This window comes from Aquamicrobium defluvii, assembly GCF_004363725.1.
Lineage (GTDB): Bacteria > Pseudomonadota > Alphaproteobacteria > Rhizobiales > Rhizobiaceae > Mesorhizobium > Mesorhizobium defluvii.
Genome location: NZ_SNZF01000032.1, coordinates 1 through 44,462, shown reverse-complemented (window position 1 = coordinate 44,462; position 44,462 = coordinate 1). Strand labels below are relative to the sequence as shown.

Genomic DNA, 44,462 nt, shown 5'->3' with positions numbered 1-44,462 from the left:
TTGTCGACCGACCACCGGGCGGTGGACGGGGCGCTGGGTGCCGAACTCATCGGCGCCTTCAAGCGCCTCATCGAAAACCCGATGGGGCTCGTGGTCTGAGCCTCGTTGGCGTATGCCGGCAATGCTCCTGGAGCGTTTCCGCTTTTCCCCGAATCGCAGAAACGCTCTAACCTTTTGTTTTTACGCAATTCCGAACGCAAAACCGCTTCGCACTTTTGCTGGAATTGCTCTATACTTGAACTGACAGTTCCTCGCCCGCGAGGGCGGGGAAGCCAAGGCAGCAGGGAACCTCGCCATGCCCCCGTTCGGTCGATCCGATGTCCGCAACATTGTCTCGAAGGTGATGAGCGCCTCGCCGGCCGACATCAGGCTGGTGGCGCAACGCCTGCACGACCATGCCTTCGAGGAACGGCTTTCGGGCGAGGACACGGCACGGCTGGTGCAGGAACTGGGCTATGAGAGCCTCGAAGCCTTCTGCACCGACCTGCAGCTTCCCGCCCATATCGCCGAGCGCTGGGCGCGGTTCGGCATTTCCGTGGAAATGCGGCAGGTGCTGACCCTGCTCGTTACCCACCGCCGCCGCATGAACGAAGCGGTGCGCGAGTTCGAGGACGTGACCAATACCGGCCTCGACGACTTTCTGCGCGAGCGCGGGCTGATCTGAACGGGACGGTCAGCCGACCGCCATCAGCGCTTCCGCCGTATCGCTGTCGGTGATCAGCACGTTGGTCCCGAAGGCGTTGAGGGCGGCGCGGATGGCGGCGATCTTGTGGCGGCCGCCGGCGGCCAGCACCACGTTTGGGATGGCGCCGACCACATCGAGGCCGATAGCCATCACGCGGTCGTTGACCTCGTGATCGACCAGCCGGCCCTGCGCGTCGATGAAATAGGACAGCACATTGGCCGCCGCCCCCTTCGCCCGCAGCGAGGGGATGAGCGAGGGCGGCACCAGCCCGTGCCGGAAGATGGTGGCGTCGCGCGAAATCTCGCCCACCGTCAAAAGCGCGATATCGGCATTGGCGGCGCGGGTGCGGACGTCCAGCAGTTCGGGTTGCGCCCACAAAAGATCGCGCAGGGCCGGATCGTGCAGCATGACCGGAGCGGTGATCTGGTAGCTGTCGATGCCGAAAATGTCGGCCACCTTGGCGGCGACGATGGACGGGTTGATCCATTGCGAATGGGGAAGGGCCCCGACGAGGCCGATGACGGACGCATTCTGCAACTGCCTGCGGCCGAGATAGGCGAGGCTGGCGTGGAGCGTCGCGCCGCCGCCGATGGCGAGCGTCATGCCGTCCTGCATCTGCTCGCCGAGATAGAGCGCGACCGCATGGCCGATGGCCTTCTCCAGATGGCCGGCATCTCCAGGGGTCGGCACAACCACAGCCGAATCGAGGCCGAAGCGCTCTTCAAGCGCGCGCTCCAGCGCCACCTGTCCGGCGGTCTGGGCGTTGATGGTGGTGACGACGACGCCCTCTGCCGTGCAGGCGGCCAGCGTGCGCATGACCTTGACGCGGCTGACGTTCAGCTTCTCGGCGATCTGCTCCTGGGTCAGCCCTTCGACATAGTAGAGCCAAGCCGTCTTGACGTTGATCTCGGAGGAGACCAGCGGCACGTCCCGCCCGGCAGTCTTGCGCTTCTTCTTCGCTGTTGGCTGCATGTTCCTCTCCCCGGTCGATGCGCCATTGTGGACAACGCTTATGTCGACAATGCAACACTAGGCATGTTCATTTGTGTTTGACAACAAACAAATGAACATATCATATGGAGGCAGGCGTTTTGTCATCGACGGGTCATATACGCCGTGCAGGGAGGAGCGGGCCTGTCCGGCAAAGAAGCCCGGCAGCCATGCGCAAAGGATCAGGAGGTCTCATGAAAACGCGTTTCGTCACATTGTTTGCAAGCAAGGTCGCGCTCGCTGCAATGCTCATTTCGGGAGCAGCCAGCGCCGACACGCTGACACTGTACACCTCGCAGCCGGAAGCGGATGCGGCCAAGACGGTGGAAGCCTTCAAGAAGGCCAATCCGGGCACCGACGTGAACATCTACCGTTCCGGCACCAGCGACATTCTGGCCAAGCTTGCGGCCGAATTCGCAGCCGGCAGCCCGCAGCCGGACGTGCTGCTCATTGCCGATGCGGTGAGCATGGAACTGCTCAAGGCGCAGGACCGCCTTCTGGCCTATCCGGAAGCGAAGACCGACGGCATCGAGGCCGACGCTGTGGACGCCGACAAGACCTATTTCGGCTCCAAGCTGATCACCACCGGCATCGCCTACAATACCGCTGCGGCCGAGAAGCCCGAGCATTGGGCCGATCTCGCCAAGCCGGAATACAAGGACGGGCTGGTGATGCCGAGCCCGCTCTATTCGGGTGCTGCCGCCTATCTGCTCTCGGGCTTCGTGGCCGACAGCAACTATGGCTGGGACTTCTTCCAGAAGCTGAAGGACAACAACACCATCTCCGTGCGCGGCAATGGCGCGGTGCTGAAGTCGGTGGCCAGCGGCGAGAAGCCTTACGGCATCCTCGTCGACTTCATGGCCATGAACGCCAAGGCCAAGGGCTCGCCGGTCGAGTTCGTGTTCCCGTCCGAGGGCGTTCCGGCCGTGACCGAGCCCGTCGCCATCATGAAGACGGCCAAGAATGTCGAGGGCGCCAAGGCGTTCGTCGATTTCATCCTGTCGGATGAAGGCCAGAAGCTGGCGCTCGACATGGGTTACCTGCCGGCCAAGGCGTCGGTCGGTCGGCCCGAGTGGCTGCCGGAAGGCATCGAGGTGAAGGTGATGTCCTTCGACCTGCCCGCCATCATCAAGAACACCGAAGCCGACAAGTCGAAGTTCTCCGAACTGTTCGGCGGCTGAAGTCCGGCGAGGGGCCGGCAGGCTATGCCCACCGGCCCCCGCCCATCGCATGCCGTGTCCGTGCCGCGCACCTGACACGAAAGAAAAAGGCGACGAATATCGAGGCGGCCCGGTGCCGGCCGACATATACGCAGCCTATTGATCGAGCCCCTGGTGGCATCTCGGGAAACAATCATGTCCGCACCTGTCAAGGAAAGCCGGGGCCAGGAAATGGCCCTGACGGTGGCCGTCGCCGTCGTCATCGTGCTGCTTTCGCTGCTGCCGATGCTGCGCCTCATCAAGGAGATCGTGGCGCCGGGCGGCACCATCTCCGATACGGCGATCCGCCTTGGGCTCGCCAGCCCGGCGACGTGGACCGCCACGGTGAACACGCTGGTCGTCGGCTTCGGCGGCACGGTGCTGGCCGTTCTGCTCGGCACCTTCGTGGCGCTGCTGGTGACGCTGACCGACATTCGCGGCCGCTCCACGCTGGTGCTGGCCTATGTCATGCCGCTGATGATCGCGCCGCAGGTGACGGCGCTGGCCTGGCTGCAACTGTTCGGGCCGGCCAGCCCCTTCCTCAAGATGATCGGCATGGCGCCGCCGCTCGGCAGCCGCAACCCGCTTTATTCCACGGAAGGCATCATCCTCCTGCTCGGCGTGCAATATGGCCCGCTGGTGTTCCTGCTGGTACGCGCCGGCCTGCGCAAGCTGCCGCGCGAGCTGATCGAGGCGGCGCGCTCGGGCGGGGCGGGCTGGTTCACCGTGCTGCGCACCATCGTGCTGCCGCTGATGACGCCCTCCATCGTGGCGGCGGCCGCACTCGCCTTCGTTTCCTGCGTCGGCAATTTCGGCATTCCCGCCTTCCTCGGCATTCCCGCCAACTATCTCGTGCTGCCCACGCTGATCTACCAGAAGCTGGCGGGCGGCGGCCCGGCGGTGCTGGGCGAGGCGGCGTTCCTGTCGGTGCTGATCGGCATCATCGCCATGGCCGGCATTCTGGCGCAGGAGGTGATGAGCCGGCGGCGCGATTATCGCATTTCGTCCACCTCGCTGCCGGCCGACCCCTATGAGCTCGGCAAATGGCGGCTGCCGGTCGAGATCGGCATGTGGCTGTTCATCGTGCTCATCCTCGTCCTGCCGCTGTTCGGCCTGCTGCTCACCTCGCTGGTTCCGGGCTACGGCATCCCGCTCGGATGGGCGACGGCCACTCTCGACAACTACCGCTTCGTGCTGTTCGAGCACGCGGCGGCGCAGCGCTCCTTCTTCAATTCGTTTGCGCTGTCGATCGCGGCGGCTGCCTTCGCCGTGCTGGTGGCGGTGCCTGTCGGCTATCTGGTGGCGTGGGGCAAGCAGAAGTGGATCCGCTATGTGAATCTGTCCATCGAGCTGCCCTATGCACTGCCCGGCGTGGTGCTGGCGATTGCCGCGCTTCTGATGTTCCTGCGGCCGATCCCGTTCACCGGCATCCAGCTCTACAACACGGTTTGGATCATCCTCTATGCCTATCTCGCCCGCTTCCTCGTGCTGGCGCTGAGGCCGACGGTGAGCGGCTATCACCAGATCGACCGGGCGCTGGAGGAAGCCGCGCAGGTGGCGGGGGCGGGGCTGTTCACGCGGCTGCGCACCATCGTCTTCCCGCTGGTGGCGCCGGCCGCCCTTGCCGGCGGGCTTCTCATCTTCATGACCGCGCTCAGCGAACTGACCGTTTCGGCGCTTTTGTGGTCCTCCGGCTCGGAGACCATCGGCGTGGTGATGTTCTCGTTCGAGCAGGGCGGCGATTCCAGCTATGCGGCGGCGATGTCGGCCATCACGGTCTCCATCACTTTCGTGCTGATGCTCGCCACCAACCTGCTCGCCCCCTACCTTCCCAACGGAGTTCTGCCATGGCGGGATTGACGCTCTCCAACGTAACCAAGACCTTCGGCGATTTCGATGCCGTGAAGGACGTGTCCATCGATGTGCGCGACGGCGAGTTCCTCGCCGTGCTGGGCCCGTCCGGCTGCGGCAAGACCACGCTGCTGCGGCTGGTGGCCGGTTTCGAGCGGGTGAGCGCAGGCCAGATCCGCATCGGTGGCGAGATCGTGTCGGACGCCGGCGGCAGCGTGCCGCCCGAGAAGCGGCGCGTCGGCATCGTGTTCCAGAACTATGCGCTGTGGCCGCACATGACGGTGGCGGAGAATGTCGGCTATTCGCTGAAAGTCGCCAAGGTGGACAAGACCGAAGCAAGGCGCAAGGTGGACGAGGCGCTGGCGCTGGTGGACCTGACGGGCCTTGCCGACCGTCGCCCGGCCAACCTCTCGGGCGGGCAGCGGCAGCGCGTGGCGCTGGCGCGATGCCTTGTCGCCGCGCCCTCGCTGGTTCTGTTCGACGAGCCGCTGGCCAATCTGGACGTGCATCTGCGCGCCTCGATGGAGGACGAGTTCGCCGCCTTCCACAAGCGCACCGGCACCACCATCGTCTACATCACCCATGACCAGTCCGAGGCCATGGCACTGGCCGACCGCATCGCGGTGATGGACCATGGCCGGCTGGCGCAGCTCGCCACGCCGCGCGAACTCTACAGCGAGCCGGCCAACGAGATGGTCGCCTCCTTCATCGCGCAGGGCATCGTGCTTCCAGCAAAAGTGCTTTCGACGGAAAGCGGAAATGCGCGGGTGGAGGTGATGGGGCATGAGGTGACGGTGCGCTGCCGTGCCGGCGACGGCCCGCGCGCCAATGCCAGCATCTGCGTGCGCACCCCCGACCTGGAGATCGCCGGCGAGGGCGAGCCGGGTATCGACGGCACGGTGATGCGCGCCGTCTACAAAGGTGGCGCGCTGCGCATCGACTTCGCGCCGGCGGCCGATCCGGACCGGGTGATCAGCTTTGAATATCCGGGGCACACCGGCTTCGAGGAAGGGGCGCGGCTGCGGCTTCGCATTGTTTCGGGCTGGCTGATTCCGGGGAGCGGGCAAGGCGCATGACGCTGGAAGTGGAACTCGCAGGCGGCTTCGGCGAGAAGGGCCGCACCAGCGTGGTCGTGGGGCGTGAGGGACAGCGCGTGATGCTGGACGCCGGCATCAAGGTGGGGGCTACCGGCCGCGACTACTATCCGCGCCCGCTGACTCCGGTCGACCGGCTCGACGCGGTGCTGATCTCGCATGCGCATGAGGATCATGTCGGGGCGCTGAACTGGCTGCTGTCGGAAGGGTTTCGCGGGCGCATCCTGATGACGCGCGAAACGCTGGACGAAGCGCCGGCCACGCTGGCCGCCTATGGCGAGAAGGCGCTTGTCGAGGCATATCCATTTCCGGTCGACAGGATCGAGCTGTTCCGGCCGGGCGACGTGCTCGACGTCGCCGGCTTCCGCATCGCCACCGGGCGCTCCGGCCATGTGGTGGGGGGCGTGTGGTTTTCGCTGGAGGATGAAGGCACCCGCGTCGTCTACTGCGCCGACGTGGTGCCGGACAGCGCCGTCTTCGTCATGGACCGCATGCCCGAATGCGATTTGCTGCTGCTGGACGCCTCCTATGGGGCCGACCCGGTTTCCGGGGGCGAGCGGGCGGAACGGATTGCTGCATGGATCGCGGAACGGACGGGCGGCTGCCTCTTGCCGACGCCGCTGTCCGGGCGCTCGCTGGAACTGGTGGCGGCGATGCCCGGCCGCTTCGCCGTCCATGCCTCGATGCGCGAACACCTGCTGGCCCAGATCGAGGCGCGCGATGCGCTGAAGCCGGGCATGCCCGAACTGCTGCGCGCCCGCATCGATGCGGCGCTCGACTGGACGGATGGCGGGCCGCTGCCGGAGTGTCCGCTGCTGGCCGACGACGGCATGGGCAGGGCGGGGCCGTCGGCGCGCCTGATCCCGCTGGCCGATGCGCAGGGCTTTCCGATCCTGCTTTCCGGCCATCTGCCGGTGGGTACGCCGGGCTATGAACTGCACGCGAAGGGGCGTGCGGACTGGATCCGGATGCCGACACACCCGACGCTCGCCGGCAATGTCGAGATCTGGGAAAAATCCGGCCGTCCTGCGGTGCTCGGCCATTCCTGCGGGCCGGACGAGATCGCGCGGCTTGGCGAGCACATTCCGGCGCTGCAAAGCGCAAGGCGGACCGGCGAGCGGCTGGTGGTTGGACAAAAGGCAAGTGCATGAGAATTCTGGTTTCCAATGATGACGGCATCGACGCACCGGGCATCGCCCGTCTTGCGGAGGCCGCGCGCCGGCTGAGCGACGATGTGTGGGTGGTCGCGCCGGAGAAGAAGCACACGGCGGCGGGCCCTTCGCTGACCATCGCCCAGCCGATCACCATGGAAAAGCGCGGCGACAGGCGCTTTTCCTGTTCCGGCCGCCCGGCCGATTGCGTGGTCGCGGCCATGGCGTGGCTGTTCGAGAACGACCGCAAGCCGGACCTCGTCGTGTCCGGCATCAACGACGGGCGCAACGTGGCCGAGGACCTCGCCTATTCGGGCACGCTCGGCATCGCCCGCGAGGCAACCTTCTGGGGCGTGCCTTCCATCGGCTTCTCGCGGGTGAAGAACCCGGAGATCGGCGACGCGGACGAGGTCTGGCTCGCAGGCTTCATCGGCAAGCTGTGGGAGAAGCGGGCGGAATGGGCGGCGCAGGGCCACTGGCTGAGCGTCAACCTGCCGACGCGGCTGCCGGCGCAGGTGCGCCAGCCTGTGATCGGCCGCGACAAGATCGCCTCGAAGGCGGAAGTGGTGGAAGAGGACGGCGACCGCACCGTGATCGTCGTGCCGCGCGGACGCCCCCACACCACGATCGAAGGCGACGAGAACAGCATGATCGATTCAGGGTTCGTGACCGTCAACCGGCTCAACTGGTTCGGCGGCACGCGGCTGGACGACGGTTTCGTGGCGGGGCTCTGAGTCCTGCCGCAAAATTCTCGTCATTCTCCCCCTGTGTGAATGACGGTGCGTGTTCAGTTCAGCCGGAAACCGAGCTTTTCCAGTTCGGCCGCCACGCCGGTCCAGCTTTCGTTGACGACGCTTGCGCCGGAGGACAGCAGGCGCTCGCCATGGCCGTCATAGCTGTGGCTGCCGCCGGTGAAGCCGATGGCCGTCATGCCGGCCGCGACCGCGCCTTCCACGCCGAAGGGCGAATCCTCGATCACCACGCAGTTGGCCGGATCGGCGCCCATCTTTTCCGCCGCAAACAGGAAGATGTCGGGCGCCGGCTTGCCGTTCTTCACCATCGACGACGAGAAGATCGCATCGCTGAAATGTGAAGCGATGCGGGTGACGTCGAGGCTGTGGTGAATACGCTCCAGCGAGGACGAGGAGGCGACGCAGCGGTCCAGCTTCAGTCCGGACAGGAAATCGGGCAGGCCGGCGGTGGGTTCCAGACGCTCGGTGAACAGCGCCTTCGTTTCCAGCCACAGATCGTCCGGCGCATGGTCGGGATATTGGTGGCCGGTCAGCTCCTTGATGCGGGCGACGATGTCGGCCTGCTTCATGCCAAAACACTGGCTGATGATGTCGAGGCCGACGCCGGGCATGCCATGGCGCTCGTAGACGCGCTCATAGGCAAGCACGGCCAGCGGCTCGCTGTCGACCAGAACGCCGTCGCAATCGAAAATGATGAGCTGTGATCCGGTCACGGGTTTCTCCTGATCGGGGACGAAAATGGGGATTTGAACTAGGGAGCGGCAACGCCGGGCGGGGCCGCACTTTCCAGCGCCGGTTCGATGCGCTGCATGCCTTGGCGTGCGGCCGGATGGTCCGGCGCGATCCAGTTCGGCTCGCCGCCGAGAAAGCGGTCGAGGAAGGCCACGGCATAGGCCGGAACCTCCGCCACGTTCTCGCGGTACGACCACCATGTGCGCAGGTCGTCGGCGCATGTATCGATGGCCGGCGCCGTGCCGAACTCCTGTTCGTGGATGGCGGCCACAGCGGATACGCAATAATTGGTATAGAGGAAGCCTTCCGGCCAGAAGCGGACGATTTCCTGCGTGGTGGCCGACACATCAGCCTCACCCACCGGCGCGGCTGCTTCCGAAATGGCGCGGGCCGGGTTCTGGCGAATCAGCTCCCGCAGCGCCATGCCGGCGGCGAAGACGATGAAATCCCCGCGATTGACCCCGGCATAAGCCTTCTGCCCTTCCGCGATCTCGATCCAGTCGAGGAAGGCGCGGGTGAGGCGTGCATCGTCGATCCCGAAGCGCACGCCATAGGCCCGGGTGACGGCCCTGGCACTGGCCCGGAAGGTGGCGCGAAACCAGCGCAGGCGCCGGAGCCTGTGGCGCAGGTCCGGCATCGCGGCCAGTTCGTCCTTGAACCGAAGGTCCATCATCCATCCTCTTCGCGCGCAACTTTAGCATGGCCGCGGCGTCGGCTATAGTTCATAGCTGAAATCATACATATTGACACTCAAGAAAACAAATGTTCTCTAGGATCGAGATTGCGCCAACGGCGTGCGTCCGCCTGGGCAAGGGAGGAAAAAGGCTGATGGCGATCTGGCAATGGGCCTTGCTGCTGCTGGCTGTCGTGTGGGCTTTGCAGGCCCTCGGCGTGTGGCTGCAGATGCGGCACTACACCGATGTCTTCAAGGGCATCACGAACAAGTACAAGGATGGTTTTGTCGGCGCGGGCAATTTCAGGGGTCGGTTCAGGAAGGGTACCATCGTGCTCATCGTGGTCACTCCCGATCTCATCGTGCGCCGTCTGTTGATCATGAGCGGGCGCTCCGTGTTCACGAAATTCAGGCGCCATGAGGAATTCGAGGGCAGGCCCCTCGACGAAATCCGGTCCGACCCTGCAATTCTGGGGGAGGGGGAACCCGGTGTGGCCGAGGCTGTGAAACGGGCGATCGAGCAGATCGACCGTGCGCGGTCGGAGCCGGACAGGAAGCCGGGCTTGTCCGGCTTGAGTGCAGCAAGGGCTTAGAAACGGCGCTGCCGCCGCTTTTCAGGGCGACCGGCGCTCCGCCAAGGAGGAAACATGTCTGTCATATCGTTGTTGGCGCCGCACGCCGACATGGCGATGCAGAACCTGCATGTCGCAGGCGCCATGGTTCATGATGCGGCATTGCACGGCAAGCTTGCCGTGGAGCATGTCTCTGACCAGCTCGTCATCCTCGCGCAGGCGACGGATGGCGGCAACATCACCGTCGACGAGTTCCGCGAACGGCTGAGCGAGGTCCAGCAGGAAGAGCAGCTCGGCTGGCTGACCGCCGCCGGCAAATATTTCATCGGCATCTTCCAGAAGGGCGGCGAGGTCTTCGCCGGTTTCGTCACCGGCATCATTCCCACGCTGGTCGTGCTGATGACGGCCTTCTACGCCATCACCGAACTGGTCGGCGAGGAGCGCGTGCACGGCATTGCGCGCGGCGCAGGGCGTATCGCGCTGACCCGCTACACGGTGCTGCCGGTGCTCGCCGTCTTCTTCCTGACCAACCCGATGGCCTACACCTTCGGCTCGTTCCTGGAAGAGAAGCACAAGCCGGCCTTCTACGACGCCGCGGTGTCCTACGTGCATCCGCCGCTCGGCCTGTTCCCGCATGTGAACCCCGGCGAATATTTCGTCTGGGGCGGGGTGCTGGTGGCGCTTCTGGAACTGGAGAAAACCGGTGCGGTGGCCGGGGGATATCATATCCGGGTGGCGATCTGGTACGCGCTCGTCGGTCTCGTGGTGATCCTGCTCAAGGGCATCCTGACCGAGCGCATCACCGCCATCATGGCGCGCCGCCAGGGCGTCGAGCTCTAAGGGCGGGGAGGGACACATGGCCAAGAAATACAAGGCAGTCAGGATTTCCAAGGGCGCTGGCGGCTGGGGCGGCCCGCTCGTCATCGAGCCGACCGAGCAGCGCAACAAGATCGTGTCGGTCACCGGCGGCGGCATCCATCCGGTTGCCCAGCAGATCGCCGACCTGACCGGCGCCGAAGCGGTCGACGGCTTCAAGTCGCCGCCGATCGAAAGCGAGATGGCGGTGATTGTGGTTGACTGCGGCGGCACCGCGCGCTGCGGCGTCTATCCGCGCAAACGCATCCCGACCGTCAACCTGACGCCGGTGGGGCAGGCGGGGCCGCTGGCCCAGTTCATCACCGAGGACATCTATGTGTCCGGCGTGAAGCCCGGCAACATCGCTCTGGCAGATGGCAGCGAGGCGGTGACGGGCGCGGGTGCAGCCGCCGCGCCGGCTGAAGCAGCCGCGGCCAGCGCTGCGGCCGTGCCGCAGGAAAGCGAGGGCGGCATCGTCGGCCTGATCAGCTCTGTCGGTCGTGTCATGGGCCGGGTCGTCGGCATCTTCTTCAATGCCGGCCGCCGCACCATCGATCAGGTGATCCGCAACGTCCTGCCGTTCATGGCCTTCGTGACCATGCTGATCGGCCTGATCCTCTACACCGGCATCGGCGACGTGCTCGCCCAGCCCATGGGACCGCTGGCCAACAACATCATCGGCCTGCTGATCATCTCGGCCATCTGCGGCCTGCCGTTCCTGTCGCCCATCCTGGGGCCGGGCGCGGTGATCGCGCAGGTGATCGGCGTCGCCATCATCGGACCGCAGATCGCCAATGGAACGATCTCGCCCGCAATGGCCCTGCCGGCGCTGTTCGCCTACAACACGCAGGTGGGCTGCGACTTCGTGCCCGTCGGTCTGGCGCTCGGCGAGGCCAAGCCAAAGACCATCGAGATCGGTGTTCCGGCGGTGCTCATCAGCCGCCAGATCATGGGGCCAGTCTCCGTGCTGATCGCCTGGGTGGTCAGCCTGTTCGTACTGTAAGCAGAAAGTAAAGCGAGGTTCGCCAGATGACAGTTCTCCTCAGGACACGGGTTACCGAGATTGGACCCGAGGTGGCGGACCTCGCGGAAGGCGGCGTGCTGATCCTGTTCGCGGATGGCTCGCCGCCGGAGCTGGCCGAGGTTTCCGTGCTGCACAGGACGGAAGAAGGCCCGAGCGCCGATGCGCCGCAGGTCGGCGCATCCATCGCCATCGGACCCGTCAGCGCGACCATCACCGCCATCGGCCCGACGGCATGGGCCAAGGTGCGCGAGATCGGCCATGTCGTCATTACGTTCAACGGGGCCGCAAGCGCCGAACGGCCCGGCGAAATCTGCGCCTCGGCGGTCGATACCGGCCAGCTTGTGGGCGCCCTGAAACCCGACGCCACGATCACCATCGCGACCTAGAGCGCTGTGCGTCCTTTCGGACGCACAAAGGACGCTCCGATTTTGTAGTCAGGCATCGGAACGCCCGGAAACCGGATGCCGTTTCCGGACCGATGCCCCCGGCAATCGCGCAAGCGGCGGCCGAAATGAACAAGGCAGAGTTATGGTCATGGAACGCTCGACAATCGTCAGAGTGCACGAAGGGCTGCATGCCCGGCCGGCGACGCGGTTCGTCAAGCTCGCCAAGAGCTTCGAGTCCGAGGTTGAGATCGTCCGCGACGGCAAGGCAGTCAGCGCCAAGAGCTCGGTCAAGCTGATGCTGCTCGGCGTCAAGGAAGGCCAGGAGGTCACCGTGCGGGCCGAGGGGGCGGATGCCATAGAGGCCGTTGAGGCGCTGATCGGCTTTCTGGAAAACCCCAGGGCGGGGCTGGATGACGACGCCGCACCGCAGGTGCAGACGACGCCGGCCGCCGTCGAAGCTGCCAAGGCGCCGCCCGCCGGACCGCCGGCTGCTGCGGAAGGCAAGGGACTTGCCGGCATCGCCGCCAGCGAGGGCGTTCATCTCGGGCCGGCCTTCGCCCATTTCCCTCCGCAGATAAGGGCCGAGAACCGCAAACTCGCCGCGGACGGGATCGCGCCGGAACTGGAGCGTTTCCGCGCGGCGGTCGATGCGGTCCGTGCGCGCATGGACAAGGCGCTGGCCGACGATCAGCTGGCCGAGGGCGACCGCGGCATCGTGGCGGCCCTGCGCGACATTGCCGGCGACGAGACGCTGGTGGGCGACACGACCGAAACGATCCGTGGCGGCCTTGACGCGGTTTCCGCCACCGTCGCCACCACGGCAAGGCTGGCGCAGGAGTTCGGCGCGGTCGAGGACCCTTACCTGAACGCGCGTGCCGACGACATGCTGGCGGTGGGGCGGCAAATCTGTCTGGCGCTGCTGGGGCAGGACGATGCCAGCCTCGACCACATTCCCGAGGGCGCGGTGCTGATCGCCGAGGACATCGGCGCGTGGGATCTGGCGCGGGCGCCGCTGGAGCGCATCGGCGCGGTGGTCTGCGGCCATGGCGGCGCGACCTCGCACATCGCCATCATTGCCCGGTCGCACGGCATTCCAGCGGTGCTTGGCCTCGGTGCGCGCATCCACGAGTTGCGCGAGGCGAAAGAAGTCGCCATCGACGGCAATAGCGGTGCCGTGATCCCCGATCCCGATGCGCAAACGCGTGCGGCCTACCGCAAACGCATCGACGAGGCGGCGGCTGAACGCACGGCGCTGGAAGCCTACAGGGATACCGTGCCAACGCTGGCGGATGGCACGGTGATCGAGGTGGCGGCCAATCTGGGGGCGCTGGAGGAGATCGACGCGGCCAGGGAGGCGGGTGCCATGGGCGTCGGCCTGTTCCGCACCGAGCTTTTGTTCATGCGTCACATGCACCTGCCGTCCGAGGACATGCAGGCGGAAATCTACGGTGCGCTGGCCAAAGCCTTCGCGCCGGCGCCCGTCATCGTGCGCACGCTGGATATCGGCGGCGACAAGCCGATTGCCGGCATCGAGTTCCCGGAAGAGGAAAATCCGTTTCTCGGCTGGCGCGGCATTCGCATGTGCCTCGACCGGCCGGACATCTTCAGGCCGCAGTTGCGGGCCCTGATGCGCGCTGCCGTGCACGGCAACCTCAAGGTGATGCTGCCGATGGTTTCGCAGCTGTCGGAAGTCGTGCGCACGCGCGAGCTGATCGCGGAGTGCGAAACGGAGCTGAAGGGGCGCGGCGTGCCCTTCGGCCAGTTCGAGCTTGGCGTGATGATCGAGACGCCGGCGGCCGTGCTGATCGCGCGGGAACTGGCGAAGGAGGTGGCGTTCTTTTCCATCGGCACCAACGACCTCACACAATATGTGATGGCGGCGGACCGGCTCAACCCGACCGTGGCCGGGCTGAACGACGTGTCCAACCCGGCTGTGATGACGGCGATAGAGATGACGGCAAGAGCCGGAAAGGAAGCCGGTATCATGGTCGGCATGTGCGGCGAGGCGGCCGGCCGGCCCGACCTCATCCCGGAATTCATCCGCATGGGGCTGACCGAGCTTTCCATGAGCCCGGCTTCCATTCCGCGCGCCAAGAAGGTGATCGTGGAACTGGCCAAAGTGGCGAAATGAGATGCAGGCGCCCGTTGAAACTGAATCAACGGGCGCCTGCATCCATTTGCACCGACAGGGAAAATCCGGTCCGCGCCCGTATTCAGCGCAGGTGGAAGATCAGCATCGCGAAGATCGGCGTCAGCTCTGCGACCGGATCGGCGGCGCGGCAGGCGGGAACGATGCGGTCGAGACGTGCCTCGACGGCTATCGCCGCCATGTCGAGCAGGTCCGCTCCCGGTTCGGTCTCGGCCCCGGCGCTGGCCAGTGCCGAGGCAAGCGCCAGGGGCACCAGAACCGAAACGGCCAGCATGTTCTCCGCCTCGAGCACATTGGCGGCGCTTCCTTCGGGCAGGCGGGGACGTACCGGCCGCGCCCTCAGCAGCTCGACCGAGAGCGCCGCGCACAATTGCGCGATACCGGCGATGAACTGCGTGTCTCCCGCCTCGTACCCGGCGGGATGCAGGAGATCGCCATGCCGGCGCAGCATGGCTGCATGGACGGCGGCAAAGCCTGCCTCCTGAACCGGATCGGCGGCGGCCTTGCGGCGCGTCAGCATGGATCTTGCCAGATAGTACATGTCGCGCCGGAAAGCCCGCTCGCCTTCCAGCGTTTCGCCGCCGGAGCGGAAATAGGTGGCGAACGAACGCGGACGGACATGGCCGCCATCGAGCGGCACGAGCGTTTCGGCCATGGACATGGCGTCGTCGAAGGCGCTGACGGCGCGCCCGATCAACCCTTCGATCTCGGGCAGGGGAAAGGGCGTGCGCCCGCCGGGCAGGGAGGGAAGGCCAGGACCCGCATTGTCATGGCGATGGCGGCGGATCGCATCGCGCACCCCACGCAGCCTGTCCTTGAGGTTGATGCGCACTTCCTCGGATATTTCACGCAGCATTCTCGCGCCCCGGTTTGGTGGTGGACCAAGAGTTTTAGAACAGATAGCCGGAAAACAGGATTGTTCCCATCGTGCCTTCGCGGTCAATAGGCCATATTGTGCAGCCGTGCTGAATCGTTACACGTGCAGCGTGCATCGTCCGGGGAGCAGGAATTGGCAAGGAAGCCCAGAGGAGAGAACGGCTCGAAGGTGAATGGCGATTCCGTTGTCGCAAATGGCGGCCCGGAGAGCCGCAGCGACCGGCTGCGCATTCGGGCGGCGTGGATGTATTTCGTCGAGCAGATGACCCAGAACGAGATCGCGGACGTGCTGGGCGTCGGCCGCGTGACCGTGGTGCGCATGCTTGCCGATGCCCGCGCCCGCGGCGAGGTCAAGATCACCATCGAAAGCGATCTGGTGGAGATCGTGCGGCTGGAGCGCGATCTGGAACGCGCCTTCGGGCTGGAACAGGCCATCGTGGCGCCGCTGTCCGTGCCGGATGCCGATCCGATCCCGGCGATCGCGGCCAGGACCGGCGGCTATGTCTCGGAAGTGATGAAAGCGGGAATGCGGGTGGGCGTGGGCTGGGGCAACACGCTGTTTTCCACCTTGCAGTTCCTGAGCGGCCGTGCGCTGGCCGATTTCAAGGTGATCTCGCTGCTCGGCGGCGTCGGCGTGGCCCGCCGTTTCAATCCGGCCGAATTCGCATGGCGCTTCGCGCAGGTCTTCCAGGGCGATGGCTATCTGATCCCGACTCCGGCGGTTGTCGACAGCATCGGGACCAAGATCGCGCTGGTCGAGCGCTGCGGCCTCCAGGAGATATTCCAGCTGGCGGATTCTCTCGATGCCGTTCTGGTGAGCGTGGGCGGCATCGCTTCGGCAACCACCTTCTATCGCGGCGGCTTCCTCAAGGAAGCCGACCGGGAGGAACTGGTGGCGCGCGGCGCGGTGGGCGACCTGCTGTTCCACTTCTTCGACCGCAACGGCGATCTCGTCGACCATCCCGTCAACCAGCTGGTGATGTCGGTGGAGGTCGACCGGCTGCGCCGCGCGCCGGTGCGCATCCTCACTTCGGGCGGCGAGGAGAAGATCGGCGCGCTGATGGGCGCCATGAACCTCATCAGGCCGACAGTGCTGATCACCGACGAGGAAAGTGCGCGCCGCATGCTGGCGGAGCGTGCGGATACCGCCGTGGGCCAGCTCACACGTTAAGGGCGAGATCGGTGGGGAAATCGTCGTTGGCCGCGTCGCGCATGGCGGCAAGGCTGCGGCTGTCCAGCACATTGGCGATGGCCTGACGCACCTCGAGCATCATGTGGCGCACCTCGCAGGTGGCCTCATCGGTGCAATCGTCGCAGCGCTGGTATTGCGTGCGGCTGGCGCAGGCCAGCGGTGCGAGCGGACCATCCAGAACGCGGATGACGTGGCCGATGCGGATTTCCGATGCGGGACGGGCAAGGCGATAGCCGCCATCCTTGCCCTTGCGGCTTACCACGAAGCCGGCATTGCGCAATTCACCAAGTATGGCGTCGAGGAACTTCTTTGGAATGTTGTTCCTGACCGCAATGTCGTTGACGAAGGCGAGTTGTCCTTCCGGCAGGCGCGACAGATGCACAAGAGCCTTCAGACCGTATTTGCCTTTTTTGGTGAGCATTCCTGCCGATGTCTTACGAGATGCCAAACCGGTTGAAGCCCGCGTTTGAGCGATTTGGAGAATTACAGGCCGCAATGGCCTGAATTTCAAGAATAAGACCAGGAGCCGCATTCGACAAGGGCATGGCCGGATACAGGAAAAGCCGGCGCGAGGCCGGCTTTTCCGTCGACAGGTCGGGTTGGCGGAATCAGCGGTTGCCGTAAGCCTGATCGAGCAGCGCGCCTTCGGCGAAGTGCTCGGCCTGAACCTTGTCCCAGCCGCCGAACACCTCCTCGACCGTCACGAGGCGCACGTCCGGGAACTTGTCTTTGAACCCGGCGGCGACGGCCTCGTCGCGAACGCGCAGGCCGTGTTCGGCCTCGATCTTCTGGCCTTCCGGCGAATAGAGGAAGTCGAGATAGGACCTGGCCAGATCGCGGCTGCCGTTCTGGTCCACCACCTTGTCGACGATGGCGACCGGGAATTCGGCCAGCAGGCTGACGGAGGGCACGACCTGCTCGTACTTGTCGGTGCCGTATTCGTTGGCGATGCCTTGCGTTTCGGATTCGAAGGTGATCAGCACGTCGCCGATGCCGCGCTCGGCGAAGGTGGTGGTGGCGGCGCGTCCCCCGGTGTCGAACACCGGCACATTGTTGAAGATCTTGGTGACGAACTCTTTCACCCTGGTCTCGTCGCCGCTGAACTTTTCACGCGCATAGGCGGTGGCAGCCAGATAGGTGTAGCGCGCATTGCCCGAGGTCTTGGGATTGGGGAAGATGATCTGCACGTCGTCGCGCGCCAGATCGTCCCAGTCCCTGATGTTCTTCGGATTGCCGGCGCGGACCAGGAAGGACGGCAGGGAATAGAAGGGCGAGGCGTTGTCCGGGAATTCCTTCTGCCAGTCGTCGGACACCAGACCCTGCTTGACGAGGAAGTCGATGTCGGTGACCTGATTGAAGGTTACCACGTCGGCGGCGAGGCCATCGGCGATGGCGCGCGCCTGCTTGGAGGTGCCGGCGTGCGACTGGTCGACGGTCACGCCTTCATGGTGGGCCACGAAAGCCCTGTTGATATCCACGAACAGCTCTCGCGCCACGTCATAGGAGGCGTTGAGCAGCTTGTCGGCCGGGAAGGCCGATGCGGAGGAGAAGAGAAGACCGGCGGCGGCCGTGGCGGCGAGCAGAAGGCGTTTCATGACAGGCTCCAGATGAGAATGCCTATCGTATATCTCTCAGGCTCGTGCCGCCGCGAGGCATGGCGGTTCTGTTGAATTGCCACTTTGAGAAAACAATTCCATCATTTTGCCGAATCGATGGAATTGTCGTCCTCGTCATTTTTCCTGAATGGCGCTTTGCGGAAAAACCTTCCACTTTCGCGGCCGGAAAGCCACGCGGCTCTTCTGTGCGGCGGGATGGTCCACGGGCAGTTCGATCTCCACCCGCTCGCGCTGGCCGCCGATCTCCAGCTCCACTCTTCGCGTGCCGGCCACACGGCGGCTGGCGGCGACGGTGCCGGCCAGGCAGCCGGAGCAGCCGTCGACCAGCTCGATGTCATGCGGGCGGAAGAACAGCGTGCCGGAGCCGGAAGGCAGGCCGGGGGCGGAAAGGCCGATGGGGCGTTCCCCCAGCCAGACCTGATCGTCCTCGACCCTGACCGGCAGGGAACTGGAATCGCCGATGAAACCATAGACGAATGGCGAGTTCGGGTTGTCGTAGACCTCGTCGGCTGTGCCGACCTGCTCGATGCGGCCCTGGCTCATCACCACCACGCGGTCGGCGAGTTCCAGCGCTTCTTCCTGATCGTGGGTGACGAAGACGGTGGTGTGGCCGGTCGCCTCGTGGATCTCGCGCAGCCAGCGGCGCAGGTCGCGGCGCACCTGCGCGTCGAGCGCGCCGAACGGTTCGTCGAGCAGCAGCACCTTCGGTTCGATGGCAAGCGCGCGGGCCAGTGCGACACGCTGACGCTGGCCGCCCGACAATTGCGCCGGATAGCGCTTTTCCAGCCCCGAAAGCTGGACCAGATCGAGCAAATCGGTGGCGCGCTTGCGGATTTCGGCGGAAGCCGGCCGGGTATCAGCCGGGCGCACCTTGAGACCGAAGCCGATGTTGTCGGCCACGGTCATGTGCCGGAACAGGGCATAGTGCTGGAAGACGAACCCGACATTGCGCTCGCGAATGCTCTTTGCCGAGGCGTCCTCGTCGCCGAAGAAGATGCGGCCGGTCGTCGGCTGTTCCAGCCCGGCAATGAGGCGCAGCAGGGTCGTCTTGCCGGAGCCTGAGGGGCCCAGAAGCGCGATCAGCTCACCAGAGCGGACTTCCAGCGAGACATCGTGGAGCGCGGGGAAGGTGTCGAATTCCTTGCGGACGTTTGCGACGCGAACTTGCATGGGTCAATCCTGTCAGTGCCCGCGGGTCGCGGCGATTTCGGCGCCGTAGCGCATTTCAAGAAGCGACTTGAGCGCCAGCGTGACCAGCGCAAGGCCGGCCAGCAGCGAGGCGACCGCGAAAGCGCCGGTGGCGTTGTAGTCGTTGTAGAGAATCTCGACATGCAGCGGCATGGTGTTGGTCTGGCCGCGGATATGGCCGGACACCACCGATACCGCGCCGAATTCGCCCATGGCCCGCGCGTTGCACAGGAGCACGCCATAGAGCAGGCCCCACTTCACGTTCGGCAAGGTCACATACCAGAAGGTCTGCCAGCCATTGGCGCCGAGCGAGATGGCGGCTTCCTCGTCCTTCGTGCCCTGTTCTTCCATCAGGGGGATCAGTTCGCGGGCAACGAAAGGGAAGGTGACGAAAATGGTGGCCAGCACGATGCCGGGCACCGCAAACAGAATCTCGATGCCGTGCGATTTCAACCACGGCCCGAGCGCGCTTTGCGCACCGAACAGCAGCACATAGACAAGGCCCGAGATGACCGGCGAGACCGAAAAGGGCAGGTCGACCAGCGTGGTCAGAAACGCCTTGCCCCTGAACTCGTATTTGGCGATGGCCCATGCCATGGCGACGCCGAAGACGAGGTTGAGGGGCACGGAAATGGCCGCAACCAGCAAGGTGAGGCGGATGGCCGAAAGCGTGTCGCGTTCGCCGAGCGCCGAGAAATAGAAGCCGACGCCCTTCTTGAAGGCTTCCATGAACACCAGAACCAGCGGCAGGAACAGGAAGACGCCAAGGAAAATGAAGGCGACCGCCATCAGCGTCCAGCGCGCCGGGCGCTGCTCGGTGATGCCGGCACCGCTCGATGCCCGCTGTGCGGCAAAGACGACGGGATCAGCCATAGCGCTTGCGGCTCCAGGATTGCAGCATGTTGATGACGAGAAGCATGGCGAAGGAGATGATCAGCATCACGGCGGCGATCGCCGTCGCGGCGGGGTAATTGTATTCCTCCAGCCGGATGATGATGAGCAGCGGCGCGATCTCCGAAACGTTGGGCAGATTGCCGGCGATGAAGATGACCGAGCCGTATTCGCCGACACCGCGCGCGAAGGCGAGCGCGAAGCCGGTGACGATGGCAGGCGCAAGGCCGGGAAACAGCACGCGGGTGATGGTCTGGAACCGGCTGGCGCCAAGCGTTGCGGCGGCTTCCTCGACCTCGCGGTCGATCTCTTCCATCACCGGCTGCACGGTGCGCACCACGAAGGGCAGGCCGATGAAGACCAGCGCCACGACGATGCCGAGCGGCGTGTAGGCGACCTTGATGCCAAGGGGGCCGAGCAGGGCCCCGATCCAGCCATTGGGGGCATAGAGCGTGGTCAGCGCGATGCCGGCGACAGCCGTGGGCAAGGCGAAGGGCAGATCGACCATGGCATCGACCACGCGCCTGCCCGGAAAGCGGTAGCGCACCAGCACCCAGGCCACCACCGTGCCGAAGACGACATTGACCGCCGCAGCCGCCAGCGCCGTGCCGAAGCTGATCTTCAGGGCGTTCAGGGTGCGGGGATCGGTGACCAGGGTCCAGAACTGGGGCCAGCCCAGCGATGCGGAACGCCATGCCAGGCCCGACAGCGGGATGAGGATAATGAGGGTGAGGTAGGCAAGCGAAAGGCCAAGCGTCAATCCGAACCCCGGGATAACGCTCGGCTGCCTGAATCGCCACCCCGCTCTGGCGGGTACTGCGGTCATGTTGCCCCTTGCATCTCGAAGCGCGCCGCGACACCGCCGCGCTTCCGTTTCCTTTCTCGTGCATGTTTCCCCAAAGCTCGCGGTTTCGGGGAGACCATGCAGACGCCGCTATTGTGCCGGCTTGTATATCTGGTCGAATATCCCGCCATCGGCGAAATGGTAAGGTTGCGCTTTCTTCCATCCGCCGAAAATCGGGTCGTCGATGCTCAAAAGCTTCACATCCGGAAAAATTTTTCTCTCGTCCTGCGAAACGAGGTCCGGTTTCGACGGGCGATAGAAGTTTCTGGCGGCGATGCGCTGGCCTTCCTCCGAATAGAGATACCGCAGATAGGCCTCGGCGACCTTGCGCGTGCCCCTGGTGTCGACATTGCCATCGACGATGGCGACCGGCGGCTCGGCGAGAATGGACTGCGAGGGAATGATGGTCTCGAAAGCGTCCTCGCCATATTCCTTCTTCGCCAGGAAAGCCTCGTTCTCCCATGACAGGAAAACGTCGCCTATCCTGCGTTCGGTGAAGGTCAGCAGCGAGCCGCGCGCGCCGGTGTCGAGAATCGGCACGCGGCGGAACAGTTCGGCGATGTATTCCTTGATCTTCTCCTCGTCGCCGCCGAATTCATGGTGCGCCCAGCCCCATGCCGCCAGATAATTCCAGCGTGCGCCGCCGGAGGTCTTGGGGTTCGGGGTTATGACCTGCACGTCACCCTTGACGAGATCGCCCCAGTCCCTGATGCCCTTCGGATTTCCCTTTCGCACCAGAAGCACGATGGTCGAGGTGTACGGGGCAGAGTTGTTCTCGAAGTGCTGACGCCAGTCGGGCTTGATCTTCTTGGAGGTTTCGGCGATGGCGTCGATATCGCTTTCGAGCGCCAGCGTCACCACATCGGCGTCGATGCCGTCGATGACCGAGCGGGCCTGCTTGCCCGAGCCGCCATGCGACTGCTGCACGGTCACCGTCTCGCCGGTTTCCGCCTTCCAGTGTCTGGAAAAGGCGTCGTTGAATTCCTTGTAAAGCTCGCGGGTCGGGTCGTAGGACACGTTGAGGATCGTCGTATCCGCCAGCGCGAAGCCCAAGGTGCCGAATTGCACGGAGCCCGCGATGAGTATGCCGAGCAGGGTATTTTTACGGAATTGGCTCATGTCAGCCTCCTGTTCACACCGCTTTACTCTACTGAATTGGTAGAAATTGGATGCGCAGGTCGTTACCTTTTTCGGGCCTCTTCAGAAAACTCCTGCCCGATCGAAGGCGCAATCGGAAAATTCTTCTCTTTTCGAGGTGAGGGCGTCCTATTCGACGAACACGTTGACGCTGGCGGCGCGCCCCGCGGCATCGATGACGGTGAGGGTGGAGGTGCCGGCGCCGTCCGGCAGCCATGTCGCGGTGCGGCGTCGGTCCTGACCTTCAAGGGGCCTGCCGTTGGCGAGCCAGCGGAAAGGCGCCCGCCCGCCCTGAAGCTTCAGCACCAGAGGGGTCGCGGCGCTGGTGGAGGTGCCGAGATCGATGCGCGCGCCATCCGGCGGGAAGACGATGCGCGGCGCAGGCTCCACCGGGCCAGGTGCTGCGCCCACCGTGTCCGTTCCGAAGCGGGCCAGCGTGACGGGCAGATCCTGACGCCGCATATGGCGCGCGCCGGGCGGAGCGGAGGCAAACGGCACCGCGGCAAGGCCGGAACGGGCGAAGCCCTCGAAGACGATAGGCGCGGCGGAGACATAGCCGGAGAGGCCGGGAATGGCGGCGGCATCGGCGCGCCCGACCCAGACGCCGAGCACGTAACGGCCATCGTAACCGACCGTCCAGGCGTCGCGGTAGCCGTAGGACGTACCGGTCTTGTAGGCGATGCCACGGCGCGGCGCGCCCTGCGGCGGGCGAATGCCGGAAAGAATGTCCGTGATCTGCCAGTTGGCCTGCGGATCGAGCAGCGTCGCCCCTGAAGGCGTGGCGGCGGCGGGTTCGGTGCCGTCGCGCAGGCGGTGGACCTTGCCGCCATTGGCGAGCCCGGCATAGAGCTGGACGAGATCGCACAGCGTGATGCCCGCGCCGCCGAGGCCGATGGCAAGGCCGGGCGGCTCGTTCGGCGGCAGAACCAGCGACACGCCGGCATTGCGCAGGCGCGCGGCGAGCCGCGCCGGGCCAACCGCGTCGAGAACCCGAACCGTCGGCACGTTGAGCGACAGTTGCAGGGCGTTGCGGATGGTGACGTCGCCCTGATAGTCCATGTCGAAATTCTTCGGCCGATAGCCCGAGAAATCGGCGGGCGTGTCGGAAATCATCGTCTCCTGCGCCACCAGTCCCTGCTCGAAGGCGAGGCCGTAGATGAAGGGCTTCAGCGTCGAACCGGGCGAGCGCAGCACGCGCGTCATGTCGATCCAGCCGGAGCGGGCGGTGTCGGTGAAGGAGGCCGAGCCGACCTCGCCGAGTATCTCGCCGGTGCGCGAATCGGCCATGACCATGGCGACGGAGAGCTTCGGCCCCAGCCGCGCCGCCGCCTCGCGCGCGACAGCTTCCAGCCCCTGTTGCACGCGCCGGCTGATGGTGAGGCGAGGGGCCTCCGCGCCGGTGCGCAGTGCGCGCAAGGCGGCATGCGCGGCGAAGGCAGGCATGGCGCGGCGGCGGGACGGCACGTCTTCAAGCGCGGCGCGGGCCGCCTCGCGTGGCTCAAGCAGCCCGGCGCCGACCATGCGTTCGAGCACCCGGTCGCGCGCGGCGCGCGCGGCCTGGCTGTTGCGGTCCGGCCTGCGCTTTTCCGGCAGTTGCGGCAGGGCGACCAGCAGCGCGCTCTCGGAGACGGTGAGCCGCGAAGGCTCCTTGCCGAACCATGCGAGCGAGGCCGCACGGATGCCTTCCAGATTGCCGCCATAGGGGGCAAGGGTGAGATAGCGCAGCAGGATTTCACGCTTGCTCAGGCGGCGCTCGATCTGGGCCGCGCGAGCGATCTGGCGCAGCTTGGCGGCAACGCTGCGGCTGGTGCGCGGCTCGATCAGCCGGGCAAGCTGCATGGAGAGGGTGGAGCCGCCGGAAACGATGCGGCCATTGGTTCCGAATTGCAGCGCGGCGCGGCCGAGCGCCAGCAGGTCGACGCCGCTGTGCTCCCAGAAACGCTTGTCCTCGTAGGCAATGAGCATGTCGAGAAAGGCAGGGTCGATGCGCTCGAGCGTGGTGCCGAAGCGCCAGTAGCCATCCGGCGTGGCGAAGGCGCGCAGCAATTGCCCGTCGCGGTCCAGCACTTCGGCCGAAACGACCGGCTGTTGCGGCAAGGGTGGCGGGAAGGCGCGGTCGAGGGCGAACAGGCAAGCGGTTCCGACCACGGCCAGCGCTGCGATGGCGATGGTCGACCTGCGCAGGGCCTTGCCGGAAATACCTCTCATCCGACTTCTCTTCGCAAGCCAGCTTTCTTCCGCAAGGGGCGAAGGCAGGAACGCAAGTCCCAATGGCACCCGGTTGGCCCGAACTCAGGCGCAGTCCCTTCCATTCTCTCCCTGTGGGAGAAGGTGGATCGGCGCGCAGCGCCAGGAAGGATGAAGGGTGCCATGGTCTCGCGACCCTTGCGTCTTACGGGGCCTTCACCTCCATCATGCCGGTGGCGGTGCGGGCCGAATATTGGGGCCGGTACATGTCCTCGACGCTGGCTGCCGGATGGGCATAGACGCCGGGAGTGACAGCGCGCACGACATAGGCGAGCGTCACTTCCCTGCTGCTGTTGCCGCCGGGGTCGAAGGCGGCCACGAAGCGGTCGTCGCGAAATTCGAGATGCGCGGCGCTGGTGTCCGGCAGCCAGCCGAAATTGCTGAGCTGGGCGCTGGAAACGAGGCCGGGATTGTCGATCTCGAAGCCGGCGGGCAGCAGGTCGGTGACCAGCATGCGCGTTGGCCAGCTGTTGTGCTGGCGAACGCGCAGCACCACCACATAGCGCTCGTTCTGCTGCGCCTCCGTCACATTCGCCTCTTCTCCGTCGAGCGTGTAATAGGTGCGCCCTATGTCGAAGCCGTCGCCGCCCGCCGGCAGCGGCTGCGCCGGAGCGGCGACCGTGGTGACGACCGCGTCGATGGCATCCTTGCCGGCATTGGCGATGCTGAGCGGAGTGCTCACCAGATCGGCGCCGTCGATCTCGCGGGAGAAGGGGCCGTCATGGGCGGCGCCGTCCACGGTGAGCGAGATGGCGTCGTTGCCTTCCTTCAGGCCACGTGCGGCAAGCAGCATCCAGGCATTGTCCTGCGTGCTGGTCCATCTGGAGGCGGCGCGCTCGCGGTTCACCTGGGCGACCAGTTCCGGCACGACGGAGGGAGCCGGTCTGCTTTCGGCGGCCAGCGCCAGCATCGCTGCCGCATCGCGCAGCGGCGAGGCATAGTCGGAACGGTACTGGTCGAAGCCGGTGCTGTTGCGGGAAAGTTGCAGGGCGGCGGAGAAGGTGGCCTCCGCGCGCTGCGCATCGCCGTAGAGGGCCAGTGCCGCGCCAAGCTGCGCAACCGCCATCGGGCTGGAGAAGGCTTCGAGTTTGGTGTCGGCATAGTAGCGCAGATCGCCCACCGAAGCCTTCTTGTTACGGGCCAGAACATAGAGCGCATAGGCCATTTCGCTGCCGCGATCCTGAACGTCCTGATCGTAGCCGATGCTGTTTTGCAGGTTGGACAGCGCCTGCGTCACCGACCGCTCCGGCACGTCATAGCCCTGTTCGCGGGCACGGGTGAGGAAGTCCGTGGCGTAGGCGTCCAGCCACAGATCGCCCGATCCCGGACCCCACAGGCCGAAACCGCCTGTCGAGGACTGGTGGGCCAGCACGCGGTAGATCGCTTCCTGCACGCGCTCGCGCAGCTTGTCGTCCACGGGGATGCCGAAGCCCTGGGAGAGGTCGTTGACATAGAGAAGCGGCAGCGCGCGGCTGGTGGTCTGCTCGGTGCAGCCATAGGGGTAACGGTCGAGCGCCAGAAGCAGGGACGGCACGTCGAGGGCCGCCGTGCGCGAGACGCCGACGCTGACGGATGCGCCGGGCAGCAGGCTTGCCGCCAGCAATTCCTGATCGACGCGCAGGGAGGCGCCGGGCTTCAGGTTCACAACCATGCGATTGGTGACCGGAAGCTGCGCCGGGCGCACCGGCAGGTAGAGCACCTGTTCGGCGGCGGTGCCGTCCGCATGGACGAGGCGAACCGTCAGAGAAGCCTCGCCCGGCTCCACCGCCATCAAGGGCACCTCGAAGCCACGCCGCTCGCCCGCGCCAAGCGCAATGGCTTGCGGCACACCATCGTCGGCGGCGGCAATGCCGCCGGTGGTGTCGATGGTGACGGCGTAGTTGCCGGCGGGGCCGTCCGTATTGGCCACATCGAGGCGCAGCGTGGAAGCGTCGCCCGGTGCGAGGAAGCGCGGCAGGCCGGCGGTGATGACCACCGGATCGCGCACGATCACATCCTTCACCGCATGGCCAACGGCCGTTTTGGTCCAGGTCACGGCCATGACGCGCACCGTGCCGTTGAACTGCGGCAGGTCGAACGCCACAGCCGCCTTGCCGTCCGCATCCACCTCGACGATGCCGGAGAAGAAGGTGACCAGCTTTTCCTTCGGCGGGTTGCCCTGCGACTGCATGGCGGCACCGTCGCCGCCCGTACGCAGCCGCCCGGCAGCGCCCAGCGAACCGTCGATCAGGCGGCCATAGAGGTCGCGCAGTTCAAGGCCCATCATGCGCTGGCCGAAGAACCACTGTTCCGGGTCCGGCGCCTTATAGTTGGTGAGGTTGAGGATGCCGACATCCACCGCCGCGACCGTGACATAGGCCTTCTCGCCGGCCGGCATGCCCGACACCTCAAGCGGAATGGCGAGCGGCTGGCGCGGTTCGGTCTTTTCCGGTGGGGCGAGCGAGACGGCAAGCTTGCGTCCGGCCGGATCGACCTTCAGCCATTTCAAGCCGATGGCGCGGGCGGGCATGCGCTTTTCCTGCGCATCGCCGGGCCGGTAGAGGGTGGCGGTGACATAAGCGCCCGCGCCCCAGTCCTCGCCAACCGGTATGTCGACCGTGCCGCCTTCGGCGGGGATCGTGGCCGAAACCGTCTTCAGCAGCCTGTCCGCACCGATGGCGACCAGAAGCTCGCCGGCGAATTGCGGCGAAACTTTCAGCTTGGCAACCTCGCCGGGCGCGTACACGTCCTTGTCGAGGGCGATTTCCAGCCCGTCCGGCGTTTCCGTGGAAGAAGCTTCCACATACCAGCCGGCATAGAATTCGTGGCTCGAGGCCGCGCCGCCGGCTTCCGCGCTTTCAACCTCAAGCCGGTAGCGGCCCCAGTCCACCGGCAGCGACAAGGTGGCTTCGCCGGAAGCGGCAATGTCCACCGTGCCACTGGCAATCTCGCGGGTCAGCGTGATCGGCTCGTAGTTCCACGAACTGCCATTGCGATACCACTGGTAGTTCCGCTCGACCTTCACCAGCGACCAGTTCACGCCGGCAAGCGCCTTGCGCGCGCCTTGGGCATCGGCTGCGATGAGGCTGAATTTTGCCGTGCCACCCTGCTGGACCTCTTCGAAATCGGGCCGAATGCCGATCATGTCGGTATTCGGGAGAAGATCGAGATCGATGGAGCGCTCCACGGTGCGCCCGCCGGTTTCACGCATGCGCACCGTCACCTTCGACCTCACCAGCTTCGTGGTGGCGGGCAGGTTGTCGATGGCGACAGGGAAGCTCGCCTTGCCATCCTGCCCCAGAACCGGAAGGTCTTTCAGCGGCGTGACGGAAGCGCCGGCGCTGTCTTCATCGACAAGGCCGAAATAGAAGCCCCTGAAGCGGTTCCAGTCCCGCGTCAGCGACAGCGTGGTCTCGCCTTCCAGCGCCAGACCGGCTGCGGGCGCGCCGTAGAGGAACCGGCCATCGACGGTGACCGTTGCGGTCTCACCGGGTGCTACCTCGATCCGGTCGGCGCTCAGGTCGAACTCGATGCGGTCGGGCACGAAATCCTCGACGAGGAAATTCTGCGTGGCGATGGCGGGGCGCTTCGGGTCGGTGTGGATGGCCACGGACCAGGTGCCGCGCATCGAATTGGGTTCCAGCGGCAGTTCGATGGCATGGCCGCCTGCGGACGCGCCTTCGGAGACGATGCGCCTGTCCTCGACACCGTCGGGGCGCGAGAAGACGAAGGTGAGGGGCAGGTTCTCCACCGCGTCGGCGCTGCCGTCCCGCGCAAGGGCGGAGACGTGGACGGTTTCGCCGGCGCGGTAGATGCCGCGCTCGGTCCAGGCATAGATGTCGAGCGCGCCGGGTGCTGCGCGGCCCTCCACGCCACGGTCGGAGAGGTCGAAGCCGGCGCGCGCCATGTCGAGGAACACGAAATCGGCGTCGCCCTGTTTCGCCGTCAGCACGGCGGGCACCATGCCGCCTTCGCCGCGCGTGAGGCCGGGATTGAAGATGACGCGGCCTTCGTCATTGGTGACGGCGGTGCCCAGCACCTCGTTGTTGCGGGCAAGCAGGGTGAGTTCCACGCCGGAAACGGGCTTTGCGCTGGCCAGCGAGCGCGCGAAAACGGTCAGCCCGTCCTCGCCCGTATAGGTGGAAAGGCCGATGTCGGAGACCACGAACCACTGGGTGGCGCGCGAATCCCAGGTTTCGCTGCGGTCGTTCTCGGGCTGTGCGGTCAGGACATAGACGCCGGGCTTGCGCTGCGGCAGCGCCTCGTCAACCGGGAAGGAAGTGGTCACCTCCTTGTTGATCCGGTCTTCGATCGCCAGTTTCCCCTCCCATACGGGCTCGCCCATCTGGTCGGCAATGCCCGAGATTTCGTAGCCGTCGAGCTGGCGCAGGAACTGGTATCCGGACAGCAGCTGTGCCAGCGAACGGTCGCCGATGCGGTAGAGCTTCATGTCCGCCACCGGCATGTTGACGGTGACCACGGGAATGCCGCGCCGCGCGCCGGCCGGCAGCACGAAGGCATCGCCGGTGAAGCGCACGGACGAGGCGCGGTCCTGCACATAGATGGACAGCGTGGTCGGTGCGCTCAGAACCTCGCCGATGGCCGCAGGAAGCCCGGCGCGGAAGGTGACCTCATAGGACTGGCCGTGGCTGAGGCCCTCCACGCAGATCTGCTTCTCCTTCGCCTCGATGCCGGCGGGGGCGGCGCCGTTGACGCGCACGAACTGGCTGTAATCGACATCGGTGCGCACCAGTTCCTCGGAAAACTGCGCGCAGATGCGGGGCGTGGCGGTATCGGCATCGACCGAGTGATTGAGGATGCGGAAGCCCTTGCGGGCCTTGAGGTCTTCGTAGGATGCGCGCACGGCTGCGGAATTGACCAGATCGAGGCTGGCTTCATAGGCTTGCAGGGCCGGGCGGTTGAGGTCGCGCCCGTCCAGCGCCGCGCCAAGCAGGGCAAGGGCATCGGCGCGGGTGGCGGCGGTGCGGGCCAGATCATAGGCATTGAGCGCCGCCGATGTGGCGCTGGTGCGCAGTGTCGAGGTTTCGCTGCTGCCTGCGGGAGAGACGTTCAGGATCGAGCGGGCCAGTTCCAGCCACAGCCTGCCATCCTGCGGCATGGCGGAGACGGCGCGCGTGTAGTTCTGCATTGCGCTGCGCGGGTCGCCGTTCTGCGCTGCGGCAGCAGCTTCATCGATCAGATTGCCCAGACCTTCGTCCGGCTTCGCATGGTTGGAACCGGTGAGATAGGCGCGATATTGCGTGGCCTGATCCTTCACCCATGCCGGCACATAGCCGAGCGCCGGCGGCGCGCCGATGTCGGCATCGGTGTCAAGAACCACCGCCTTGCCGGCAGTGGCGCCTGAAAACGGCTTCAGCTCGTTGAAATCCGATTTGAGGAAGCACCACTTCGCCTTGTTGTTATAGGTGAAGGCGCGGCATGCCGGATCGCCAAGGCAGGCGGACGAGCACTGGTCGAGCGTGACGTTCTGCTCGGAACGCAGGTCGAAGCCGAAATAATCGGCATTGTCCGTGGTGACGATGCGGCGGGCTTCCTGCGCCTGCGCCAGGCCGGCGGCCGTCAGGAAAAAGATGGCGATTGCGCCAAGTGTACCGATCGCGCGCATGGTCATGATGCCTCTCCGGAGTTCCGGAGCAGCTTTCGGCCATCCGTGCGGCTTGTCAATCGCACCGGAGCTCCATGCGCGACGTAACGGTTTCAATTCACCGGATTCGCCGCTATTGAGCCAGAAAGGCATGATCACGCTTTTTTGCCGGTGTATGCAGGGATTTGAGTTTCAACCTGCCGCACTTCTGGCACAAGCGGACGTTGCGTCACTCATGAAAGGCCCGGAATTTCAGTCGAATTTTAACTTTGTTCGTTAAGTTAACGGAATGCGGCACGATATGAAGCATGGAGCAGACTGGCCGGCAGCAGGGTTTTCCCTGCCGCGCGCGCTGTTGCTTGCGCTTTTTGCCACCTCCGCCATGACCCTTGCGCCACAGCCGGCGGCCGCTTTCGAGCTGTTCGGAATCAGGCTGTGGGGCTCGGCCGCGAACGGTGATTCCGACATCGTCGACCCGATGAACTACACGGTCACCATCAATGTGCCGGAAGACCATGCCGATCTGAAGAAGAAGCTGGAGGCTGCCTCGACGCTGAAGACGGACGAGGACCGGCCGGTTTCCGGCTCGCTCGGCCTGATGTCCAAGGCTCGCGGCGACCGCGAGCAGCTTGTCGCGGCTCTTTATGCAGACGCGCGCTATGAGGGCGTGGTCAACGTATCGATCGACGGGCGCTCCATCGACGACCTCCCTCCCGACGCCGAGTTCAGGGGGCCGCAACCGGTTCCGGTGGTGATCGACGTGGCGCCCGGTCCCAAGTTCACACTCGGCGACATAAGGCTTGAAGGCGATGCGGCGGGGCTGACCGGCGCGGATTTCGGCCTCATCTCCGGCGGCGATGCGGGATCGGGGGCGATCCTCAAGGCCGAGGCGCTGATCGTTCGCGCCCTCAAGGAGGAAGGGCGCCCCCTTGCCGAGATCACCGATCGCGAGATCGTGGCCGACCACAACACGACGACCCTGGACGTCACGCTTTCGGTGAAGGCCGGGCCGGTGGCCGGCTACGGCGAGACGACCGTCGAAGGCACCGAGCGCATGGACCCGGAGTTCACCCGCTACATGGCCGGGCTGAAACGCGGCGAGCGCTACTCGCCCAAGGACTTGGACGATGCGCGCGAACGGCTGCTGGGGATGGAGGTCTTCAACAGCGTGACGCTGCGCGAGGCCAGCGAGCTCGACGGCGAAGGCAATATTCCGGTCGACATCAACGTAACCGAGCGCAAGACGCGCTATCTCGGCATCGGCGGCACGGTTTCGAACACGGAAGGGCTCGGCATCGAGGGGTACTGGGGCCATCGCAACCTGTTCGGCCGGGCGGAGAAGCTGCGCATCGACGGTTCGATCAGCGGCATCGGGTCGAACGACATCTCGAAGCTGAACTACAATGCAGGCATCATGTTCGAGAAGCCGGGCGTGGTCGGGCCGGCATCGAAATTCTTCGCCAGCCTCAAGACCGTCTACGAGCATCCGGATGCCTATGACCGCTTCTCGGTCAAGGGCAGCGCGGGCCTTTCCTACCAGCTCGACAAGACGCGCACCGTTTCGGCGGAGCTGTCGCTGGATTATTCCGAGATCACGGACGCCTATGGGCGAAACGACTATCTGATCGCCTCGGTGCCCCTGCAATATGTGCATGACAAGCGCAACGACCGTCTCAATCCGACCAGCGGCTATCGCCTGCTGGCCTTCGTGGAACCCAGCTATGACGCGCTGAACTCCAAGGCATTCGTCAAGGTGAGGGGCGAGGGCTCGGCCTACTACGCGCCGATGGACAGCAACCGATTCGTGCTGGCCGGCCGGGTGGCGGGTGGATCGATCCTTGGCGCGGGGCTTTCGCATGTGCCGGCCGACCGCCGCTTCTATGCCGGTGGCGGCGGCTCCGTGCGCGGTTACTCCTATCAGGGCATTGGCCCGAAGGACCCGAACGACAAGCCGACGGGCGGCCTTTCCTGGTTCGAGACCTCGGCGGAACTGCGCATTGCCGTCACCGACACGATCGGCATCGTGCCTTTTGTCGATGCCGGCACGGTCTCAGACAAACAATTCCCGGAATTTTCCGATCTCAAGGTGGGCGCGGGCGTGGGCCTGCGCTATCTGACACCTTTCGGACCGCTCAGGGTGGATGCCGCCGTGCCGCTCAATCGCGAAAAGGGCGATCCGCGCTTCGGCATCTATGCGGGCATCGGGCAGTCATTCTGACGCGGCAGGACGGCAGGCGAAGAACATGAAGATTGCAAAGCGGATCTTGCGCGTTCTGTTCTATGCGGTGCTTGCCGCCGTGGCGGGACTTGCGGGCGCCGCCGTGGTGCTGACCACGACCGAGCGTGGCCGCGAGAACCTTGCCGGCCTTATATCGGACGTGGCCTCATCGGAGGACATGAAGGTCTCCGTTCGCGGTATCGACGGCATCTGGTCCGGCAATCTCAGGGTTGACCATGTGGTTCTGGAGGACCGCGAGGGGCCGTGGCTCGTGCTGCGCGAGGTGGCCGTGGATTGGTCGCCGCTGGCGCTGCTGTCGCGCACCTTCCTTGCCGAGAGGGTTGCCGTGGGGCGCATCGAGGCGGCCCGCGCGCCTGTCTCCAGCCCGGACGAGAAACCGCGCACGGGCACCGCATTCTCGTTGCCGGTCTCGGTGGACATCCGCGCCATCGACCTGCCGCAGATCGCGCTTGGAGAAGCGCTTGCCGGGGCAGGCATCGCCGAACTGGCCGCCGAAGGCCATGTGCGTGCCGAGCGCTCGCCGCTGGCCGTGGAGGCGGACGTTTCCATGGCCCGGCGCGACGGCCATGAGGGGTCCGTCTCGGCGCTGGTGCATTTCCTGCCGGGCGACAACCGGCTCGACCTGAACGTTCAGGCGTCCGAGCCGGCGGGCGGTATCATTGCCAACCTGCTGCAATTGCCGGATGCACCTCCGGTCAGCATCGCAGTGTCCGGCAACGGGCCGCTGGCCGACTGGACGGGACGCGGCACCTTCCATGCGGGCGGCGAGTTGATCACCGAGATTTCCGGCCAGCACGCCTTCATCGATGGCGGCAGCCGCGTCGAACTGCGCGGCAATGGCGATTTCGCACGCTTCGTTCCCGCGCGCTTCAAGTCCCTTCTTGCCGGCCAGACCCGCTTCGAGATAACCGGCAGCTCCCATGCCGAACGCGGCATCTCAATCGAGACGGCAACCGTCGACACATCGGTCCTGCGCGGCGTGGCGCAGGGCAGCATCAATCCTGCCGGAGCGACGGATTTCTCGCTGGAGTTCACCTCCGCCGGACCGACCGTGCCGCTGGGGCTCGGCAGCGAGGAAAGCCCGATCGACATCGAGTTGCAGTCGGCCTCGCTGCGCGCCTTCGGCGAGGGCAGGGCGCCGATGGTGGACATCGAGACACATCTGGCGAGCGTCGCCACGCGGGACATGCGGGTCGACAACATCGCGCTGGCGCTGCATTCCGACGGTTTCGACATCGAAAGCCGCAGCGGTCCGATTGCCGGCACGGCGAGCGCCGACAGGATCGGGCTCGACAATCCCACCATCGCGCCGCTGATCGCCGGGCGCATCACCGCGCTGGTGGAAGGCAATGTCACCAAGGACGCCATCACCATCGGCAAGGGCGAGATCGCCAGCGATGCGCTGAAGGGCGGCTTCGACGGCAAGGTCTCACTGGCCGATGGTTCGATCGAGCTGAATGTGAAGGCGGATGCCGCATCGGCGGCGTTGCCGGCCGCCGCCCGCCCGGCACTCGGCGAGCGCACGACGCTGTCCGTGGCCGTGCGCCGCGACAGCGATGGCAATGTGGCGGCCGACAGGCTGGAGCTTCTGTCCGGTCCGCTCTCGGCGCAGGGCAAGGCGAGCCTCTCCGACGGCACCATCGCCGCCGAGCTGAACGGCGCACTGGCGGATATTGCGCCTTTCGCGAAGGAAGCCAGCGGCGCTATCGCAGTTGCTCTCAAAGCCAGCGGTGCGCTGGTTGCGCCCGATGTCGCGGCGACGATCAGCAGCGACAGGCTGGTCGTGGCGGAGCGCGAGATCACCGGCCTCAGGCTGGATGCGACGGCGAAGGCCGACGCCGCAAACCCCGCCGCCGACGTGACCCTGTCGGGCAATGTCGCGGGCGAGACCCTGCAAGGCAAGGCGACCCTGAAGAGCGAAGGCGGGCAAAGCCGCATCGACGGGCTGACGCTTTCGCTGGGCGCCAACCGCGTCGGCGGCGATCTGGTGCTCGACGATGCGTTCCTGCCCGAAGGCCGGATCGGGTTCGAGTTGCCGGACCTCGGGCCCCTGGCCGCGCTGGCGCTGGAAAAGATCGAGGGTGCGCTGAACGGCAGCGTGGTCTTCTCAAAGGCGGAAGGCGTGCCACAGGTGGCGGTGAAGGCCGTGACCTCCAGCCTGACGCGCGGCGACCTCAATGCCCGCAATGTCACGGTGGACGCGCAGGTGTCCAACTATGCGCAGGCGCCAGCGATTTCCGGCACCATCAGGGCCGACGGCGTGACCTCCGGCGATACCGCCGTCACCGGCATCAACATCGACCTGAAACAGGAGGGCGACTGGACAGCCTTCTCGGGCGGCGCGACGGTGAAGGATATTCCGGCGAGCGCCGCGGGCAGGGTTCGGGTTGCCGAAGGCACGACGACGCTTGAGCTGAAGTCCGGGCAGGCGACCTTCCAGGGCGTGCGCGCCGCAATCGCCGAGCCCTCCACCATCGTGGTGAAGGACGGGCGCACCGCGCTGGAGCGACTGGTGATCGGCATCGGCAATGGCCGGATCACCGTTTCGGGGGATGTCGCGGATGCGCTCGACATCAGGGCCGATCTCAGTTCCGTGCCGGTTTCCGTGGCCAACAATTTTGCGGCCGGGCTCGATGCGGCAGGCAGCATTTCGGGAACGGTGAACGTGACCGGGCCGACCTCCGCGCCGGTGGTGAAATACGACCTCCAGGCAAGCGGCCTCGAGGCGGCGCAGACCCGCTCCGCGGGCCTTGGCGGCATCGGCATCGACTCGTCCGGCACCTTTGCCAACAACCGGCTCGACTTCACCTCGACGATTTCAGAAGGCTCGGGCATGCGCTTGCAGGGCGGCGGCGCGGTGACCACGCAGGGCACGCCGAACCTCTCGCTCGACTTCAGCGGCAATGTGCCTTTCGCCATCGCCAACCGCATGCTGGCGGAGAACAGCATGTCGATGGAGGGGACGGCGGCGGTCGCCGTGAAAGTGAGCGGGCCGGCCACTGCACCCGTCATCAGCGGTAACATCCGTTCCAATGGCGCGCGCTTCGTGGCCGCGCAGGCCGGCATCGCCGTCAACGACATCGCGCTTGACGTTGCCATGGGCAACGGCGTGGCGACCATCAACCGGCTGACCGGCCGGCTTTCTTCCGGGGGAACGCTGACGGTCGGCGGCACGGTCGGCATCGATGTCAATTCCGGATTCCCGGCCGATATCAGCATCAGGCTGGCCGACGGGCGCTATACGGACGGCCATATCGTCACCGCCAATCTCAGCGGCGATCTGGCGATCAAGGGCCAGCTGACCGCATCGCCCATGCTTTCGGGCACGATCAACCTGGCGCGTACGGTGATCACCGTGCCGACCAAGCTGCCGACCTCGCTTTCGGAATTGAACGTTCAGCACAGGAATGCCCCTGCCGCCGTTCGCCGGCAGGATCAGGCGCTGAACCCGCCCAGCAGCGGCGACGGTGGCCCGAAGAGCGGCATGAACCTCGACCTCACCGTCAATGCGCCCAACTCGATCTTCGTGCAGGGCAGGGGGGTCGATGCCGAACTCGGCGGGAGTATCAAGCTTACAGGTGCTGCCACCTCGCCCGAGGCGGTGGGAAGCTTCCAGCTCCGGCGCGGGCGCCTTGAGATTCTCGGCAAGCGGCTGAATTTCACCGAAGGCACGCTGACCTTCTCCGGCTCGACCATTCCATATCTGAACTTCGTGGCCGAATCGACGGCCTCGGACGCGACGGTGACGATCACCGTGATCGGCGAGGCCACCAATCCGAAATTCGTCTTCGCCTCGGTGCCGGCGCTGCCGGAGGACGAGGTGCTGGCCCGCCTGATCTTCGGCCGCTCCATGTCGAACCTGTCGCCCTTGCAGATCGCCCAGCTTGCGGAGGCGGCGGCGCAGCTTGCCGGCGTCGGCGGTTCGACTTCTCTCCTGCAGAACCTGCGCAACGCCATCGGCGTTGACGATCTCGACGTCATCACCGACGATAAGGGCGGCACCTCGGTGCAGGCCGGCAAATACCTCAACGACCGCACCTATGTGACGATCCAGAAAGGCGAAAAGCCGGGCTCCGGCAAGGCGCGCATCGACCTCAATGTCGGGCGCGGCGTCAAGCTGCGCGGCGAGGCGACCGATGCCGGCGAGGCCAGGGGCGGTGTCTTCTACGAAAAGGAATATTAGGCGCGTCAGCGCGACCTTGGCCATTCCCGGCCGCGATGACGAGTCGGGAAAAAAGCCTTACAAGCGCCCGCAGCTCTGCATCTGCTGGGCGTAGCGGCGGGCCATGGCGTCGGTTTCGTGGGCATAGTTGCGGATGCCGGCATTGTTCTTGTGGGCGCCGCGCCTGTAGCCGTTCCAGCCCGAATAATAGGCCAGATAGAGATTGTAGGCGTCGTTGCGGGCAATGCCCAGCGTGCTGGCGCTTCTGGCATGATACCAGCCCACGAAATCGACGGCATCGGCAAAGGACGTTCGCCGCGCGGCGAAATTGCCGGTCTCGTTTCGGTATTGCGTCCAGGTGCCGTTGAGCGCCTGCGAGTAGCCGGTGGCGGTGGAATGCCGTTTCCACGGAATGAAACCGAGCAATTTGGTGCGCGGCGGTTTTGCATTGGCCTTGAAGCCGGATTCCTTGCGCACCGTGGCCATCAGAACCGGGACCGGGATGCCGTGCTTTGCCTCGGCGCGCTTTGCAGCCGAATGCCAGTTGTCGATCCAGCCGTCGCGCTGGTCGAAGACCGCGCAGACATTGTTGATCTGGCTGGGCGGCGTCGCGCAGGCCGACAGGCCGAGCAGCGCTGCAACAGTTAAAACCCGACTAAAATTGTACGCAGACATGCGCGCAGCTTTAGGCGCAAAAGATAAAGGGAGTCTTGACCGGATTTTAACGATTGCGGCGCTGCTGCGGCAGTTCCCGCCCTGATTCCGGAACCGGCTGCAAGCCGATGAAAACAAAGGCCGCTCCGTGACCGCGCGCGGCGGCGGAGCGGCCTGCGGCTAAAGCGTGTCGCGATCTTTCAGGATAGCTCCTTACGCTTTAAGGCCCTGTTTTACGCATGTCGTTATCCCGAAACCGGTTCCCACTTTCGGGCGACATGCTTTGGTTTGTCAGCGGACCGGGGCAACGAGGCCGAAATGGGCGCCCTGCGGGTCGGTGCAGGTGACAACCCACTGGCCGCCGGGCACCTGGTCCGGCCCGAACGTGACCGTGCCGCCATTGTCGGTGACGCGGCGGGTGGCTGCGTCGATGGCCGGCACGTTCAAATAGAACTGCCAGAAGGCCGCCGGCACCTGCGGCGGGCGGTTCATCATGCCGCCGTTCTGTTCGCCATCGACAGCGAAAAGCTGGTAGGTGCCCATCTCGCCTATGTCCACGGTGTCATCCCTGGTCCAGCCGAACAGGCCGGAATAGAACTCCAGCGCGCTTTCCCAGTCATCGGCATAAAGTTCGCGCCAGCCGATGTGACCGGGCGCGTCCATCGGCACCGGCGGCTGCGCCGGCCCATTGGCGTGCAGCAGCATGAACACAGCGCCCTGCGGATCGGCAACCACGGAAAAGCGCCCGACACCGGGAATGTCCGCCGGCTCGCGATGCACCGACCCGCCCGACGCTTTCACCGAGGCGGTGGCGGCGTCGACGTCATCGGCCCCGATATAGCCTATCCATGCCGGCGGCATGCCGCTTTCGCGAACCTCGTCAGGAAAGGCCATGAGGCCGCCGACGCCGCGGTCTCCTGCCTTGACGACGACATAGGGTGGAACGCCGGGCGCATCGAAGGGCTCCGCCGTCCAGCCGACGACACTGGTGTAGAACGCCTCGGCGGCTTCGAGGTCGCTGGTCATCAATTCGTACCAGAAGAAGGATTTCGCGCGATCAGGCATGAGATTTCTCCCTGTTTGGCGATTGTATCGCACAGTCGTAACCATCGGACGGCTGATGCCGGCCGTTCCCGCCATGGCAAAACGATGCAGTTGTTCGGCGGTTGCAGCAAGATGCGTTAAAAAACATGATAGAATAAATCATGTTTATCGTGAATTTTCAGTGCCTTGCTGAAAATAGACCAATTGATAAAAGTTCCGGATGTGCTAGCCTTTCATCAAATACAGGGACAAGGGGCCTGAATAAGAACAAGGGGAGTGTGGAATGGCGACTGGTCATTTCAAGGAGGGCATTGCCGGCGGCCGGCTGCCGGCGGAAGCCTATACCGAGAATTTCGCCGATCTTCATCCGCCGCTCGATCATCACGAGGCGCTGGTCGAGGCCGACCGCTGCTATTTCTGCTACGATGCGCCCTGCATGCAGGCATGCCCGACCACCATCGACATTCCACTGTTCATCCGCCAGATTTCCACCGGCAATGCCGTAGGTGCCGCAAAGACGATCTTCGACCAGAACATACTGGGCGGCATGTGCGCGCGGGTCTGCCCGACCGAGACGCTGTGCGAGGAAGCCTGCGTGCGGCAGACAGCCGAGGGCAAGCCGGTGCAGATCGGCCGCCTGCAACGCTATGCCACCGATGTGGCGATGGAGGAAGGGCGGCAGTTCTACCACCGGCCGCAGCACAGCGGCAAAAAGGTGGCGGTCGTGGGGGCGGGGCCGGCCGGTCTGGCCTGCGCGCACCGGCTGGCCATGCATGGCCATGACATCACCATTTTCGAGGCGCGGCCCAAGGCTGGCGGGCTCAACGAATACGGCATCGCCGCCTACAAGAGCACGGACGATTTCGCGCAGGCCGAGGTCGATTACGTGACCGCCATTGGCGGCATCGAGATCCGGAACGGCATGGCGCTCGGCCGAGACGTCCAGCTTGCGGACCTCGCCGGCGCTTACGATGCGGTTTTCCTCGGCATGGGGCTTGGCGGCATCAATGCGCTGCGGGCCGAGGGCGAGGATGCGGCGGGCGTCGAGAACGCCGTCGATTTCATCTCGATCCTGCGTCAGACCTCCGACCTCGCGGCGCTGCCGATCGGCCGGCGCGTCATCGTCATCGGGGGTGGCATGACGGCCATCGATGCCGCCATCCAGTCGAAGCTGCTCGGCGCGGAGGAGGTGACGATCTGCTACCGGCGTGGCAAGGCCGACATGAACGCCTCGCTCTACGAACAGGACCTTGCCGCCGCCAACGGCGTGATCATCCGCCATTGGCTCCAGCCGCGCCGCGTGATCTCGCACAATGGCAAGGCGAGCGCTCTGGAGCTGGAATACACGACGATGGACGGCGACAGGCTGGTCGGCACGGGCGAGCTGCTCACCCTGCCGGTGGACCAGATATTCAAGGCCATCGGCCAGACCTTCGCGGCCGACAGTCTCAACGGCTCGGGCCAGGCCATCGAACTGGAGAATGGGCGCATCCGGGTGGACGGCGAAGGACGCACCACCATGGCGAAGGTGTGGGCTGGCGGCGATTGCATCCACGGCGGCGACGACCTGACGGTGACTTCGGTGGCGCAGGGGCGCGACGCGGCCGAGAGTATCCACCACGCACTGACCGCGAACGGGAGGGCATGAGCATGGCAGACCTGCGCAGCAATTTCGTCGGCATAAGGTCGCCCAATCCGTTCTGGCTGGCGTCCGCGCCGCCGACCGACAAGGCCTACAATGTCGAGCGCGCCTTCAAGGCCGGCTGGGGCGGCGTGGTGTGGAAGACGCTGGGATCGGAAGGCCCGCCGGTCGTCAACGTCAACGGCCCGCGTTACGGCGCCATCTGGGGCGCCGACCGGCGCCTGCTCGGCCTCAACAATATCGAGCTGATCACCGACCGCGACCTGCAGACCAACCTGCGCGAGATGAAGCAGGTGAAGATGAACTGGCCGGACCGGGCGCTGGTCGCCTCGATCATGGTGCCGTGCGTGGAGGAGGAATGGAAGGCGATCCTGCCGCTGGTCGAGGAGACAGGTGCGGACGGCATCGAGCTGAATTTCGGTTGCCCGCACGGCATGAGCGAGCGCGGCATGGGCGCGGCCGTGGGGCAGGTGCCGGAATATATCGAGATGGTGGTGCGCTGGTGCAAGCAATATACGCGCATGCCCGTCATCACCAAGCTGACGCCCAACATCACCGATATCCGCAAGCCGGCGCGGGCGGCGAAGGCCGGCGGTACCGACGCCGTATCGCTGATCAACACGATCAACTCCATCACCTCGGTCAATCTCGACACCTTCTCGCCGGAGCCCTCGATCGACGGCAAGGGCAGCCATGGCGGCTATTGCGGCCCGGCGGTGAAGCCTATCGCGCTCAACATGGTGGCCGAAATCGCACGCGACGCGGAAACATACGGCCTGCCGATCTCCGGCATCGGCGGGGTGACGACATGGCGCGACGCTGCCGAGTTCATGGCGCTCGGGGCCGGCAATGTGCAGGTGTGCACGGCAGCCATGACCTACGGCTTCAAGATCGTTCAGGAAATGATCGCGGGGCTTGAGAACTGGATGGATGAGAAAGGTCATCGCTCGCTCTCCGACATTGTCGGCCGCGCGACGCCCAACGTCACCGACTGGCAGTATCTCAATCTGAACTATGTCGCCAAGGCCCATATCGACCAGGAACTGTGCATCAAATGCGGGCGCTGCCACATCGCCTGCGAGGACACCTCGCATCAGGCGATCACCTCCATGGTCGACGGCGTGCGCCATTTCGAGGTGATGGAGGATGAGTGCGTCGGCTGCAACCTGTGCGTCAATGTCTGTCCGGTGGAAGGCTGCATCACCATGCAGCCGCTGCACGCAGGCGAGATCGACGAGCGCACGGGCCAGCCGGTCTCGCCGGTCTACGCCAACTGGACCACGCATCCGAACAACCCGATGGCGCGCACGGCGGCTGAATAAAGGTCCTCCCGGGCCGGGCGGAGCTGCGACCGGGGGGAAGCGGCTCCGCCTGTGCTTGCCGGGCAGCGGATAAAACGGCTGAAATCGCGGCCCCAATTTCAGGAGGCGTCAGCAGAGACGCCCGCATTCCTGCTGTCTGATTGTGGATATTATTTATCCATGATAATCCTTATCCATGAAATCAGGGCGGGACTGAATGAAACTCAGCGAGGGCGTCGAGGCGGCCATTCATTGCGCGGCGACGCTCGCCGGTCTTGAGGATGGTGCGACGATCCCCGGATCGGCGCTGGCTGCGCAGTTCGGCTTGTCGCCGAGCTACCTGCTCAAGCACCTGCAGGCGCTGGCCGGGGCCGGCATTCTGGAATCCGTGCCGGGGCCTGCCGGCGGCTACCGGCTGGCGCGGGCGGCGGATCGCATTTCCCTGCTCGACATCGTGGTGGCGGTGGAGGGGCCGCAGCCGGCGTTCCGATGCGGCGAGATCCGCCGGAACGGCCCGGTGAAGCTGCCGGACGCCGCCTATGTGAAGCCCTGCGGCATCAATGTAGCGATGCTGCGCGCGGAAAAAGCATGGCGGACGGCGCTTGCCGCCGAGAAGCTCTCCACAATCGTGGCGGACTTCGGAAAGGATGCCGATCCGCGTTCGGTCGCCGCCGCCTGCGCCTTCGTGGCGCAGCACCGGCGGCCGCAGAAGCCGGTTTAGAAGCCGGTTTCCGGCACATGACAGAAAGGATGAAGAGATGAAACAGAGAATGGATTTTTTCGCCACCGCACCTGCGATCATGAAACAGGTGATGCAGCTCAACCAGGCCGTCGAGGATTCCGGCCTCGAGCACTCGCTGCTGCATCTGGTCAAGCTCAGGGCCTCGCAGATCAATGGCTGCTCTTTCTGTGTCGATATGCACAGCCGCGAGGCGATGCGTGACGGCGAGAGCCAGCAGCGCGTGTTTCTGGTTTCGGCATGGAAGGAATCGCCGCTCTACTCCGAGCGGGAACGGGCGGCCTTCGCCTATACCGAAACGGTGACGCTGATTGCAGGGCAGGGTGTTCCGCAGCCGCTCTACGAGGCGACCCTGAAGCATTTTTCGGAAGAGGAACTGGTCAAGCTGACGGTTGCCATCGGCATGATCAATGTCTGGAACCGGCTGTGCGTGTCGTTCCACGCGCTGCATCCGGCAGAGGCGGCGATGGCTGCCTGACGCCGGCCCGGCGCATTTTCCGCTTAACGCTAAGAAGCCGCCGAATCCTTTGCAGGGGCGGCTTTCTCAAGCCTTGAGGCAGCCGATGAAGAGCTGTTCGAGGAAGCGGGCGGCGTCTTCGAAGCGCCCTTCGCCATCGCGGTCGGGACCGAGCACCGCCCGTACCTGCACGTCGAAGTCGGCATAGTGCTGGGTGGTCGCCCAGATGGCGAAAATGAGATGGTAAGGATCGGTTCTGGCGATCTTGCCGGCGCGCATCCACTTCCTGATGATGCGCGCCTTCTTGTCCACGAGCTGTTTCAGTTCGCCTTCCAGCAGGGACATGATTCGCGGCGCCCCCTGAAGAATCTCGTTGGCGAACAGACGGCTTTCCCGAGGAAAATCGCGCGCCATTTCAAGCTTGCGGCGGATATAGCCCCTGATTTCCGTAATGGGGTCGTCGCCGTCGTCAAACTCGTGCAGCGGCGCCAGCCAGGTGTGCAGCAGGCGCTCCATCAGCGTGGCGTGGATTTCTTCCTTGCTGCGGAAATAATAGAGCAGGTTGGGTTTCGACATGCCCGCCGCGTCCGCCACCTGATCGATGGTGGAGCCCCGGAAACCGCTGGCGGAAAAGACATCGAGCGCGGCCTCGAGGATAACCTCGCGCTTTTCCTGCTGAATGCGTGTCAGCGGTCGTGCTGCCGTTTCCATCGAATGAGCGTCCTTCCGGTCCGGTTCAATCTGGACCAATTCTCTGGACCAGTTGTTCACGCCCCTGTGGAACGGGAAAACTGCGGGGCTTTTCGGCTAGTAATGGCTTGACCGCTCATACAGCGGTGCTAACCTTTGTCCAACCGGTCAAAAAATGCTTAGCATAAAATGACACAACGGACCAAGCGTTGGCCGCGAGACATCAACCATCAGGAGGCTTGGTCATGTCCAACAGGCTCAAGGTAACGCCCAACGATCTTTCCGCATTCTGGATGCCGTTCACGGCAAACAGGCAGTTCAAACAGGCGCCGCGCATGCTGGTTGCCGCCAAGGATATGCATTACACCGCCTCGGACGGCCGCAAGATACTGGACGGCACCGCCGGCCTGTGGTGCGTGAACGCCGGCCACTGCCGCCCGAAAATCACCGAGGCGATCCAGAAGCAGGCGGCCGAACTCGATTACGCGCCGGCCTTCCAGATGGGCCATCCCATCGTGTTCGAGCTGGCCAACCGTCTCGTCGACGTTGCGCCGAAGGGCATGGAGCACGTGTTCTTCACCAATTCCGGCTCGGAATCGGTCGACACCGCGCTCAAGATGGCCATCGCCTATCACCGCGCCAGGGGGGACGGGGCGCGCTTCCGCCTGATCGGCCGCGAGCGCGGCTATCACGGCGTCAATTTCGGCGGCATCTCGGTCGGCGGCATCGTTTCCAACCGCAAGATGTTCGGCACGCTGCTGACCGGCGTCGACCATCTGCCGCACACCCATCTGCCCGGCAAGAATACCTTCACGAAGGGCGAGCCCGAGCATGGCGCCGATCTGGCCGACGAGCTGGAACGTATCGTCGCGCTGCACGATGCGTCGACCGTCGCGGCCGTGATCGTGGAGCCGGTGGCGGGCTCGACCGGCGTTCTCATTCCGCCAAAGGGCTATCTCAAGCGCCTGCGCGACATCTGCACCAAGCACGGCATTCTTCTGATCTTCGATGAAGTCATCACCGGTTTCGGCCGTCTCGGCACCCCGTTCGCCGCCGATTATTTCGATGTCGTTCCCGACATCATCACCACGGCCAAGGGCGTGTCCAACGGTGTGATCCCGATGGGTGCGGTGTTCGTGACCAAGGACGTGCACGACGCGTTCATGAACGGCCCCGAGCACATGATTGAGTTCTTCCACGGCTACACCTATTCAGGCAATCCGATCGCTTCGGCCGCGGCGCTGGCCACGCTCGACACCTATAAGGAAGAGGGCCTGCTGACCCGCGGCGCGGAACTCGCGCCCTATTGGGAAGAGGCGCTGCATTCGCTGAAGGGCGAGCCGCATGTCATCGACATCCGCAATATCGGCCTCGTCGGCGCGATCGAGCTGGAGCCGATTGCCGGCGCGCCGACCAAGCGTGCGTTCCAGGCGTTCGTCAAGGCGTTCGAGCGCGGCGCGCTGATCCGCACCACGGGCGACATCATTGCCCTGTCGCCGCCGCTGATCATCTCGAAGGGACAGATCGACGAACTGATCGACCATGTCCGCGAGGTGTTGAGAATGGTCGATTAAGCGGCCACAATGATCAAAGGTGAGGGACGGTGCAGGGAGAAGCACCGCCCCTTCCTTCAGGACAGCTCGTTAAGGAACGGAAAAATCCGCCTGAGCTGCCAGGGAAAATAACGACGGGTGTTTCCGGCCGCGATGGCGGTGGGAATGCGCGCAGAATGAGAGGGAATGGAATGGTCGCCTCCGGCGAGAATCTTCGCATTGATCCGGACCGTTTGTGGGGTTCGCTGATGGAGATGGCGCGTGTTGGACCCGGCGTTGCGGGAGGCAACAAC

The 44,462-nt window shown here is 65.1% G+C and carries 36 protein-coding genes; 20 read left to right on the top strand and 16 right to left on the bottom strand.

What is annotated here, in order from left to right:
* Positions 1 to 99: 2-oxo acid dehydrogenase subunit E2 (locus DES43_RS18785; protein ID WP_208110855.1), on the top strand; the 99-nt coding region annotated here is incomplete at its 5' end.
* 196 nt (positions 100 to 295) lie between these two features.
* Entirely contained in the window at positions 296 to 664 is a 369-nt protein-coding gene (locus DES43_RS18780) for a hypothetical protein (RefSeq protein WP_035032811.1), read from the top strand.
* 9 nt (positions 665 to 673) lie between these two features.
* Here the strand turns inward: DES43_RS18780 and DES43_RS18775 are convergent, their stop codons facing one another.
* Complete coding sequence (locus tag DES43_RS18775) at positions 674 to 1,657, bottom strand: sugar-binding transcriptional regulator (RefSeq protein WP_035032809.1); 984 nt, start codon at positions 1,655 to 1,657, stop codon at positions 674 to 676.
* A gap of 212 nt (positions 1,658 to 1,869) precedes the next feature.
* Between DES43_RS18775 and DES43_RS18770 the strand changes: the two genes are divergently transcribed.
* The 5 genes from DES43_RS18770 to DES43_RS18750 all read left to right on the top strand — a co-directional run bounded on the left by DES43_RS18770 (position 1,870) and on the right by DES43_RS18750 (position 7,704).
* Positions 1,870 to 2,856, top strand: a complete 987-nt coding sequence (locus DES43_RS18770; RefSeq protein WP_035032806.1) for an ABC transporter substrate-binding protein — start codon at positions 1,870 to 1,872, stop codon at positions 2,854 to 2,856.
* A gap of 174 nt (positions 2,857 to 3,030) precedes the next feature.
* Complete coding sequence (locus tag DES43_RS18765) at positions 3,031 to 4,734, top strand: ABC transporter permease (RefSeq protein WP_035032803.1); 1,704 nt, start codon at positions 3,031 to 3,033, stop codon at positions 4,732 to 4,734.
* Positions 4,722 to 5,801, top strand: coding sequence for an ABC transporter ATP-binding protein (locus DES43_RS18760; RefSeq protein ID WP_035032800.1), 1,080 nt, complete (start codon positions 4,722 to 4,724; stop codon positions 5,799 to 5,801). Before DES43_RS18765 ends, DES43_RS18760 begins: the two co-directional genes overlap by 13 nt.
* Positions 5,798 to 6,970, top strand: coding sequence for an MBL fold metallo-hydrolase (locus DES43_RS18755; RefSeq protein ID WP_342585407.1), 1,173 nt, complete (start codon positions 5,798 to 5,800; stop codon positions 6,968 to 6,970). The genes DES43_RS18760 and DES43_RS18755 overlap by 4 nt, the downstream gene beginning before the upstream one ends.
* Entirely contained in the window at positions 6,967 to 7,704 is a 738-nt protein-coding gene (locus DES43_RS18750; protein WP_035032798.1) for a 5'/3'-nucleotidase SurE, read from the top strand. The genes DES43_RS18755 and DES43_RS18750 overlap by 4 nt, the downstream gene beginning before the upstream one ends.
* Positions 7,705 to 7,757: 53 nt before the next feature.
* On the opposite strand, the gene DES43_RS18745 is transcribed toward DES43_RS18750, so the two are convergent.
* Both DES43_RS18745 and DES43_RS18740 read right to left on the bottom strand, forming a co-directional pair.
* Positions 7,758 to 8,435 carry an HAD family hydrolase gene (locus tag DES43_RS18745; protein ID WP_035032795.1) on the bottom strand — a complete coding sequence of 226 codons (678 nt, stop codon included), beginning with the start codon at positions 8,433 to 8,435 and terminating at the stop codon, positions 7,758 to 7,760.
* 38 nt (positions 8,436 to 8,473) lie between these two features.
* Positions 8,474 to 9,124, bottom strand: a complete 651-nt coding sequence (locus tag DES43_RS18740) for a hypothetical protein (RefSeq protein WP_035032823.1) — start codon at positions 9,122 to 9,124, stop codon at positions 8,474 to 8,476.
* 158 nt (positions 9,125 to 9,282) lie between these two features.
* Here DES43_RS18740 and DES43_RS18735 point away from each other — a divergent pair, with 158 nt between their 5' ends.
* From DES43_RS18735 to ptsP, 5 genes are all read left to right on the top strand, one after another.
* Positions 9,283 to 9,720, top strand: a complete 438-nt coding sequence (locus tag DES43_RS18735) for a transcriptional regulator GutM (RefSeq protein ID WP_035032820.1) — start codon at positions 9,283 to 9,285, stop codon at positions 9,718 to 9,720.
* A 54-nt stretch (positions 9,721 to 9,774) separates the two neighbouring features.
* Positions 9,775 to 10,539 (top strand): PTS glucitol/sorbitol transporter subunit IIC, encoded by a 765-nt coding sequence (gene srlA / locus DES43_RS18730; RefSeq protein ID WP_035032792.1) that lies wholly within the window; start codon positions 9,775 to 9,777, stop codon positions 10,537 to 10,539.
* A 16-nt stretch (positions 10,540 to 10,555) separates the two neighbouring features.
* Positions 10,556 to 11,557: a PTS glucitol/sorbitol transporter subunit IIB gene (gene srlE, locus DES43_RS18725; protein WP_133675977.1), complete on the top strand. Its 1,002-nt coding sequence runs from the start codon at positions 10,556 to 10,558 to the stop codon at positions 11,555 to 11,557.
* A 26-nt stretch (positions 11,558 to 11,583) separates the two neighbouring features.
* On the top strand, positions 11,584 to 11,964 hold the full coding sequence (locus DES43_RS18720; RefSeq protein WP_035032786.1) for a PTS glucitol/sorbitol transporter subunit IIA: 381 nt from the start codon (positions 11,584 to 11,586) through the stop codon (positions 11,962 to 11,964).
* Positions 11,965 to 12,112: 148 nt separating this feature from the next.
* The gene (gene ptsP, locus DES43_RS18715) at positions 12,113 to 14,095 is read left to right on the top strand and encodes a phosphoenolpyruvate--protein phosphotransferase (protein WP_035032817.1); all 1,983 of its coding nucleotides are present in this window, start codon (positions 12,113 to 12,115) and stop codon (positions 14,093 to 14,095) included.
* Positions 14,096 to 14,177: 82 nt separating this feature from the next.
* Here the strand turns inward: ptsP and DES43_RS18710 are convergent, their stop codons facing one another.
* Positions 14,178 to 14,969 (bottom strand): hypothetical protein, encoded by a 792-nt coding sequence (locus DES43_RS18710; protein WP_035032785.1) that lies wholly within the window; start codon positions 14,967 to 14,969, stop codon positions 14,178 to 14,180.
* A gap of 189 nt (positions 14,970 to 15,158) precedes the next feature.
* Here DES43_RS18710 and DES43_RS18705 point away from each other — a divergent pair, with 189 nt between their 5' ends.
* A complete protein-coding gene (locus DES43_RS18705) occupies positions 15,159 to 16,160 on the top strand; it encodes a sugar-binding transcriptional regulator (protein WP_051520819.1) in 1,002 nt (333 codons plus the stop codon).
* On the opposite strand, the gene DES43_RS18700 is transcribed toward DES43_RS18705, so the two are convergent.
* The 8 genes from DES43_RS18700 to DES43_RS18665 form a co-directional block, all read right to left on the bottom strand.
* Positions 16,150 to 16,602 (bottom strand): RrF2 family transcriptional regulator, encoded by a 453-nt coding sequence (locus DES43_RS18700; protein ID WP_035032780.1) that lies wholly within the window; start codon positions 16,600 to 16,602, stop codon positions 16,150 to 16,152. The genes DES43_RS18705 and DES43_RS18700 overlap by 11 nt on opposite strands.
* A gap of 187 nt (positions 16,603 to 16,789) precedes the next feature.
* The gene (locus DES43_RS18695; RefSeq protein WP_035032777.1) at positions 16,790 to 17,776 is read right to left on the bottom strand and encodes a sulfate ABC transporter substrate-binding protein; all 987 of its coding nucleotides are present in this window, start codon (positions 17,774 to 17,776) and stop codon (positions 16,790 to 16,792) included.
* A gap of 135 nt (positions 17,777 to 17,911) precedes the next feature.
* Positions 17,912 to 18,967 (bottom strand): sulfate/molybdate ABC transporter ATP-binding protein, encoded by a 1,056-nt coding sequence (locus tag DES43_RS18690; protein WP_035032763.1) that lies wholly within the window; start codon positions 18,965 to 18,967, stop codon positions 17,912 to 17,914.
* 12 nt (positions 18,968 to 18,979) lie between these two features.
* Positions 18,980 to 19,858 carry a sulfate ABC transporter permease subunit CysW gene (gene cysW / locus DES43_RS18685; RefSeq protein WP_035032761.1) on the bottom strand — a complete coding sequence of 293 codons (879 nt, stop codon included), beginning with the start codon at positions 19,856 to 19,858 and terminating at the stop codon, positions 18,980 to 18,982.
* Positions 19,851 to 20,702 (bottom strand): sulfate ABC transporter permease subunit CysT, encoded by an 852-nt coding sequence (gene cysT / locus DES43_RS18680; RefSeq protein ID WP_035032758.1) that lies wholly within the window; start codon positions 20,700 to 20,702, stop codon positions 19,851 to 19,853. Before cysT ends, cysW begins: the two co-directional genes overlap by 8 nt.
* 108 nt (positions 20,703 to 20,810) lie before the next feature.
* Positions 20,811 to 21,839: a sulfate ABC transporter substrate-binding protein gene (locus DES43_RS18675; protein ID WP_035032756.1), complete on the bottom strand. Its 1,029-nt coding sequence runs from the start codon at positions 21,837 to 21,839 to the stop codon at positions 20,811 to 20,813.
* A gap of 147 nt (positions 21,840 to 21,986) precedes the next feature.
* Complete coding sequence (gene pbpC / locus DES43_RS18670) at positions 21,987 to 24,065, bottom strand: penicillin-binding protein 1C (RefSeq protein WP_035032752.1); 2,079 nt, start codon at positions 24,063 to 24,065, stop codon at positions 21,987 to 21,989.
* 184 nt (positions 24,066 to 24,249) lie between these two features.
* Positions 24,250 to 29,715 carry an alpha-2-macroglobulin family protein gene (locus DES43_RS18665; RefSeq protein ID WP_035032748.1) on the bottom strand — a complete coding sequence of 1,822 codons (5,466 nt, stop codon included), beginning with the start codon at positions 29,713 to 29,715 and terminating at the stop codon, positions 24,250 to 24,252.
* A gap of 274 nt (positions 29,716 to 29,989) precedes the next feature.
* On the opposite strand from DES43_RS18665, the gene DES43_RS18660 reads away from it, so the two are divergent.
* On the top strand, positions 29,990 to 31,906 hold the full coding sequence (locus tag DES43_RS18660) for an autotransporter assembly complex protein TamA (protein WP_035032733.1): 1,917 nt from the start codon (positions 29,990 to 29,992) through the stop codon (positions 31,904 to 31,906).
* Positions 31,907 to 31,931: 25 nt separating this feature from the next.
* Positions 31,932 to 36,110: a translocation/assembly module TamB domain-containing protein gene (locus DES43_RS18655; protein WP_035032731.1), complete on the top strand. Its 4,179-nt coding sequence runs from the start codon at positions 31,932 to 31,934 to the stop codon at positions 36,108 to 36,110.
* A gap of 57 nt (positions 36,111 to 36,167) precedes the next feature.
* Here the strand turns inward: DES43_RS18655 and DES43_RS18650 are convergent, their stop codons facing one another.
* Both DES43_RS18650 and DES43_RS18645 read right to left on the bottom strand, forming a co-directional pair.
* Complete coding sequence (locus DES43_RS18650; RefSeq protein WP_035032727.1) at positions 36,168 to 36,764, bottom strand: transglycosylase SLT domain-containing protein; 597 nt, start codon at positions 36,762 to 36,764, stop codon at positions 36,168 to 36,170.
* 270 nt (positions 36,765 to 37,034) lie between these two features.
* Positions 37,035 to 37,808, bottom strand: a complete 774-nt coding sequence (locus tag DES43_RS18645) for a VOC family protein (RefSeq protein WP_035032724.1) — start codon at positions 37,806 to 37,808, stop codon at positions 37,035 to 37,037.
* Positions 37,809 to 38,070: 262 nt separating this feature from the next.
* On the opposite strand from DES43_RS18645, the gene DES43_RS18640 reads away from it, so the two are divergent.
* The 4 genes from DES43_RS18640 to DES43_RS18625 all read left to right on the top strand — a co-directional run bounded on the left by DES43_RS18640 (position 38,071) and on the right by DES43_RS18625 (position 41,947).
* Entirely contained in the window at positions 38,071 to 39,435 is a 1,365-nt protein-coding gene (locus tag DES43_RS18640; protein WP_035032721.1) for an NAD(P)-dependent oxidoreductase, read from the top strand.
* A 2-nt stretch (positions 39,436 to 39,437) separates the two neighbouring features.
* Positions 39,438 to 40,751 (top strand): NAD-dependent dihydropyrimidine dehydrogenase subunit PreA, encoded by a 1,314-nt coding sequence (gene preA / locus DES43_RS18635; RefSeq protein ID WP_035032718.1) that lies wholly within the window; start codon positions 39,438 to 39,440, stop codon positions 40,749 to 40,751.
* 196 nt (positions 40,752 to 40,947) lie between these two features.
* Positions 40,948 to 41,451 carry an RrF2 family transcriptional regulator gene (locus DES43_RS18630; protein WP_035032711.1) on the top strand — a complete coding sequence of 168 codons (504 nt, stop codon included), beginning with the start codon at positions 40,948 to 40,950 and terminating at the stop codon, positions 41,449 to 41,451.
* A gap of 37 nt (positions 41,452 to 41,488) precedes the next feature.
* Positions 41,489 to 41,947, top strand: coding sequence for a carboxymuconolactone decarboxylase family protein (locus tag DES43_RS18625; RefSeq protein WP_035032707.1), 459 nt, complete (start codon positions 41,489 to 41,491; stop codon positions 41,945 to 41,947).
* 66 nt (positions 41,948 to 42,013) lie between these two features.
* Here DES43_RS18625 and DES43_RS18620 read toward each other — a convergent pair whose 3' ends face one another.
* The gene (locus DES43_RS18620) at positions 42,014 to 42,637 is read right to left on the bottom strand and encodes a TetR family transcriptional regulator C-terminal domain-containing protein (protein WP_035032704.1); all 624 of its coding nucleotides are present in this window, start codon (positions 42,635 to 42,637) and stop codon (positions 42,014 to 42,016) included.
* Positions 42,638 to 42,861: 224 nt separating this feature from the next.
* Between DES43_RS18620 and aptA the strand changes: the two genes are divergently transcribed.
* On the top strand, positions 42,862 to 44,190 hold the full coding sequence (aptA, locus tag DES43_RS18615) for an omega-aminotransferase AptA (RefSeq protein WP_035032702.1): 1,329 nt from the start codon (positions 42,862 to 42,864) through the stop codon (positions 44,188 to 44,190).
* Positions 44,191 to 44,246: 56 nt separating this feature from the next.
* Here the strand turns inward: aptA and DES43_RS22770 are convergent.
* On the bottom strand, positions 44,247 to 44,462 hold a 216-nt coding region (locus DES43_RS22770; RefSeq protein WP_208110856.1), incomplete at its 5' end, for a hypothetical protein.

Bases quoted from the DNA above. Each gene is read 5' to 3' on its own strand.
- DES43_RS18755 (WP_342585407.1), top strand. From the start codon at position 5,798: ATGACGCTGGAAGTGGAACTCGCAGGCGGCTTCGGCGAGAAGGGCCGC.
- cysW (WP_035032761.1), bottom strand. From the start codon at position 19,858: ATGGCTGATCCCGTCGTCTTTGCCGCACAGCGGGCATCGAGCGGTGCC.
- srlA (WP_035032792.1), top strand. From the start codon at position 9,775: ATGTCTGTCATATCGTTGTTGGCGCCGCACGCCGACATGGCGATGCAG.
- DES43_RS18735 (WP_035032820.1), top strand. From the start codon at position 9,283: ATGGCGATCTGGCAATGGGCCTTGCTGCTGCTGGCTGTCGTGTGGGCT.
- DES43_RS18780 (WP_035032811.1), top strand. From the start codon at position 296: ATGCCCCCGTTCGGTCGATCCGATGTCCGCAACATTGTCTCGAAGGTG.
- DES43_RS18665 (WP_035032748.1), bottom strand. From the start codon at position 29,715: ATGACCATGCGCGCGATCGGTACACTTGGCGCAATCGCCATCTTTTTC.
- pbpC (WP_035032752.1), bottom strand. From the start codon at position 24,065: ATGAGAGGTATTTCCGGCAAGGCCCTGCGCAGGTCGACCATCGCCATC.
- DES43_RS18675 (WP_035032756.1), bottom strand. From the start codon at position 21,839: ATGAGCCAATTCCGTAAAAATACCCTGCTCGGCATACTCATCGCGGGC.
- DES43_RS18630 (WP_035032711.1), top strand. From the start codon at position 40,948: ATGAAACTCAGCGAGGGCGTCGAGGCGGCCATTCATTGCGCGGCGACG.
- DES43_RS18645 (WP_035032724.1), bottom strand. From the start codon at position 37,808: ATGCCTGATCGCGCGAAATCCTTCTTCTGGTACGAATTGATGACCAGC.
- DES43_RS18655 (WP_035032731.1), top strand. From the start codon at position 31,932: ATGAAGATTGCAAAGCGGATCTTGCGCGTTCTGTTCTATGCGGTGCTT.
- DES43_RS18720 (WP_035032786.1), top strand. From the start codon at position 11,584: ATGACAGTTCTCCTCAGGACACGGGTTACCGAGATTGGACCCGAGGTG.
- DES43_RS18750 (WP_035032798.1), top strand. From the start codon at position 6,967: ATGAGAATTCTGGTTTCCAATGATGACGGCATCGACGCACCGGGCATC.
- DES43_RS18620 (WP_035032704.1), bottom strand. From the start codon at position 42,637: ATGGAAACGGCAGCACGACCGCTGACACGCATTCAGCAGGAAAAGCGC.
- DES43_RS18710 (WP_035032785.1), bottom strand. From the start codon at position 14,969: ATGCTGCGTGAAATATCCGAGGAAGTGCGCATCAACCTCAAGGACAGG.
- DES43_RS18660 (WP_035032733.1), top strand. From the start codon at position 29,990: ATGAAGCATGGAGCAGACTGGCCGGCAGCAGGGTTTTCCCTGCCGCGC.
- DES43_RS18695 (WP_035032777.1), bottom strand. From the start codon at position 17,776: ATGAAACGCCTTCTGCTCGCCGCCACGGCCGCCGCCGGTCTTCTCTTC.
- DES43_RS18770 (WP_035032806.1), top strand. From the start codon at position 1,870: ATGAAAACGCGTTTCGTCACATTGTTTGCAAGCAAGGTCGCGCTCGCT.
- DES43_RS18625 (WP_035032707.1), top strand. From the start codon at position 41,489: ATGAAACAGAGAATGGATTTTTTCGCCACCGCACCTGCGATCATGAAA.
- DES43_RS18765 (WP_035032803.1), top strand. From the start codon at position 3,031: ATGTCCGCACCTGTCAAGGAAAGCCGGGGCCAGGAAATGGCCCTGACG.
- DES43_RS18760 (WP_035032800.1), top strand. From the start codon at position 4,722: ATGGCGGGATTGACGCTCTCCAACGTAACCAAGACCTTCGGCGATTTC.
- srlE (WP_133675977.1), top strand. From the start codon at position 10,556: ATGGCCAAGAAATACAAGGCAGTCAGGATTTCCAAGGGCGCTGGCGGC.
- aptA (WP_035032702.1), top strand. From the start codon at position 42,862: ATGTCCAACAGGCTCAAGGTAACGCCCAACGATCTTTCCGCATTCTGG.
- DES43_RS18740 (WP_035032823.1), bottom strand. From the start codon at position 9,124: ATGGACCTTCGGTTCAAGGACGAACTGGCCGCGATGCCGGACCTGCGC.
- DES43_RS18690 (WP_035032763.1), bottom strand. From the start codon at position 18,967: ATGCAAGTTCGCGTCGCAAACGTCCGCAAGGAATTCGACACCTTCCCC.
- DES43_RS18650 (WP_035032727.1), bottom strand. From the start codon at position 36,764: ATGTCTGCGTACAATTTTAGTCGGGTTTTAACTGTTGCAGCGCTGCTC.
- DES43_RS18640 (WP_035032721.1), top strand. From the start codon at position 38,071: ATGGCGACTGGTCATTTCAAGGAGGGCATTGCCGGCGGCCGGCTGCCG.
- DES43_RS18775 (WP_035032809.1), bottom strand. From the start codon at position 1,657: ATGCAGCCAACAGCGAAGAAGAAGCGCAAGACTGCCGGGCGGGACGTG.
- DES43_RS18700 (WP_035032780.1), bottom strand. From the start codon at position 16,602: ATGCTCACCAAAAAAGGCAAATACGGTCTGAAGGCTCTTGTGCATCTG.
- ptsP (WP_035032817.1), top strand. From the start codon at position 12,113: ATGGAACGCTCGACAATCGTCAGAGTGCACGAAGGGCTGCATGCCCGG.
- cysT (WP_035032758.1), bottom strand. From the start codon at position 20,702: ATGACCGCAGTACCCGCCAGAGCGGGGTGGCGATTCAGGCAGCCGAGC.
- preA (WP_035032718.1), top strand. From the start codon at position 39,438: ATGGCAGACCTGCGCAGCAATTTCGTCGGCATAAGGTCGCCCAATCCG.